Annotated in this window: 50 protein-coding genes (1 of these 50 cut by a window edge); 10 read left to right on the top strand and 40 right to left on the bottom strand. The window is 50.2% G+C overall.

Annotation, left to right across the window (positions count from 1 at the left end; translation table 11 throughout):
* The 9 genes from FYJ53_RS07420 to FYJ53_RS07380 all read right to left on the bottom strand — a co-directional run.
* On the bottom strand, positions 1-825 hold the 5' portion of the coding sequence (locus tag FYJ53_RS07420) for a DUF561 domain-containing protein (protein WP_013379918.1). It extends 132 nt beyond the left edge of the window; the window shows 825 of its 957 coding nt (coding positions 1-825); the start codon lies at positions 823-825; its stop codon lies off the left edge, out of view.
* A 130-nt stretch (positions 826-955) separates the two neighbouring features.
* A complete protein-coding gene (locus FYJ53_RS07415; RefSeq protein WP_013379916.1) occupies positions 956-1,894 on the bottom strand; it encodes a beta-ketoacyl-ACP synthase III in 939 nt (312 codons plus the stop codon).
* A gap of 2 nt (positions 1,895-1,896) precedes the next feature.
* A complete protein-coding gene (locus FYJ53_RS07410) occupies positions 1,897-2,703 on the bottom strand; it encodes an acetyl-CoA carboxylase carboxyltransferase subunit alpha (RefSeq protein ID WP_013379915.1) in 807 nt (268 codons plus the stop codon).
* Positions 2,703-3,572: an acetyl-CoA carboxylase, carboxyltransferase subunit beta gene (gene accD / locus FYJ53_RS07405; RefSeq protein ID WP_013379914.1), complete on the bottom strand. Its 870-nt coding sequence runs from the start codon at positions 3,570-3,572 to the stop codon at positions 2,703-2,705. Before accD ends, FYJ53_RS07410 begins: the two co-directional genes overlap by 1 nt.
* Positions 3,556-4,920, bottom strand: coding sequence for an acetyl-CoA carboxylase biotin carboxylase subunit (gene accC, locus FYJ53_RS07400; RefSeq protein ID WP_013379913.1), 1,365 nt, complete (start codon positions 4,918-4,920; stop codon positions 3,556-3,558). Before accC ends, accD begins: the two co-directional genes overlap by 17 nt.
* Entirely contained in the window at positions 4,917-5,366 is a 450-nt protein-coding gene (gene accB / locus FYJ53_RS07395; protein WP_013379912.1) for an acetyl-CoA carboxylase biotin carboxyl carrier protein, read from the bottom strand. Before accB ends, accC begins: the two co-directional genes overlap by 4 nt.
* 45 nt (positions 5,367-5,411) lie before the next feature.
* The gene (locus FYJ53_RS07390) at positions 5,412-5,633 is read right to left on the bottom strand and encodes an acyl carrier protein (RefSeq protein WP_013379911.1); all 222 of its coding nucleotides are present in this window, start codon (positions 5,631-5,633) and stop codon (positions 5,412-5,414) included.
* Between the two features lie 152 nt (positions 5,634-5,785).
* Positions 5,786-7,276 carry a ribosomal protection-like ABC-F family protein gene (gene abc-f / locus FYJ53_RS07385; RefSeq protein ID WP_013379910.1) on the bottom strand — a complete coding sequence of 497 codons (1,491 nt, stop codon included), beginning with the start codon at positions 7,274-7,276 and terminating at the stop codon, positions 5,786-5,788.
* Positions 7,277-7,699: 423 nt separating this feature from the next.
* On the bottom strand, positions 7,700-8,506 hold the full coding sequence (locus FYJ53_RS07380) for an amidohydrolase family protein (protein WP_013379909.1): 807 nt from the start codon (positions 8,504-8,506) through the stop codon (positions 7,700-7,702).
* Between the two features lie 151 nt (positions 8,507-8,657).
* Between FYJ53_RS07380 and FYJ53_RS07375 the strand changes: the two genes are divergently transcribed.
* Entirely contained in the window at positions 8,658-9,875 is a 1,218-nt protein-coding gene (locus FYJ53_RS07375; protein ID WP_013379908.1) for an iron-containing alcohol dehydrogenase, read from the top strand.
* 128 nt (positions 9,876-10,003) lie between these two features.
* Positions 10,004-11,158 (top strand): FtsW/RodA/SpoVE family cell cycle protein, encoded by a 1,155-nt coding sequence (locus FYJ53_RS07370; RefSeq protein WP_073382429.1) that lies wholly within the window; start codon positions 10,004-10,006, stop codon positions 11,156-11,158.
* A gap of 15 nt (positions 11,159-11,173) precedes the next feature.
* Here FYJ53_RS07370 and FYJ53_RS07365 read toward each other — a convergent pair whose 3' ends face one another.
* From FYJ53_RS07365 to FYJ53_RS07310, 12 genes are all read right to left on the bottom strand, one after another.
* Entirely contained in the window at positions 11,174-12,301 is a 1,128-nt protein-coding gene (locus FYJ53_RS07365; protein WP_013379906.1) for a hypothetical protein, read from the bottom strand.
* Positions 12,298-13,707 carry an FAD-binding oxidoreductase gene (locus tag FYJ53_RS07360; RefSeq protein WP_013379905.1) on the bottom strand — a complete coding sequence of 470 codons (1,410 nt, stop codon included), beginning with the start codon at positions 13,705-13,707 and terminating at the stop codon, positions 12,298-12,300. The genes FYJ53_RS07365 and FYJ53_RS07360 overlap by 4 nt, the downstream gene beginning before the upstream one ends.
* A 10-nt stretch (positions 13,708-13,717) precedes the next feature.
* Complete coding sequence (locus tag FYJ53_RS07355) at positions 13,718-14,083, bottom strand: DUF1667 domain-containing protein (protein ID WP_013379904.1); 366 nt, start codon at positions 14,081-14,083, stop codon at positions 13,718-13,720.
* Positions 14,084-14,089: 6 nt separating this feature from the next.
* Positions 14,090-15,334: an NAD(P)/FAD-dependent oxidoreductase gene (locus FYJ53_RS07350; RefSeq protein ID WP_013379903.1), complete on the bottom strand. Its 1,245-nt coding sequence runs from the start codon at positions 15,332-15,334 to the stop codon at positions 14,090-14,092.
* Complete coding sequence (locus tag FYJ53_RS07345; RefSeq protein ID WP_013379902.1) at positions 15,331-17,052, bottom strand: FAD-dependent oxidoreductase; 1,722 nt, start codon at positions 17,050-17,052, stop codon at positions 15,331-15,333. The genes FYJ53_RS07350 and FYJ53_RS07345 overlap by 4 nt, the downstream gene beginning before the upstream one ends.
* Positions 17,053-17,153: 101 nt before the next feature.
* Complete coding sequence (locus FYJ53_RS07340; protein WP_013379901.1) at positions 17,154-18,647, bottom strand: glycerol kinase GlpK; 1,494 nt, start codon at positions 18,645-18,647, stop codon at positions 17,154-17,156.
* Positions 18,648-18,890: 243 nt separating this feature from the next.
* A complete protein-coding gene (locus FYJ53_RS07335) occupies positions 18,891-19,523 on the bottom strand; it encodes a B12-binding domain-containing protein (protein WP_013379900.1) in 633 nt (210 codons plus the stop codon).
* Positions 19,524-19,542: 19 nt separating this feature from the next.
* Positions 19,543-21,087 carry an FGGY-family carbohydrate kinase gene (locus FYJ53_RS07330; protein ID WP_013379899.1) on the bottom strand — a complete coding sequence of 515 codons (1,545 nt, stop codon included), beginning with the start codon at positions 21,085-21,087 and terminating at the stop codon, positions 19,543-19,545.
* A 33-nt stretch (positions 21,088-21,120) separates the two neighbouring features.
* Positions 21,121-22,269, bottom strand: coding sequence for a uroporphyrinogen decarboxylase family protein (locus FYJ53_RS07325; RefSeq protein ID WP_013379898.1), 1,149 nt, complete (start codon positions 22,267-22,269; stop codon positions 21,121-21,123).
* Positions 22,270-22,285: 16 nt separating this feature from the next.
* Positions 22,286-22,855, bottom strand: a complete 570-nt coding sequence (locus FYJ53_RS07320; protein WP_013379897.1) for a glycerol-3-phosphate responsive antiterminator — start codon at positions 22,853-22,855, stop codon at positions 22,286-22,288.
* Positions 22,856-23,040: 185 nt separating this feature from the next.
* A complete protein-coding gene (locus FYJ53_RS07315) occupies positions 23,041-23,808 on the bottom strand; it encodes a DeoR/GlpR family DNA-binding transcription regulator (protein ID WP_013379896.1) in 768 nt (255 codons plus the stop codon).
* Between the two features lie 60 nt (positions 23,809-23,868).
* A complete protein-coding gene (locus tag FYJ53_RS07310; protein WP_013379895.1) occupies positions 23,869-24,432 on the bottom strand; it encodes a GNAT family N-acetyltransferase in 564 nt (187 codons plus the stop codon).
* 144 nt (positions 24,433-24,576) lie between these two features.
* Here FYJ53_RS07310 and FYJ53_RS07305 point away from each other — a divergent pair, with 144 nt between their 5' ends.
* From FYJ53_RS07305 to FYJ53_RS07270, 8 genes are all read left to right on the top strand, one after another.
* The gene (locus tag FYJ53_RS07305; RefSeq protein WP_013379894.1) at positions 24,577-25,692 is read left to right on the top strand and encodes a glycerol dehydrogenase; all 1,116 of its coding nucleotides are present in this window, start codon (positions 24,577-24,579) and stop codon (positions 25,690-25,692) included.
* Between the two features lie 616 nt (positions 25,693-26,308).
* Entirely contained in the window at positions 26,309-27,025 is a 717-nt protein-coding gene (locus tag FYJ53_RS07300) for a hypothetical protein (RefSeq protein ID WP_013379893.1), read from the top strand.
* Positions 27,022-27,867, top strand: coding sequence for an ATP-binding protein (locus FYJ53_RS07295; RefSeq protein ID WP_013379892.1), 846 nt, complete (start codon positions 27,022-27,024; stop codon positions 27,865-27,867). The genes FYJ53_RS07300 and FYJ53_RS07295 overlap by 4 nt, the downstream gene beginning before the upstream one ends.
* Positions 27,868-27,936: 69 nt before the next feature.
* Positions 27,937-28,314 carry a GntR family transcriptional regulator gene (locus FYJ53_RS07290; protein ID WP_013379891.1) on the top strand — a complete coding sequence of 126 codons (378 nt, stop codon included), beginning with the start codon at positions 27,937-27,939 and terminating at the stop codon, positions 28,312-28,314.
* Positions 28,314-29,180, top strand: a complete 867-nt coding sequence (locus FYJ53_RS07285) for an ABC transporter ATP-binding protein (protein ID WP_013379890.1) — start codon at positions 28,314-28,316, stop codon at positions 29,178-29,180. Before FYJ53_RS07290 ends, FYJ53_RS07285 begins: the two co-directional genes overlap by 1 nt.
* Entirely contained in the window at positions 29,177-29,812 is a 636-nt protein-coding gene (locus FYJ53_RS07280) for an ABC-2 transporter permease (RefSeq protein ID WP_013379889.1), read from the top strand. Before FYJ53_RS07285 ends, FYJ53_RS07280 begins: the two co-directional genes overlap by 4 nt.
* A gap of 11 nt (positions 29,813-29,823) precedes the next feature.
* Positions 29,824-30,450 carry an ABC-2 transporter permease gene (locus FYJ53_RS07275; protein ID WP_013379888.1) on the top strand — a complete coding sequence of 209 codons (627 nt, stop codon included), beginning with the start codon at positions 29,824-29,826 and terminating at the stop codon, positions 30,448-30,450.
* Positions 30,451-30,600: 150 nt separating this feature from the next.
* The gene (locus tag FYJ53_RS07270; RefSeq protein WP_013379887.1) at positions 30,601-31,317 is read left to right on the top strand and encodes a FadR/GntR family transcriptional regulator; all 717 of its coding nucleotides are present in this window, start codon (positions 30,601-30,603) and stop codon (positions 31,315-31,317) included.
* Between the two features lie 206 nt (positions 31,318-31,523).
* Here FYJ53_RS07270 and FYJ53_RS07265 read toward each other — a convergent pair whose 3' ends face one another.
* The 19 genes from FYJ53_RS07265 to kdpF form a co-directional block, all read right to left on the bottom strand.
* On the bottom strand, positions 31,524-32,189 hold the full coding sequence (locus FYJ53_RS07265) for a cyclase family protein (protein ID WP_041689845.1): 666 nt from the start codon (positions 32,187-32,189) through the stop codon (positions 31,524-31,526).
* Positions 32,190-32,323: 134 nt separating this feature from the next.
* A complete protein-coding gene (locus FYJ53_RS07260; RefSeq protein ID WP_041689844.1) occupies positions 32,324-33,757 on the bottom strand; it encodes a four-carbon acid sugar kinase family protein in 1,434 nt (477 codons plus the stop codon).
* 9 nt (positions 33,758-33,766) lie between these two features.
* Positions 33,767-34,663, bottom strand: coding sequence for a 2-hydroxy-3-oxopropionate reductase (gene garR, locus FYJ53_RS07255; RefSeq protein ID WP_013379884.1), 897 nt, complete (start codon positions 34,661-34,663; stop codon positions 33,767-33,769).
* Between the two features lie 222 nt (positions 34,664-34,885).
* Entirely contained in the window at positions 34,886-35,893 is a 1,008-nt protein-coding gene (locus FYJ53_RS07250; protein WP_013379882.1) for a substrate-binding domain-containing protein, read from the bottom strand.
* Positions 35,894-35,902: 9 nt separating this feature from the next.
* Positions 35,903-38,110 (bottom strand): EAL domain-containing protein, encoded by a 2,208-nt coding sequence (locus FYJ53_RS07245; RefSeq protein WP_013379881.1) that lies wholly within the window; start codon positions 38,108-38,110, stop codon positions 35,903-35,905.
* 226 nt (positions 38,111-38,336) lie between these two features.
* A complete protein-coding gene (locus FYJ53_RS07240) occupies positions 38,337-42,446 on the bottom strand; it encodes a PolC-type DNA polymerase III (protein WP_013379880.1) in 4,110 nt (1,369 codons plus the stop codon).
* Positions 42,447-43,511 (bottom strand): flavodoxin-dependent (E)-4-hydroxy-3-methylbut-2-enyl-diphosphate synthase, encoded by a 1,065-nt coding sequence (gene ispG / locus FYJ53_RS07235; RefSeq protein ID WP_041689843.1) that lies wholly within the window; start codon positions 43,509-43,511, stop codon positions 42,447-42,449. It lies immediately after the preceding gene.
* 143 nt (positions 43,512-43,654) lie between these two features.
* The gene (locus tag FYJ53_RS07230) at positions 43,655-44,473 is read right to left on the bottom strand and encodes an RIP metalloprotease (RefSeq protein ID WP_013379878.1); all 819 of its coding nucleotides are present in this window, start codon (positions 44,471-44,473) and stop codon (positions 43,655-43,657) included.
* A gap of 11 nt (positions 44,474-44,484) precedes the next feature.
* Positions 44,485-45,288 carry a phosphatidate cytidylyltransferase gene (locus FYJ53_RS07225; protein WP_013379877.1) on the bottom strand — a complete coding sequence of 268 codons (804 nt, stop codon included), beginning with the start codon at positions 45,286-45,288 and terminating at the stop codon, positions 44,485-44,487.
* Between the two features lie 13 nt (positions 45,289-45,301).
* Positions 45,302-46,018, bottom strand: a complete 717-nt coding sequence (locus tag FYJ53_RS07220; protein WP_013379876.1) for an isoprenyl transferase — start codon at positions 46,016-46,018, stop codon at positions 45,302-45,304.
* Positions 46,019-46,364: 346 nt separating this feature from the next.
* Positions 46,365-46,577: a hypothetical protein gene (locus tag FYJ53_RS07215; protein ID WP_013379874.1), complete on the bottom strand. Its 213-nt coding sequence runs from the start codon at positions 46,575-46,577 to the stop codon at positions 46,365-46,367.
* A gap of 113 nt (positions 46,578-46,690) precedes the next feature.
* Positions 46,691-48,253 (bottom strand): NAD(P)/FAD-dependent oxidoreductase, encoded by a 1,563-nt coding sequence (locus FYJ53_RS07210; protein WP_013379873.1) that lies wholly within the window; start codon positions 48,251-48,253, stop codon positions 46,691-46,693.
* Positions 48,246-49,451, bottom strand: coding sequence for an aminoacetone oxidase family FAD-binding enzyme (locus tag FYJ53_RS07205; protein WP_013379872.1), 1,206 nt, complete (start codon positions 49,449-49,451; stop codon positions 48,246-48,248). Before FYJ53_RS07205 ends, FYJ53_RS07210 begins: the two co-directional genes overlap by 8 nt.
* Before the next feature lie 140 nt (positions 49,452-49,591).
* Positions 49,592-50,287 carry a response regulator gene (locus tag FYJ53_RS07200; protein WP_013379870.1) on the bottom strand — a complete coding sequence of 232 codons (696 nt, stop codon included), beginning with the start codon at positions 50,285-50,287 and terminating at the stop codon, positions 49,592-49,594.
* Positions 50,277-53,000 carry a sensor histidine kinase KdpD gene (locus FYJ53_RS07195; RefSeq protein WP_013379869.1) on the bottom strand — a complete coding sequence of 908 codons (2,724 nt, stop codon included), beginning with the start codon at positions 52,998-53,000 and terminating at the stop codon, positions 50,277-50,279. Before FYJ53_RS07195 ends, FYJ53_RS07200 begins: the two co-directional genes overlap by 11 nt.
* Before the next feature lie 103 nt (positions 53,001-53,103).
* Positions 53,104-53,676, bottom strand: a complete 573-nt coding sequence (locus FYJ53_RS07190; protein WP_073382432.1) for a potassium-transporting ATPase subunit C — start codon at positions 53,674-53,676, stop codon at positions 53,104-53,106.
* A 10-nt stretch (positions 53,677-53,686) separates the two neighbouring features.
* Positions 53,687-55,747, bottom strand: coding sequence for a potassium-transporting ATPase subunit KdpB (kdpB, locus tag FYJ53_RS07185; RefSeq protein WP_073382434.1), 2,061 nt, complete (start codon positions 55,745-55,747; stop codon positions 53,687-53,689).
* Positions 55,748-55,764: 17 nt separating this feature from the next.
* Positions 55,765-57,450 carry a potassium-transporting ATPase subunit KdpA gene (gene kdpA / locus FYJ53_RS07180; RefSeq protein ID WP_013379866.1) on the bottom strand — a complete coding sequence of 562 codons (1,686 nt, stop codon included), beginning with the start codon at positions 57,448-57,450 and terminating at the stop codon, positions 55,765-55,767.
* Positions 57,447-57,536, bottom strand: a complete 90-nt coding sequence (gene kdpF, locus FYJ53_RS21790; protein WP_073382438.1) for a K(+)-transporting ATPase subunit F — start codon at positions 57,534-57,536, stop codon at positions 57,447-57,449. The genes kdpA and kdpF overlap by 4 nt, the downstream gene beginning before the upstream one ends.
* Positions 57,537-57,671 lie beyond the last annotated feature (135 nt).

Raw genomic sequence — 57,671 nt, 5'->3', positions numbered from 1 at the left:
GCCCATCATCAAAGAGCCGTTTTTTACATCGCCCTCCACAACCGCTTTTCTCAGGGAGCCCAGCGTCAGGCGCTCCATTTCTTCCCGCTCAATCCCCTCGCGCTCGATTTTCAGGTACTCTGTTGTCATGGCGTTTTTCAGAACGCGCACCGGCGCATTCAGGCTTCTGCCTGTCACGACAGTGTCACGGTCCTTTGCCTTGATCACTGCTTTTTTGTAGTTTTCATGGATCGGGCACTCCTCTGCAAGAAGCAGGCAGGTCCCAATCTGAATCCCCTCTGCTCCCAGGCAAAGCGCAGCGTTCAGCTGTCTGCCGGAAGCGATGCCGCCGGCTGCAATCACAGGTACGTCCACTGCTGCGGCTACCTGCGGGACGAGGGACATGGTGGTAATATCGCCTATATGTCCGCCGGATTCGGTTCCTTCAGCAATGATGGCGTCTGCTCCATTCTGTGCCAGGCGCTTGGCCAGCGCAACGCTTGCCACCACTGGAAAAACCTTAACACCAGCCTCCTTCAGCGCGTCCAGATATTTGCCCGGATTTCCTGCGCCAGTGGTTACCGCCGCAACCTTTTCTTCAATTAAAACCGTCATGATATCATCAGAATGGGGGTTCATCAGCATGACATTGACGCCAAAGGGCTTGTCGGTCAGCTCACGGCAGCGGCGGACTGCCGCACGCGTTTCCTCACCCGTCATGGACCCGCTCGCGATGATACCAAGACAGCCGGCATTTGAGGCCACCGCCGCAAACTCCGGTGTGGCAATATTCGCCATTGCTCCCTGGATAATGGGATACTTTATGTTCAGTAGTTGATTGATCAATTTTATACTCCTTGCTACTTTTTATGCATAAGATTTATGAATGGAAAATGAAGGAACAAATCGGCAGAGCCGATTTGATTATAATCAAATTTGCGGCGCAAATTCGTCCCATAATTTTTCATTTTCAATTTTAAATTTCGATCAGCGCTCCAGCCCAGGTAAAGCCTGCGCCAAAGCCAGCCATGATCACCTTCATGCCAGGCTTCAGCAGTCCCTTTTCCGCCATCTCCGCGTAGGCGATGGGAATGCTGGCAGAGGAGGTGTTGCCGTAACGGTCAATGTTGACATAAACCTTGCTCCGGTCAATCCTTGCCTTTTTAGCCACATAGTCGATGATGCGGATGTTGGCCTGGTGCGGGATGATCCAGTCAATGTCGGCGATGGTGAGGCCGGATTTTTCCAAGGCCCTGTCCACTGCCTCCGACATGGCTTTTGTTGCAAAGCGAAAAACCGCATTGCCATCCATGGTTACCGGCCGGTGCACTGGAAGTGATTTTGTCTCCAGCGCCCCTGAAGAATCCCCTCTGGCCGCCGCGTAAAAACAGGACTGTCTGGCCGGGTCTGCCTTTAACACCATGGCGCCTGCGCCATCTCCGAAAAGCACGCAGGTGCTCCGGTCCTCCCAGTCCAGCACATTTGAAATCACCTCAGCCCCCACCACACAGGCATGGTTTGCCTGTCCTGTTTCCAGTAAAGCTGAAGCCACATTCATAGCGTAGAGATAGCCCGAACAGGCTGCGTTGACATCAAACGCCATAACCGGCAGCTCCCTTATTCCAAGCTTTTCCTGGATCAGGCAGGCGCAGGAGGGCGTGAAATTTTCTGGCGTAAAGGTCGCAGTGACAATACAGTCAATATCCTCCGGTTTCAGCCCGGCACGCTCAATGGCTTTGGCTGCCGCTGCATATCCCAGATCCGAGGTAGTCTCATGCTCTGCGATAAAACGCGCGCCGATTCCAGTACGGCTCCTGATCCACTCGTCGCTGGTATCAACCTTCTTGGCCAGATCATCATTGGTCACGCAGTTTTCCGGTACGGAAAAAGCGCTTGATAATATTTGTATTCCCATTGCTACGCTCCTATTTTTCGGAACTTCTCATAGCGTTCTGCTGTCAGCTCCATTGTCTTTTTCCGGCCCAACGCCCTGAGGTCACGCTCAATCAGAGCGTCCATCTGTGAGACGACGAAATCCACGCACTGCTCCACACCATCTTCCGGTTCACTGATGATTTCATCCACAATGCCCTTGCGGTGCAGATCCTGGGCGGTAAGCTCCATGACCTCAGCCGCCTCCTGCACGCGTGAATCGTCCTTCCACAGGATACTCGCAAAGCCTTCGGGCGACAGTACCGAGTATACAGCATGTTCCATCATATAAATACGGTCTGCCACACTCAGGGCTAAAGCGCCGCCGCTGCCTCCCTCACCGATAACCAGGCACAGCACCGGCACTTTGAGGTCTGAAAAAACCTTGAGACATTCGGCAATGGCCGAGGCCTGTCCCCGCTCCTCTGCTCCCCTGCCCGGGTAAGCGCCGGAGGTGTCTACAAAGGTGATGACCGGCCGTTTGAATTTTTCGGCTTGTTTCGCGAGACGCAGCGCCTTGCGGTAACCCTCGGGGTTCATCATTCCAAAGTTGCGGTCAAGGTTCTCCTGGAGGTTGGTTCCTTTATTCTGTGCCAGAATGGTAACCGGCTGGCCGTGAAAAAAACCAACGCCCGCCAGAAGCGCCTGATCGTCACCATACAGGCGGTCGCCGTGCAGTTCCATAAAGCCGTCAAACAAGGCGTCTATATAGGCCTGAGCGCGGGTGCGTTCCGGACGTCTGGCCATCATCACCTTGTCCCAGGCCGTCCGTTTTTTGTTTTCTTCTGTCATCAACCTCTCCTCTCATGAAGGACCAGCAGCTTTTCGATGGTTGATTTCATCTGGCTGCGGTGCACAATGGCGTCAATGGCGCCCTTTTCCAGCAAAAACTCTGCCTTCTGGAAATTCTCCGGAAGTTTCTCCTTGATGGTATTCTCAATCACACGCTTGCCTGCAAAGCCGATAAGGCTGTCCGGCTCAGCGATGAGAATATCCCCGAGCGTCGCAAAGCTGGCGCTGACGCCTCCGGTGGTCGGATTGGTCAGAACACTCAGGTAAAAACCGCCGGCTTCTGAAAAGCGTTCAAGGGCTGCGCTGGTTTTAACCATCTGCATAAGGGAGATGATTCCTTCCTGCATCCGCGCGCCTCCGGAGGCACAGAAGATTACAAGGGGGAGTCTTTTTTTAGCGGCAAGCTCGATCAGACGCGTGATCCGTTCGCCAACGGCACTGCCCATGCTGGCCATCATAAAACGGCTGTCCATGACAGCCACAGCTGTCTTTTTGCCGCCAATTTTCCCAATGCCAGTCAGTACCGCCTCAGACATGCCCGTCTGGCGCTGGCAGGAATCAATTTTCTCTGTATAGCCTGGAAAGGCGTCGGTATCCACGTTGACCAGATTTTTATCAATGGCTGAAAAGCTCCCTCTGTCACAGATCTGGCGTACTCTCTCTCTGGCGCTGAGCTTGTAGTGATAGCCGCATTCGGGGCAGACATACAGGTCGTGCATCAGCGATTCGGAGGGGGTGCTTGCCTTGCATTTCGGACAGGTAATAAACACGTTGTCCGGTATGTCACGGCCCTGCTTTTCCTTGATGGCGTGGCGCAGTGTCTTGAACAGCGTCAGCTTGTTTTTTCTTTCCTTAAACGATTGTTCCATTATCCTTCAGCTCCTGTACAAAGGTATCGACATAGCCGGTGTCAAAGCGGCCCTTGATAAATTCCGGCTCATGCATCAGCACATATAAAAATTCCACATTGTTGGGAACACCCTCAACGATCAGTTCTTCCAAAGCGATCCGCATTTTCTTAATGGCCTCCAGACGGGATTCACCGTTTGTGATGCATTTTAGGATCATGGAATCGTAATAGGGCGGAATATCATAGCCGTTGTAGATGGCTGTATCGACACGCACACCTCTGCCTCCCGGAAGGTTCAGAAAGCTGATATGTCCTGGTCTTGGGGCAAAATCCGCGCTCACATCCTCGGCGTTAATCCGGCATTCGATGGCGTGGCCAAGACAGTGGATATCCTCCTGTTTCAGGCTGCACTTTTTCTTATCCGCAATGCGGATCTGCTGCTTGATCAGGTCGATGCCTGTGATCATTTCGCTGATGGTATGCTCAACCTGTATGCGGGTGTTCATTTCCATAAAGTAATAACGCTCTGCGCCGTCCCACAGAAATTCAATGGTTCCAACGCTGTTGTAGCCCACGTAGCGGCTGGCCTTAACCGCATCGGCGGTCATAGCCTCCCGTATCTTTTCTGGAAGACAGCAGCATGGGGCTTCCTCAACAATTTTCTGGTTGCGGCGCTGAAGCGAGCAGTCCCGCTCAAAAAGATGCAGGACATTGCCGTAATGGTCTGCCAGAAGCTGTACCTCGATATGCTTGGCGCTCTGCACGACCTTTTCGACGTAGACGCCGTCGTCGCCAAAGGCTGTCCTCGCCTCTGCCCGGGCTGTGGTATAGGCGTCAATAAAATCCTCCTCGGATTCTGCGATGCGCATGCCACGACCCCCGCCGCCGCTTCTGGCTTTAATGAGCACTGGAAACCCAATGTCCCTGGCCACCTGAAAGGCCTCGTCCAGCTCTACCACACCTCTGGAACCGGGAATAACAGGCACTCCAGCCTCGATCATGGTTTCCTTGGCTCTTGCCTTGTTGCCCATCATCTCGATGACATCGGCGTCCGGACCAATAAAAATAAGCCCGCATTGTTCAACCAGACGCGCAAAGGCTGGATTTTCAGATAGAAACCCAAAGCCCGGATGGATCGCATCGCAGCCGGTGAGACAGGCGGCGCTTAAAATACGCTGCATATTCAGATAGCTTTCATCAGATTTCGGACCGCCGATGCACACCGCCTTGGTGGCGTACTGTACATGCAGCGCGTCCTTGTCTGCTGTCGAATAAATCGCCACCGTTTCGATGCCCATTTCCTTGCAGGTCCGAATAATCCGGACGGCGATTTCTCCGCGGTTGGCGATTAAAATACGTTCAATCATTGGACCTCTCCAATACAAATGATTTTTTCATCATATTCCACCATGGTTTCATTATCAACATTGATGGCTGTAATGACGCCGTCGCGGTCGCTGCGGATTTCATTCATCATCTTCATGGCCTCAATAATGCACAGAAGGTCTCCCTTCCTGACGGTATCCCCTACCTTTACCAGCGGTTCTCCGTCTTTGATGTTGGAACGGTAAAAGGTACCTACCAAAGGCGATTTCACCCAATGGCCTTTGGCTTCCCCGCAGACTTCAGCCGCACTGGCATCCGGCACTGCCGCCGGAACCATTGTCTGTTTAACAGCCGGCACTGCGGCCACGACGGCACTCTCTGTTCCTTTTTCTAATTTTATGGTAACGTCCCCGCTCTGCAGCTCCATTTTTGAAAGGGCGGAGCTGTCAAAGATCTGGACTATTTTTTCAAGTTCGTTAATGTTCATCCGTTTACCTGCCTGTGGGTACCGGGGAGCTTGCTCCCCAGCCCCTTATTTATTTTCAACGATATTCAGAATATCCTGAACTGTTTTTAAATTTGCCAATGCGTCGTCTTCGATACGGATATCAAATGCGTTTTCAAGTTCCATGGCCAGTTCAACGGCAGATAAAGAGTCAATGCCGAGGTCTTCCTGCAATTTTGCTTCAGGTACAATTAAATCCTCATCTACATTGATCGCTTCTACAATAATTTCTTTAACCTGTTCTAACACAATTACGTCCTCCTTAAAATTACTTACAGGTTAAAAGTATATCCGAAATGTTTTCAATTGTAAATAGTTTTATATTAAAATATTTTTAGGCTACGATTTCATTCGCATTTCTTAAATACTTTTAAGATAAAACAATCTCGCACCGCCCTTTTTCATCTCAGCGCCACCACTTTTGTCGCCACATTTTCCATAAACATTCGATCATGCTCCACAAAAAGCATGGTCGGCTGATACTGACAGATCAAATGCTCGATCTGTATGCGGGACAGCACATCAATAAAGTTCAGCGGCTCGTCCCAGATATAGAGGTGGGCCGGTTTACACAGGCTTGCTGCCAGCAGCACCTTCTTTTTCTGACCACTGCTGTAGTCCTCAAGGCGTTTGTCAAACTGCTCTCTGGAAAAGCCCAGTTTTCTGAGAATCGTCTTAAGCAGGCTCTCGTCAAGGCTGTTTTCACGGATATAATTTCTCAGGCTCCCGGCCAGAAAGGAGGTGTTCTGGGAGACGTAAGAGTATTCAAGGTGTGTTCCAATGATGAGATCCCCTGTGTGGCAGATTTTCTCACCCAGAATTGCTTTCAGGATACTGGATTTTCCACATCCGTTTTTACCGCTGAGGGCCACCCGGTCGCCCCGGTTCACCTCAAAGCTGACATCCTCAAAAACCGTTGTGCCCTCATAGGTGATGGAAAGCCCTCTGGCTTCAATCAGCCTGTTTTTAGAGTAGCTCAGGGTTTTGATGGCAAGCTCATCGGCCCAGTCAATGTTTTTCAGCAGCTTTGACTTTTCCTCAATGGCTTTTTCCTTTCTCGCCTCTGTAACCTTCGAGCGCTTCATCATTTTTGCGGCCTTATGCCCCACATAGCCGCGGTCTGGCTTCAGACCTGCCACAAGCTTTCGGCTCGCGCCTTTCTTTGTTTTCTCCACAGCGTCTGACCATCCGGCGGTCCGTCTGGCTGCCGCGGTCATTTTCGCGATTTCTTTTTTCAGCTTTTCATTTTCCCCCAGCTCATACTGGTCCTGCCGCTCTTTATTCTCCGCCCATGATGTGTAATTTCCCCGCTGCACCTCAATATCCGTATTGCTAATGGACAGAATATGGTCCACGCACTGGTCCAGAAAATAGCGGTCATGGGAGACCAGGATAAACCCGCGCTTGGTGTTCAGGTACTGTCCCACCAGCTCTCTGGATGCCATGTCCAGATGATTAGTGGGCTCATCAATGAGCAAAAACTGGTTTTCTCTCAGAAAGAGAACCGCCAGCAGCACCTTGGTCTGTTCTCCCTCACTTAATGTACTGAAAGGCCGGTACAGGACATCGTAGTCAACCTCCAGCATGGAGAGCTCTCTCTGGAGCTCCCAAAACGCGTAATTTCCGCTTAGTGAATCCACCACGTCGATGGTATTCCGCTCTCTCTGCTCAACCTTAAAGGGAAAATAAGAAAAATCAACCGACGCGGCAATGGTACCGCTGTATTCATACTGGCCCATCAAAAGCTTTAAAAAAGTAGTCTTCCCTTTACCGTTGCGCCCGGTAAAGCCCAGCTTCCAGTTGGTATCAAGCTGAAAGGACACTTTTTCAAAAATCGTATCATAGCTTCCGTCGTAGCCAAAAGTCAGATTTGATACATTTATTAACGACATACTTAACCTCCTGATAAAAAGGATCACATGATGCCGCGAAAACCATTCTCTGCATCATGCGTTCGTTTCGATACCGATCATCCGCCAATGCTTCTTATTCGCTGGCAAATTTGGACGAAACGTCAAAAAACCGCAAGAAAGCATAACCTTCTTGCGGTTCAAAAAATGCACAGATGTCATCAGGAAAGTATCCTGACATACCGAGACGGACAGAATTTGTCTGTCTCCTCTGTCTATATTTTATGAGCGATCAGATCGTTATCTTTCTTGCTGAAGCACACCAAAAAGACCCGGCAAAGCGGATTGGTACACTTCCATATTAAAATACTTAGCAAGAAAAATTACGCATCTTCACATCTCCTGTTCTCTTTTAGATTTCGAAGTTATTATAACAGCATTCTGTGCTGCTGTCAACACGGTCTGTCAAATGCCAATGAGCCTTTCGGCGTTTTCGTGGCAGATCATCTCCCTTTCATCCCGGGTCAGGCCCACTGCCTCAAAAAATGCCAGATCCTTGGCCGCGTCTCCCCAGGGGTTATCAGTGGCAAAGATAAACCGTTCGGCGCCGTAGATGTCAATCAGACGCCTGTAGGCTTCAGGGGCAAAGGTATAGGAGGCAATGGCCGTATCAAAGGTTACGTTGGGGGTATCCAGATAAATATCCTGCGGCGGATTGCCAAAGTACAGACCGCCGGTGTGGGCGGCGATAATGGTCAGCTCTGGAAATTGCCGTGCCATTTCCACCACGGCCTCTGGCGTGGCATGGATGCAGCCGGGTGAGATGGGGTCATATCCGGTATGAAAGACCACCGGCAGCTTTCGGTCGCTGATGGCCTGGTACATCGGGTACAGCCGCTTTTCATTGATGAAAAACCCCTGGTAATCGGGGTGGAGCTTTATGCCGTGAAATCCCATTTCCACAATACGGCTAAGCTCGAAGAGATAGTCCGGCGCATCGGGGTGGACAGTGCCAAAGCTGATAAACGCATCGCTGTGATTCTGGACATAGGCTGCAAAATCGTTGACGCTTTTCTGCTGGTGCGGATTGGTAGCGATGGGCAGCATGACGCCCAGATCAACGCCCCATTCTTTCATATTTTTTTCCGCACAGCCCAGGCTCCCGTCGCCATAATAGGTCAGATGGTGGTTGGGGTCGGTCTTTGCCAGCTTTTCAATGGTTTTCGGGCAAAGCTTGTCCGGAAACAGATGGACATGTGTATCTATTAACATAACTTTCACCTCAGTTAATCTTTTCTACTTATTATAACCTTGATTTTTCCTTGCCGCAATCCCAATATTTTTAACAGTTTTTTAATTCTCCTTGACCAGCACACTTTTAGCGTTTAAAATGAGACTATAACAAAGTGAAGGAGTGAATCTTATGAACCTGATGACGATTCCGTACCGGACATCGCATATTATGATGAAAGGTGTATTAAATGTACTCAAGCTCCCCATTCCACCAAGCCTGGTAGGCCCTGGAATGGTCAAACGTTTCCCGGAAATTATTTCGCTCTGTGATGTGCACAAAGCGCTCGTTATTACTGATAAACCTTTAATGGAGATGGGACTGCTCGACGGATTTCTTGAAGCCCTTAAAAAAGCAGGCATCGACTACTCTGTCTTTGACGGCGTTCAGCCCAACCCGACCTTCGAAAATATTTATGACGGGCTGGAAGCCTACTATACCGAAGGGTGTGACGGTGTCATTGCCTTTGGCGGCGGTTCCTCCATGGACTGCGCTAAAATCGTGGCCGCCAAGGTCACCAATGACAAGCCGATCCCAAAAATGAAGGGCCTGTTCAAGCTGACACACCGCCTCCCGCCGTTCTTTGCCGTTCCTACCACGGCAGGCACCGGCTCTGAGGCCACTGTTTGTGCGGTTATTACCGATACCTCAAATCACGAAAAATTTGCCATCAACGACCCCAAGCTCGTGCCGCTGGCAACCGTGCTGGACCCTGAGCTCATGGTCGGCCTGCCGCCGGCTCTCACCGCCAGCACCGGCATGGATGCGCTTACACATGCCGTCGAAGCCTATATCGGCCACTATGACGCGCCCTTTGTCAAGGAAAAAGCGCTCGCGGCTACCGAGGTCATTATGCGTGATCTGGAAGCAGTTTACAAAGACGGCTCTAACCTGAAGCTTCGCCAGAATATGTCTGTCGCCTCCTTTGACGCAGGTCTTGCCTTTACCCGGGCTTATGTGGGCTATGTCCACGCCATCGCCCACAATTTAGGCGGCTTTTACGGTGTGGCACACGGCTTTGCCAACGCAGTTATCCTGCCGCACATTCTGGAGTTTTCCAGAGACGCGGCCCAGAAAAAACTTTCTGAGCTCGCCCTGTGCGCCGGCCTTGGCGAACCCTGGGACAGCGAGGAAATTCTGTCCTATCGCTTTATCGACCGGATTAAGGAAATGAACGCCAATATGGGGATTCCGGAAACCATTGATGCGCTGCGCATCGAGGATATTCCTGAGCTGGCCAAGCGTGTGCTCAAGGAAGCCAACCCAACCTATCCAGTCCCCAAAATCATGGATTATGACGAATGTGTCGCCATGCTTGAAGAGCTGGTTACTCCTGAGCAGCCAGAGTAAGGAAACAAATATGAGCAGGCATATAAATTGCCTGCTTTTTTATTGATTTTTTCTGAAGCGTTAAATAAATTACAGTTTTTTACAAGTATTCAGGCGTAAACTAGACCATAAAAGGGAGGAGGCGCGGCATGGCTAAGCTCAAAGCATTTTTAAGAGACACCGATGGTTTTTATCTTCTGTTGATAGCAGCCTGTTCACTGCTGTCTGTCACGCTGCTCCTTTCGTGGTGCAACAGCGTCTCCCCTGCCCCTGCTCCCGGCTTCTGGGAATTTCTTGTAAAATATCGTGTAGCCCTGATCCAGCTGCTGGCTGTGGCGGCAGGTCTCTCCTGCGCCCTGATCATAAGCCGTATGGACTATCACCGGATGACACCGCTCTGGATAACCTACACGGCTGCGATCTGGCTGCTGGTGCTGCTGACCTTTCTGCGTGCCGGCCCTTTTGGCGTAAGCCCCGGCGATACCGGCGCCTATTGCTGGATACGCCTGCCCTTCGGCCTGGCCCTTCAGCCCACCGAGCTGGCAAAATCAAGCTTTATCCTGACTTTTTCTCTCCATCTGTACGCAGTGCGCCATACCGATGCCCCCCTGGCAGTCGCCGCTCTGATCGCCCATCTGCTGACTCCGGTTGTCCTGATTCACCTTCAGGGTGACGATGGCACCGCGTTGATCTTTTTTGTCACGGGGCTGGTCATGTTTTTGTCGGTTAAGCACAAGCTGCGTTATTTTATCGGCACTGCGGCTGCGGCACTGGCAGCTGTGCCGATCGTCTGGCAGCTGATGGCCGGTTACCAGAGGGCACGTATACTGGCAGTTTTTGCCCCCGGAAGGCTGGACAGCCTGACGCTGGAGTCCATTCTATACCAGCAAAACCAGGGGCTGGCCGCCATTAATGCAGGCGGGCTCTTTGGTCTGGGCCTTTTCAAACCCGATACGACCTACATTCCCGCCGCTAATAATGATTTTATCTTTTCGCATCTGGCTGAGGTCATGGGTCTTGCGGGCTGTGCCATCCTGATTTTGTTGCTGGCAGGCATTCTGTACAAAACCCTGTCCATCGGCATAAGAAGCCATGACTTCAGAGGACGCACCATCGCTGTTGGCGTCTTTACCCTTTTTCTTGCTGAAGCGGTGATCAATATCGGAATGAACCTTGAACTGATGCCGGTTATCGGGCTGCCCCTCCCATTCTTCAGCAGCGGAGGCTCCTCACTTATGGGCGCTTTTCTCTGTGCGGGCTTTATTCTGAGCGTAAAAAGAAACAGCTTCTCTGAAAAACTCTGAGAAGCTGTTTCTTTTTTATTGTAAACATTCAAGGTAGTAAAGGACTGTCTTGTCGGGCATCGCTGTCTTTAACGCCGCATAGGCATAGGGCTCAAAGACGACAATCTGCTCTGCTCCGGCTTTTTCAATATCTGCGAGGGCATCTTTCTGAATAAGCGCTGCCATCTCCGCGTCAAAACCGATCAGGTGGTATTCTGCGCCAAGGGGTTTCTGCCAGATATTTAAAACATTGACGCGCTTATCTGCCTTCAGCAATGGTAAAAATTCCATACTGGTGGCGATTGGTGTCTCGTCGCTGTTGATGGCAAGCGCATTGAGGGCCTGGCCGTTTCTCAGGAAACGACAGTTAAAGCTGCCGCCGTAAAAGTAAGAGGGCGCTTCGATTTTAAGCAGCTTCAGCTCGTCAGGAAGGTAAACCACCTCAAAGGGAACGCTGATCCCCAGCTTTTCTGCAAACTGTGTCAGCAGATAGGTGGTCTGGCCCGAAAGGGTATACACGACTTCTATCCCCTTTTCCTGAAGCCCGCTGATCAGGCCTTCCAGATATTTAATCCCCTCTTCCACCATACCGTAGGCAAAGTATTCCCAGCCTGCAAAAACCGGCGCGGTCTCCGGCTCAAAGGCAATGCCTCTCGCCTTAAACCACTGGCCCAGCCCAGACGCGCTGTCAGCGGCGATGGTGGCTGTGGCGTCGTCCAGGAAGAGAAAATTACCGCTGCCCTCAAGCACCGGGACAGCCTCCTGCCACTGTCTGAGTGCCTCTGCGTCGGTTTTCAGGATATGTCCACCGCCTGCCTTCAGGGTATCTTTAAGCGATTCGGCGATTTGGGTGCCAAAACCCTTTTTTAACATCAGCTCACGGCTGAGGATCATGACGTCTGTCAAATCCTCGGGGTTTTCGCCAAAGTTCTGCCAGCGCTCTCCCTGGCGTGACAGGATACTCTGGAATACCAGCCCCGCGATGTAGTCGTTAGGAGCCATTTCATCTTTGAAAACCGCCCGTGCCAGCTGAAGCCTGCGGGAGGGATAGTCGTGGAGCATATGGCTCGCCCGGAATTCCGGACAATAGCACACAGCCTGGTCCATATGGATCACCTGGTGGTTCAGCTTGTCTTCGTAATGTTCTAATGTAAATTCTCTCATAATCCCAGCACTCCTTTGTTTACTAATCCCTTGGGGTCAAGGGCGTCCTTGATTTTCTGCATGACCTCGATACCTGCTTCACCGTGCTCCAGGGGTAAATATTCAGCCTTGGCTTTGCCGCTGCCGTGGTGGTGTGAGACGTTGCCGCCGTATTTAAGGCTGGTACGGATGGCAGTGTCCAGACATTCCATATAGCGCTTTTCACCGTCGTAATCGTCACCGCCGGTCTGGGCGTGGAAGATCACATAAACACTGGCGCCAGTATGGTATACATGTGAAAAGTGGCAGTCAACGCTTTCGCACATGGGCTCAAGGGCTTTGCGCATTTCACGCCACACATCGGCGATGCAGTCCCAGGGTGCCGCCACCTCGATGGCATCGGCTGTGCCGCCCTTCATAGCGTCGTGATCCAGCATTTTTTTCGTGGAAAAACGTGAGTGGAACCAGTCATAGCCCGGCTTCGGCCCCTTAGGCACACCGCCATTTAAGGCACAGTAATGATGAACGTATTCCCGTTCCAGATCCACCTGCTTTTCCAGACCTTCGTAGCCGATGACCAGAAAAACGTGGCCTTTTTCAAAGCCGTATTTTTCCATTTTAGGAACACTTTCCTCTTCATCATAAAGACGGACCACTGCCGGGTGGACATTGTTTTGGACAAACTGGCGGATGGCTTCCAGACCGTCCTCGGTACGGTTAAAGGTAAAGGCTTCAAAATAGCGTTTTTCGGCTACTGGATAAATTTTCATTTCCACTTTGGTGACAATCCCGTATACACCCTCGCTGCCCAAAAACAGCTGGTCCAGCTCTGGCCCGGTTGATGCCTTCGGCGTTTTGTGTGTGTTCAGCACATGTCCGTTTGGCAGCACCACCTCAAGGGAGTTAACCATATCGTCCATCTTACCGTATTTGGTAGAGAAGGTTCCTATGGCGCGCGTGGCGACCATGCCGCCCAGCACGGCGCTCTGGAAAGACTGTGGGTACTGGCCGCAGGTATAACCTGCTTCGTTCAGCATGTTTTCAAAATCTGCCCCGGTCAGGCCCGCGCCGCCCACAGCAGTGCAGTTGACAAGGTTAATTTCAAATTCCTTTAAATTTTTAATATCGAGCATGACCTCATGGTTTTCAGCAATACTGCCGCCCACAATGCCAGAGCCGCCGCCAAAAGGAATGATACCGACGCTGTACTCCTGAGAGAGTGCCATGATCCGGCTGACCTCATCAGTGCTTCCAGGCATGAGAATGGCTTCTGGCAGAACCTTGTAAGGCCCCTGAAGCAGCCATTTATACTCTCTGGGATAACAGCCATGGGCATAGATAAGGCGTTCCTCCTCGCGCCGGAGCACGGTAACCTCTGGCAGCTCTTCCTGAACCGCTTTCAAAAAATCGTGGGTATTTTCTTTCATTGTATTCTCCTTACTTTGCTTTAATGTCACGTGCCGCTATAATGTCAACACCTGTGTCCAAAATATTCGAGACCACTACATCGCCCGCCCGGACCGGCGCTTTCACTGCAATGCCGTAAAGGGCATGGATGCAGTCTCTGAGCTTCGTTTTACTGACTTCTTCACTGCTGACCACAGGCAGCAGGTTAAAGATACCGCCCTCTATTGCAACCGTTGTGGTCAGCATCCGTTTGGGATCGGTATACTCATTGACCGCGTATTTTTTCCCGTTATTGCAGTCAAAGCCAGCGGTTTCAAAGGTACCATCATCCTTGATGGTCAGCTCACCCTTGCAGCTTTTGGGGCAGACAATGCAGGTATAATTTCTTTTTTCCATTTTCCATCACTCCTTTGCCACGCTGATACAGATGGGGCCGTCTGTTGTTTTGCCGAGGTCAATGACCTCACAGACCATTTCCGGCGGCTTGACCACCGCGTGTTTTTTCAGCTTTTGGGACTGCCCATTCTGGCTAAATACCAGCCTTACCTTTTCGTCAGGCTTTCTGACCCGCATAAAGACCGGAACTTCTCCAACTGTCCCGCTTATTTTCTGGGGAACCACAAAGCTGATGTTATCGCCGGCTTCCACAGCACGGTACTCATTACCTCCGGTCTCACCCTTTATGTAGCGGACTGCGCCGCGGGCCGCCATCTCTCCGGTTTGGGAGACATAGTCCACCAGGTCAAACACTGTGACCACATTACCTGCCGCAAAGACACCGGGAACGGAGGTCATCATCTGCTCGTCCACCACCGGACCGCGTGTTCTCGGGTCCATTTCAATATTCAGCTGTTCACTGAGCTCATTTTCAGGGATAAGGCCGACCGAAAGCACCAGAAGATCACAGTCAATATATTCTTCGGTTCCTGCGATGGGCTTGAGGTGTTCGTCTACCTTTGCGACAGTAACGCCCTCGATCCGGTCTTTGCCGTGGATCTTGGTCACGGTTGTGCCCAGATGCAGCGGTATGTTGTAATCCTCAAGGCACTGGACAATATTTCGGGTCAGTCCGCCCTCGGTATGCATAATCTCATAGACGCCCTTCACCTCGATATCCTCAAGCGTCATACGCCTTGCCATGATAAGGCCAATGTCTCCTGAGCCTAAAATCACAGCCTTCTTACCCGGCAGATAGCCCTCCATATTAATGTAGCGCTGAACCGCTCCGGCAGTCAGTACCCCAGCGGGACGCGTTCCGTAAATCATGACCTGTGAGCGCGTGCGTTCACGGCAGCCCATGGCCAGAATAACAGATTTGGCCTTGATCTCAAGAAGGCCATCCTTTTCATTGACCGCATAAATAGTCTTATCCGGCCGGATTTCCAGCACCATGGTGTCCAGCTTGACTTCAATTCCCTCGGCCTCTACCTCGTCGATAAAAGCCTGGGCATACTGGCCTCCCGTCATACGGCGTTTAAACCGCAGCAGGCCAAAGCCATCGTGGATACACTGCTGCAGAATACCGCCGAGGGAAAGGTCCCGTTCAATAATCAGAGTGTCAAGTCCTGCCCTGTGCGCTTCTACGGCTGCTGCCAGCCCTGCCGGGCCGCCGCCGATAATGGCGCAGTCTGTCTGTATCCGGTTCATTCTTTTTCCCCCTTTCTGGATGCTGTAGTCAGCATTTCTGAGCCCGCGCCGCGCTTAGTGACTTCCTCAGGCGCGATCCCCAGCTCTCTGGCAATGATTTCTACAACCCTCGGGCCGCAGAAGCCTCCCTGACAGCGCCCCATGCCTGCCCGGGTACGTCTCTTCACCGCGTCCACGGTTGTGGCTGGTATTTTACCGTGTATGGCGTCCACAATCTCACCCTCGGTGATGGTTTCACAGCGGCAGATCACATGGCCATACAGCGGATTTTTTGCAATCAGCGCTTCCTTTTCTTCCAGTGTGCAATCTCTGAACACCTTGTGCGCCGGACGGATGGGGTCATAATTCTCACGCACAGCGGCCTCAGGGTGAAGCGTTGTGTAAATACCCTCGACCCGTTCCGCGATGGCCGGTGAGGATGCCAGCCCGGGAGACTGGATGCCTGCCACATGGATAAAGTTATCCAGCACTTCAGACGCTTCAATGATAAAATCCTCAATATAATTGGAAGCCCGGCAGCCGCTGAAATAGGTGATAATATCTTTTTCGGAGGCCCCCTCGGTCAGATGCTTGCCTTTTTCCATGACAAAGCGTAAATCTTCTTCATCTACGGCCAAATCATCTTTTTCCGGCACCTCGATGGCTGAGGGTCCCCACACTGGGTTGCCCTCGGGTGTCTGGGTCGGGCCGCCGCCCTTGGTAAAGTTTTTAGGCGGTGTGCCAATAAAACATTTGTTGGTGGTTTTGCCGATCTTTTTATCCAGAATCACCAGCGTGCCACGGCGCGGATGAATGGTGTAAAAACGGTCGCCTGCCAGCTCTGCGATTTCGTCGGCATACAGGCCCGCGGCGTTGATCACACAGGCGGCTTCAATGATCCCTTTGTCGGTGACCACGCCGCTTATCCGGGCGCCATCTCTGATAAAGCCCAGCACCTCTGTATTCAGCATAAGCTCTGCCCCGTTGTCAATGGCGTTTTCCATGAGAGCTTCAACCACCTCGTAGGGCTCAACATAGGCTGCCGATGGGGTCCACAGTGCCTTTACCACATCATGGTTGACTGCTGGGTCAATGGCTCTGGCCTCATCGCCGCTTAAAATGGCAATGCCAGGCACACCGTTCTTTTTTCCCAGCTCATAGTACTGCTCCAGATAGGCGTCGTCTGATGCGTCAAAGCCTGCTACAAAGGAGCCGCAGCGGTTCATTTTAAAATGAAGTTCTTCCTGCCACTGTGTGTACATGGCATTGCCCTTTACATTGAGCAGGGCCTTCAGGGAGCCTGCTTTTGAGTCGTAGCCTGAGTGGATCATCCCATTGTTTGACTTGGAGGTTCCCTCAGACACATCTGAGGCTTTTTCGACCACGATAATGCGTTTATTGTATTTTGCCAGGGTTCTCGCAATACCGCTGCCGGTTACCCCCGCACCGATAACTACAATATCCGCCTGGTCGATCACGCCGGCTGCCTCCGCCTTTTTCAGGTCCTCTGTCCGGTCTCTCCGGGCCATCTCTGCCCCCTTGACGGTCAGCTTGTTAATGACCCCTTTCACGCCGCTTTTTCCAGCCGCGTGGCCGATGTCAACCACATGCTGCCAGACATCCACCTCGCCAGTCAGGGTGATCACCCCGCGCGCGTCGGCGCTGGCTTCAATTTTGTAATGTTTTAAGGACGGATCATCCTCTAGTTTCTGATAAAATTGTGCAACACAATCGGACACGATTGTCTCTCCTTTCTGCTTTCAGGCAGAGGAACGGGGTCAGGTGGACAGTCCGCCTTACCCCGTTACCTCTTTCTGCATTTATTCTTCTTTAAACAAAACTATGCCTGCTTACGCCAGCCTACGGAGCGCTCGATGGCTTCACGCCAGCCTGCGTAAAGCGCTTCGCGCTTTTCATCTGTGATGGCCGGCTCAAAGTACTTATCGATTTCAAGAGACTTGTCAAAATCGGCTTCGGTCCAGAGGCCTGCTGCCAGACCGGCCATTTGGGCTGCGCCCAGACTGGTAGCTTCGACGGATAGAGGTCTGTCGACACGGGCGTCGAGCATATCAGCCATGAGCTGCGCCAGCAAATCGTTCATCGATGCTCCGCCGTCAATACGGATATCGGTCATTTTTACGCCAGATTCCTTTTCGACAACGTCCAGAATATCCTTTAAGCGATAGGCGACCCCCTCCAGCGTTGCCCGCACAATGTGGGCCTTGGTGGTGCCGCGGCTGATGCCAAAAATAGTTCCTCTGGCATAGGGATCGTGATAGGGTGCGCTGAGGCCAGCCAGCGCAGGTACAAAGTATACCCCGTTAGAGTCCTCAACTGACCGTGCCAGCGGTTCCGATTCACTGGATTTGTCAATGACCTGAAGCCCGTCGCGCAGCCACTGAACAGCTGAGCCCGTAACAGCTTCAAAGCCTTCCAGAGCGTAATTGATTTCATCCCCGATCTTCCAGGCAATAACCGTGTTTAAGCCCTGGTCGGATACGACACATTCATCGCCGATGTTGATATCTAAGAATGAGCCCGTACCGTTGGTGATTTTACAGGTTCCCTTGGAACGGCAGCCCTGGGCATAAAGCGCGGCGTGCTGGTCGGCAATGGCGCCGCAGATGGGAACCTCTGCCCCGAAAATATCCGGCTCTGTGGTGCCGTAGTTGCCGGAGTCACTCACGATTTCGGGATAAATATCGGTTGAAATTCCCAGATAGTCTAAGAACTCGGTATACCACTCTCCTGTGCTTAAGTCCAGGCTGCCCATAACAGAGGCGTTAGAATAGCTGACCACATGGCTCTTTCCGCCGGTCAGCTTCCAGATCAGCCAGGTGTCAATGGTGCCAAAAAGCGCTTCGCCGGATTCGATCTTTTCTTTGATTTCCGGCACATTTTCAAGATACCAGTGCAGCATCAGGGAGGAATAAACCGGCGCTACTGTCCAGCCTGTGGCCTTGCGCGCTTTTTCTCCCCATTCACTGTCATTAATTTTCTGACACAGGGCCGCGGTGCGGTTATCCTGCCAGACAATGGCGTTGTACAGCGGCACGCCGGTATTTTTATCCCAGACCAGGCAGGTAGCCCGTTGGTTGGTAATGCCGATGGCCGCGATCTCTTCTGGCGCCACGCCGCCTGACAGCATGGCTTCCTTACACATCCGAACACTCTTGTCATAAATTTCCATGGCATCGTGTTCAACCTTGTCCGCACTCGGTGTGTACTGTGTGAATTCTTCATAGCACTGGGATACAATATTAAAATCCTTGTCAAAAATCAGTGCTCTTGTACCAGTTGTTCCTTCGTCAATGACTAAAACATAGTTTTTCATTTTTTTACTCCTTTACTCCTCAAAAAATGATTATTCAGTTGTCTTCCTTATGCTCAGCCCTGCTGTCAGAAACCTCCTTTCCTCCTTCGCCTGTAAATGCTTTACATATTCACTTTTTATGTATTTTGTATTGACTTTATGTTAATATTATATGCTTTTTGATGGTTTGTCAACTAATTTTTAAATTTTGCAAAATTTACAATTAAAAAAGCACACTGGTCTCCACAGTGTGCTTAAATCCTGTTAATTCCGGCAGATCTGTACGGCTGTCTCGGCAGCGCTTCCCGCGTCCTTAGCAAAGGCGTCACAGCCTGTTTTATCGCAAAAATCCTGCGTGATGGGCGCTCCGCCAATCATAATTTTAAACTGTTCCCGGACGCCCGCATCCTCAAAAGCCTTAACAATTTTGGGTATCTCGGGCATGGTAGTGGTCAGCAGGGCAGAGCAGGCCACAATATCGGCCTTTTCCTGCACAGCGGCCTCCACAAAACGCTCCTCGGGCACATCAATGCCGATATCCACGACTTTAAAGCCCCGTCCCTCAAACATCATTTTTACCAGGTTTTTGCCAATATCGTGCATGTCTCCCTTTACGCTTCCCAGCACAATGGTTCCAGTAGCGGTCTGCTGGTTTTCTAAAAGCAGAGGCTTCAGCACCTCTGACCCGTTCTGCATGGCGTAGCATGAGCACAGCACCTCCGGTATATAGAGCTCCTCGTTTTTAAACTCCTCTCCCACCATCTCCATCGCTTCCATCATGGTATCCAGAATGGCCTGCGGACTGGTTCCCTTGTCCACTGCCGCCTGCACCATGGCGGACGTCTCATCCTCTAATCCTTCATAAACCGCATTTTTAATCTGATCTAATAGATTCATTCTTGTCTCCTCTGTTTTCTCATTTTAATGCCAGCTTCACCAGGCGCTCGTAGACGTCTGCCTTTCTCAGTGCCTGGTAGGCATCCTTGTATATTTCAAAATATTCATTATACAGCGCGTGCCGCTGCATATCCGGCTCACAGACCGCCACAATCTTCACCATGTGGGCAACAGCTTCACTCACGTTCGCGTAGAGCTCTGCGCCCAGAGCCGCCAGAACTGCCGCACCCAGTGCTGTGGCCTCCTCTACGGCCAGAATACTGCAGGTCTTGCCATAGATATCTGCCTGAATATGATTCCAGACGTCGGATTTTGCGGCACCGCCGCTCAGTACAATCGCGTTGACCTCGACGCCATTTGTGATCATCTGGTCAATGATTTCGCGGGTTTCGTAGGTAACGCCCTCCATAATGGCCCGTGCCATGGCCTGCCGGCTGTGGCCCAGGGTCAGGCCGATAAAGGTTCCCCGCGCAAAGGGGTCCCAGTTCGGCGCGGCTGAACTGGCAAAATACGGGATACAGATGAGCCCGTCGCTGCCCGGGGCGATGGCCTCGACCTGTTCGTTGATGAGGTCGTAGGGATCGACGCCCAGGGCCTTTGCCTTTTCAATCTCTGGTACGGCAAATTCGTTCCGGTACCATTTCAGGGAGCTTCCAGCTGCGTTTTGCAGGCCTTCTGTTTCCCACTTGCCCGCTACGGTATGGGCCGAGCAGGGCAGGCGCATGCTGCCGTCGTAGATGGGCTCGTCCATATAGGCCAGAGTGACGCCTGCGGTGCCGATGGTCACCTCAATGGTGCCTTTTTTCACAGCACCTGCGCCAATGCCGGCGCACTGCTGGTCGCCGCCGCCCGAAACCAAAAGGGTTCCCTCGGCAAAGCCTGTGAGGGCGCTGCTCTCTCTGGATATTTTTCCAACCACCTTGCCCGAAGGCACCAGGTCGGGCAGCTTGGATTTGTCAAGCTCCAGAGCGTCTACGAGCTCATCGCTCCACTCAAAAGCTTTGATGTCCATCAGTCCCTGGAGGGAGCCGTTGGACCAGTCCTCAAAGTAGCCCTCTGCGCCGAGCTTGTTTAAAATACGCTCCTGATCCATGGCAAACTTATAGGTTTTTTCGTAAATTTCCGGCTGGTGTTTCTTGATCCACATGATCTTGCTGACCGACCAGGTCGTGCCCACAGGCAGGCCGGTGATCTCATAATAGCGCTCCGCGCCCACCAGGCGGCCGATCTCCTCACATTCCTCAAAGGAACGGCTGTCCTGCCAGGAGATGGCGGACCGCAGCGGCATGCCGGCTTCATCCACCGGGGTAAAGGTACAGCGCTGGGTGGAAAGGCCGATGGCGCGGATTTCCGCAGGATCGACGCCTGCTTTCGCGATGGCTTCCCGGGTGGCCTCACAGGTCTGCTGCCAGGTCATCTCTCCGTCCTGTTCGACCCATCCTGACTGCGGAAAGGTACAGGGATACTCACGGTAAGCGCTGCCGACTGTGGCGCCCTCCATGTCAAAAATAATCACTTTTACGCCGGTCGTTCCAATATCGATTCCACTAATATAATTTTTCATCTCTACTCTCTCCAAAAATTATTTTTTATTCGCTTACAATTGAATGGGATAGACGCCGAATTCGTGGGCACATTCGATCATGTGCACCAGGTTTTCCGCACTCACATCGCTCTGAACATTGTGGGCCGGTGACAGCAGAAAGCCGCCGCCAGGGGCCAGCGCCTTAATGGCATCGCGCACTTCCCCGGTGATCTCGTCCTTTGTGCCAAAGGGCAGTATTTTCTGAATATCAATGTTGCCGTGGAATACGATTTGATCGCCGAACTCCTGTTTCAGCTCGTAACGGTTCATATGGTTGGCGCCTGGCTGTACCGGGTCCAGAATGTCGATGCCGCAGTCGATGAGGTCCGGGATAAAGGGGCGGATGGAGCCGCAGCTGTGCAGCATGACCTTACCCTGCGGATTTTTCTTAAGCAGCTCTGTCTTCGCGCTTACCCAAAGCTCCTCGAGATGTGGTTTTACCACCTTCCGGAAGGTTCTCGGTGAAATGAGCGGGCTATCCTGTGTGCCCAGATCCTCACCGCTCAGGCGCAGAATATCCACGTATTCACCGACAGCGTCGATACAGACACGGTCGATTTCTTTCTGTATTTTACAGACCTTGTCCAGCAGCGCGTGGGCAAATTCCTGATTGTTGACCAGGTCGCGGTACCAGCGCTCATGGCCGCGCATATAGGTCGCCACCTCAAAGACCGCGCCGGCAAATTTTGCCAGAATGGCCAGATCGCTTTTGTCCCGGACCATCTGCATTTCCTCGCGCAGGCCCTCGTAACGTTTGGGGTCGCTGGGGTCCGGCCATTCATAATCTTCCAGATCCTCGATGGTGGCGTCTGCCAGGGGCGGGTTCTGCAGTTCAAAGTAAAAATGTCCGCCGTCGATCATGGTCTTTTTCCAGTAGCAGCCCCATTCGTCGGTAAAGCTGCCGTCCTCAAACTGTCTGGAATGGGCTGATTTTGCCGATCTCGGCGAAATGTAGTACATGTCCAGATCCAGTGCCTGGATCATCTCCAGCGGCATCTGTACATCGGTCCAGTGGCCCATCCGGGGGGTGTCTGGAAGATGGTCCATCTTCAGCAGCCTTTTCATATCTCTGTATACATCAATGGTCAGGACCATATCCACAGGCACCCGGTCGGGCTCCTGGTGGCTGGCCGCTGCCATCACACGTTCTCTCGAATTCATTCTTGTCTCTCCTTTTTTACAAATTCCATAGCGCCTCGCAGCTGCACACAATATTCATGGCGCCTGCCTGTATCATTGTTTTTACATCGCTCGGCTTTGAAACCAGCCCGCTTGTGATCACAGGCTGTTCAAATTCACTGCTTACCTTGCGCACGATCCGCGGGATCAGCCCTGGCGTCAGCTCGATAATATCTGGCTTCGACGCCTTAAACAGGTTGATACCGCTTTCCAGCGCCTGATTGTCCATGAGGAATATCCGGTGCGCGGTGATCAGATTTTCCTTAGCCGCCAGCTTCAGAATATGGCTTTTGGTCGAGATGACGCCATCGATCCCAGTGCGCTCCACCGCGTGCCGGATGCCGCCAATGTCCCGTCCAATGCCCTCAATCAGATCCATGTGCAGGAATACCAGTCCATTTCGTTCTTTAAATTCCTTAATCAAATTTTCTGCCTTAAAGTAATCGCCTCCTACCATAAACAGCACCCGAACCTTAGAGTCGAGAGCCTTCCTGAAATTCTCCGGCGTCCGCACAGCGGCGATAACCGGGTATGCCTTAAAAGTCTTCATTTGTTCCTTTGTGATCATTGGAGTGGCCTCTTTCCAATGATTTAAGATAGAAAAAAACCGCCATAAACAAACGGGACAGCTCTCCCATTTATTTATTGCGGTTTCTACAATCTCAAACCAATACGTATTAATTTATTTCATAATAGCATGTCTGTAAATCGATGTCAACGATTTTTTCTGTTATTAAGAAATCTTTTACGATTTTACAGAATGTCAATCCCGTTATTCCGGGCATATTCCCTGTAAATTTCGGGTTCTTTACCATCGACAACAAAGGCCTCAAAAATATTCAGGTCAAACATCTTGGCCAGGGATATTTTATCGAACTTGGTATAGTCGGCCATGAGATAGCACTTCTGGCTGATCTCGGCCAGCGTCTGGTTGACCTCGATCTCCTCCAGCGAGCTGTGGGTCACGCCTTTGGGAATGGAAACAGCCAAAACCCCCATAAAGGCTTTGTCAATGTTAAACTTTCTGAGGAAATCATCTGCGTCCTTTCCGTAAAAAGCGCCGGAAATGCTGCGCAGCCGCCCGCCGGGCATAAAGACATTCACACCCTTTACGGTAGATGCCTTGAGGGCCACATTCAGCGACAGCGTTATGACGTTCAGGCTTTTCATATCCTCCAGATAATCGAGAACCAGCTCGACGGTGCTTCCGGAGTTCAGCGCGATGGTGTCCCCATCCTTAATCAGCCTTGCCGCCTTTTGCGCGATGATCCGTTTTTCATCCAGGTTTTGCAGCTTCTTCTGGGCAATGTTCATCTCCACAGTGGTCTGGCTTGCCAGGCTTTCCTTGGCATAGGCGCCTCCGTAGGTCAGTTCAATGCCGTACTCCTCTGCCAGGTATTTTAAATCCCTCCGGATGGTTGGCACGCCCACCTCGTATTTTTTTGCCAGCGCGTCGGCCTTTACGGAACCCTCCTTCAGGATTTTATTGAGTATTTCTTTTCTGCGTTCTACATGCAGCATTCACTTCACCGCCCTTTTCTACCAACACTATACCATTTCTTTCATGCCTGCGCAAGGGGTTCAGCGGGCTGTTCCCTGCCATTCACGGCGCAGAATGCTGTAAACGGCCGCGTCGCAGCGCCCATAATTGCTCACATTGTATTCCCGGAGCACCCCTTCTTTTGTCATACCGCACTTCTGCATGACTTTTCCGGACGCCGGGTTTTCCACCGCGTGCAGAGACTCGATGCGGTTAACCCCCACCCGCTCAAAGAAAAAACGGATCACTGCTGACAGCGCCTCAGATGTGAGCCCCTGGTTCCAGTATTTCCGGCCGATGCAGTAGCCCACATGCACATACTCAGCCGCCTCATCGACGCGGACAGCGCCAATGCTTCCGATGGGCTCGCCGGTTTCCTTCAGCGTGATGCACCAGTTGTAATCACTCAGTAAAATGGCGTCGTTCTGCCACTTTTCGATGATGGCCTGGGAGTCCTCAGGACTCTCGTGGGTGGGCCAGCTCATAAATCGGGTAACCTCTGGGTCTCCTGCCCAGCCCAGGTACATGGCCTCTGCGTCGTCAATGGAAAACTGACGCAGCACCAGGCGCTCGGTTTCGATTCTACGCGTTCCCTGATGGTTCATATGAATCCCTCACTTTCTTTTAGCCTATTATACCACGATTACAAGCCTGTGTATCGGTTTTCTTTTAGGTTTTAAAGGTCCAATTTCCAAAGGCTTTATGGTATAATAGCCCTGAACTTTATACGAATCAGGAGGTTTTTACACATGCTTACATCAACCACGCGCGCATTTGGCTCTCCCAGCCGCTACATTCAGGGCTACGGCGAGCTTGAGCGCCTTCAGGACTATACAGCCGACTACGGGAAAAAGGTGCTTGCCATCATTGACCCGTTTTTTTACGACACCCTTTCCCCATCCCTAAAGGAAGCCTTTGAGGCTGCCGGCTCTGCCATCGAATCCGTTAAATTCGGCGGCGAAACCACCATCACCGAGCTTGAACGCCTGGCAGCCATCGCCTCTCAAAACGGCAGTGATGTCATTGTGGGGATCGGAGGCGGCAAAACCATCGACGCGGCCAAATACACCGGCATCGCGGTATCGGCAGCCATTGTCATTGCCCCGACCTCTGCCGCCACCGACGCACCGACCTCTGCGCTCTCGGTCACCTACACCGAGGAAGGCGTCCACGCTGAAACCATCTATTTCAAGCGCAACCCCGACCTCATTCTGGTCGACAGCAAAATCGTCTCCAAAGCGCCCATCCGTTTGCTGGTATCTGGGATGGGCGACGCGCTGTCCACCTATTTTGAAGCCCGGGCGCATCTGGAGTCCAACACTGCCAACCGCATTGGAAAGGGCTACCGCACGACCCTGGCAGGGATGGCGGTGTCTGAGCTGTGCTACCAGGTGCTGCTTGAGGACGGCCTGAAGGCCAAACAGGCTGCCGAAGCCGGGGCCTGTACCGAGGCCCTTGAAAACATTATCGAGGCCAACACCCTGCTCAGCGGGCTGGGCGTGGAATGTGTGGGCTGCGCAGGAGCGCACGCGCTGAACAGCGGCTTTTCCGCTGTGGAGGCCTGCCGGAATTACACACACGGTGAGATCGTCGCCTTTGGCACCCTGTGCCAGCTGGTGCTCGAAAACCGCCCAAAAGCCGAAATCGAGGAGGTTCTGGACTTTTCCACCAGCGTGGGCCTGCCTGTCACCCTTGCCGAAATCGGCCTGGATGCCCGTATGGAGGCTGACCTTCGCCTGGTAGCCGAGCGCGCCGCAAAGGCGAAGCACATCGCCGCCGAGCCTGTCACCGTTAACCCTGAAATCATCTACCATGCCATCCTGGCCGCTGACGCGATGGGCCGGGAGTGGAAGGCGGAAGGTTGATTCAAGGTTAAATCCAGAGGCTGTTTTAATGGAAAATTGAGAACGGAGAATGACGGTGAGTCCAAAGTTAGAATAACTTTGGGGAACGAACCTAATGCACAGCTAAAGGAACAAAACGCCGCGCATTTTGAATGAAATAGCGGCCATAAGCCGCTGTCTTAATCGCTTTTGCAGCAGTAAAAGAGGTTTTTCATTTTCAATTTTCAATTAACAGTCCTCTCATTCACGTTCTGCCTGTTTATGATAGCATTTGTCTACACACTGCGACCGTTTTTATACGGTCTTTTTTTAATATCACAAATTTTTACCCTTTCTGGACAAAAAAAGCGGGAACTATTTCTCTTTTATTTCGATTGTATAGATAGAGGCCTTTACACGTGAATAAGGGCAAAGACAAATGAAAGTTGCTCATTTAGCACTGAATCGCAAAAACATTTTTAAAAGTATTTTATACTTCATTTTATAATAAATTCACTTAAACCAAATGTTTGTTATTTCTGCCAAAAAAAGTATGTATGTAGTAGAAGCATTTTTTACAATGATCAATGAAACACCCTGCCATTTTCAAAAAACTCGGTATGTATATAGTAGAAGCATCTCAAGAGGAGGAAAAAATATGGATTATCTCAAACAGCTCAACGCTTATCGAAGAAAGCGTCTGGCCAGCCCGCTCTCGTCCAATGCCATTGCCCTTTACGCCATTCTTCTGGAGTACGCTAACGACCTGTATTTCCCAGACCGCTTTACCGCGGCCAATTCAGTGATCTGCGGCCTCAGCAGCCTCAGCCTGACACGGATGCAGGCCGCGCGTAAGGAGCTCTGTGAAGGTGGTTTCCTGGCTTATACGAATGGGCACAGGGACCAATGCGGTACCTATCAGCTTACCGATCTGGTTCAAGTCTCCAGCATGCTCCAACAAGACGAAAAACCGGACAACAAACCAGTTAGTAAACCGGATACTAAACTGGTTAGCAAACCGGACAGCAAATCGGTTAGTAAACCGGATAACAAACTGGTTAGCAAACCGGACACATTAAATAAACCAAACCAAAGCAAACCAGACCAGCTAAAAGAGTGCTACGGCGACTTTGTCACCCTCACCTCCGATGAACGGATAAAGCTGAGGGAACGCCTGGGCGAGGCGGACACCGTGCGCTACATCGAAAGACTGAACGAGTACATTGGCCAAATCGGCCAGAAAGCCGCCAATAAGCGCTACAGAAGCCATTACCATACCATTCTCAGCTTTTACCGCAGAGACTCGGAAAAGCGGCATGAACAGCCAAACAGCCCCATTCCAGATTACACCGCAAGCAAAGGAGAAAGCCTGTGAATTTTGAAGTCAGAATCCCCGATCCCAACGCCGGCAGCCCGGAATTCTATATGGAGAACGGACTCAAACACTGTCCGCTTTGCCACACCCCCATGGAGACATGGGTGGCCTTTGGCGCCACCCCAAAAAAAGTATCCTGCCTGTGCCAGTGCAGAACCGAAGCCCGCGACCAGCGTGACCGCGCGTTTAAGGCCCACCAGGAGGCAGAGCGGCAGAAAATCCGAAAAGCATCCCATATTCACGACCCCGCCCTGCGCAGAATGACCTTTGAGGCCGACAATGGCGCCTGCCCCGGGGCCATCGAAAAGGCAAAGCGATACGTGGCGCAGTTTGAGGAAAACCTCAGAGAGAACATCGGCCTGTTGTTTTACGGCGATGTGGGCACTGGAAAAACCTTTACCGCCGGCTGTATCGTAAACGCCCTGGACGACAAGGGCTATAACGTCCTGGGCACCAGTCTCACCCGGCTGAGAGACGACATGCCCGGCGAGTTCGATAAAGACCGGAGCCGTAATGCCTACTATGACCGCCTGGCCGGCTATGACCTGGTGCTCATCGACGATTTCGGCATTGAGAGACAGAGCGAATACACCCTGGAGCAGATCTACAGCCTCATCGACGCCCGGTATAAAAGCGGCAAGCCCACCATCATCACCACCAACCTGACGCCCGAGCAGCTCAGTCATCCCCAGAGCATGGCCACACGCCGCATCTATGACCGCATCACAGGAATGTGCTGCCCCATGCTTTTCGAGGGCCAAAGCCAGAGACAGGCACAGCACGAGGAAAAGATGGCAAGGGCCCGGGAGATGCTGTCCACTGCCTTTAAAACTTTTTCTTGACAAACCTTTCAAGCGAGTATATACTGTATATATCGTATATATACAGTATAACTTTCGAAAGGATCATCCATGGATATTATCATCAGCAACAGCAGTGGGAAGCCCATCTATGAGCAGATCACCACGCAGATAAAAAATAAGATCATTACAGGCGAGCTAAGACCCGGCGACGCGCTGCCCTCCATGCGCGTTCTGGCAAAGGAGCTGCGCATCAGCGTCATCACCACCAAGCGGGCCTACGCTGATCTGGAACAGGACGGCTTTATCGAGACCGCTCCGGGCAAAGGCAGCTTTGTCGCCCAGAAGAATACCGAGTTCATCCGTGAAGAAAACTACCGGCAGATACAGGATCTGCTGGAACAGGCCATTGACCTCTCAAAGAGTTGCGGCCTCACCCTTTCTGAGCTCACCGAACTCATCACATTACTCTATAAAGGAGACAGCTAATGGACACTCAAAACGCCATTGAAATTAAAAACCTCAGCAAACATTACCCTGGCTTTTCCCTGAAGGACGTCAGCTTCAGCCTGCCCTCCGGCAGTATCATGGGCTTTATCGGAGAAAACGGCGCGGGTAAAACCACCACCATCAAGGCACTGCTGGGCCTGATCCGCCCCGACAGCGGCACCATGCAGATTCTGGGGCTAGACACCGCACAGAATGAAAAAGACATCAAAAAAGAACTGGGTGTTGTTTTTGCCGACCAGAACTTTCCCGATGACCTCCGCCCCCCTGAAATCACAAGGATTATGGGAAACATCTATAAAACCTGGGATAAGGCCCTGTTCGAGGATTACCTCTCACGCTTCAGGCTTCCCGCAGACAAACGGCTCAAGGACCTCTCCAAAGGGATGAAGGTGAAGCTTTCCATCGCTGCCGCCCTGTCCCACAGGCCCAGACTCCTGATTCTGGACGAGGCCACCAGCGGGCTAGACCCGGTCGTGCGCAACGAAATACTGGACATCTTCCAGGAATTCATCGAGGATGAGGATCACTCCATCCTGATGTCCTCTCACATTACCAGCGATCTGGAGCGCGTGGCCGACTACATCACCTTTATCCACAACGGCCAGATTCTGTTCAGCGAGCCCAAGGACGCGCTCATCGAAAGCCACGGTATTGTCAAGTGCAGCCCGAATCAGTTTGAGACCCTCACCCTCACAGACGTGGTGGGTATCCAGCGCTCCAGCTTTGACGTCCAGGCCCTGGTCAAAAATCCAGCGGCCGTGAGAAACCGCTACCGGGACATGATCATTGATCCCCCCAGCCTGGAGGAGATCATGCTGTTCTACACCAAAGGAGACCAAAAATGAAAGGCTTAGTCATCAAGGAATTTCTGGCCATGCGCCGGTATTTAAAAATTATTGGTGTTTTACTTGCACTGTACATTGTCATGGCTTTACTGACACACTCTGTAGCATTCTTCTCAGCAGTCAACGCGCTTCTCGTTGTATTCTGTGCTTTCAACAGCTTCAGCTATGACCGCTATAACCATTGGGATGAATTCGCTGTTACCCTGCCTGTATCCCGTCTGGAGATGGTGAAAAGCAAGTATGCCTTTTTGCTTTTATTATCTCTGGCATTCACACTCATCATTGTGCTGGTCAACCTGATCATCAACGCTTCTGCCAATGCCGGGTTGAGCGCGGTCATTAAAAACGCCCTTGCTTCGGTCAGCTTTGCGCTCGCATATCTTTCGATCACGACCCCGCTTATCTATCAATTTGGTTTGGAAAAAGCGCGCTATATAATGATTGTCTGCGCGTTTGTTCCTTTTCTGCTCAGCTATATTTTTTCACTGCTGGCTGAAAAAGGCTGCATCGTTTTACCCGCCAAAGAAACCATTGCCGCGGTTTCCGTGTATACCTTACCGATCCTGACCGCTCTGTTTTTTATCGGCTCTTATATGATATCCAAGCTGATCTTTCTGAAAAAAGATTTATAAGGAGACCAAAAATGAAAGGCTTAATCATCAAAGAATTTCTCGGCCTGCGCCGGTATTTCAGAATACTGGCTGTGCTCATGGTGCTGTACATTTTTATGGCCTTTGGCATGACCTCGGTCAGTATTTTTGCTTCGGTCAATGCGATTCTGATCATGATCTGCTCTCTCAGCAGCTTCAGCTATGACAGCTACAACCACTGGAACGAATTCGCCCTGTCCCTGCCCCTGAGCCGGGCCGACCTCGTGAAAAGCAAGTACCTTTTCATTCTTCTGCTGTGCGCCTTCGGCACGGTTATCACACTGGCCCTCAGCCTTATTGTGGGCCTGATCATCCACCTGCCCATGCAGGAGATTCTCATCAGCACGCTTGTCTCTTTGCTGGTCGCCTTATTTCTGGGCGGGCTGATCACACCCTTTATCTATAAATTCGGAACCGAAAAGGCCCGTTTTATCATGATGATTACTGTTCTCATCCCCACTGTAGGTCTGACGTTTTTAAGCAGCTATCTGCCTGCGCTAAAACTGCCCTCAGCCCAGACCCTCACCCTGCTGGCCTGGTGCTCCCCGTTATTTGTGCTGGCGTTTGTGTTTCTGTCCTATTTGATTTCAAGGCATATCTTTTTGAACAAAGATCTGTAATTAAAACAGCGGTCTGTGGCCTTTTACAGCTTGTTGTTTGATGCGCTGATTCTTAAATAAACATTTGCTCATTATTTGCCGGTAGGTTATAATAAGGTACAAACAGGATGTCCAAACATCCTACTAAATGACCTTAGGAGATTTGAAATTATGCCAAGCGACAGAAAAAAACCGGCAAATGCCCTTTCACCCATTGATAACTCCTCCATTGTTGACAAGATTATCGACCGGATTGTCAAAGCCATTTCTACCGGACAATTTAAGGTAGGGGAAAAACTCCCCAGCGAATTTGAGCTCATGGAAGAGCTGAACGTAGGACGAAACTCCCTGCGTGAGGCCATGAAAATTTTATCCGCACTGGGCGTGGTCGACATCCGGCGCGGTGACGGCACCTATGTGTGCGATCACATTGCCCCCACCGTCTTCAACCCCATTATCTACAGTATCATCTTTCAGGCCGAAAGTGACCCGGACATGGTGGAATTCAGGGAGTGTATGGAGGAGATGGTCCTGCGTACAGCCATGAAAAAGGCCACCGACGGCGACATCGTCCACCTGAGCCAGATCATCAAGGATATCCGCAGGTCCTATGAGAGCGGCGACAAGGAAAAAGCCGCCTATCTGGATTACTCTTTTCACGTTGCCATTGCCGATATCTGCGGCAACCCCTATATTTCCAAGCTGGTCAACGGCATCTATGAGATCTTTTCCCTGTCCATTGAGGATACCATCAATACCCAGGAGCTTTTTGACAAGGCTGAGGGCTACCATAAGGAAATCCTCCGCTGCATTCAGGAAAAGGACGTGAAAAGCATCGACGCCGCAGTGGAAAAGAGCATGACTTTCTGGCACGACAAAGACAATTGAGAATGTAAAATGGAGAATGGAGAATTATAGGAACAAATTTGCGGCGCAAATTTGGTTAAACGCAGCCAGGGGCCGCAGTCTCAATCGCTACAGCGCCAGCTAAAGCGTTCCTGAATTCTCCATTCTCCATTTTCAATTTAAAGTGTCACTAACTCAAAACGGTTTAACAACAATGTCCCCTCTGCTCCACCGTCTTAAAGAGGTCTCTAATCTAAGTCTGCAATCACACTGACCTGGCTGCTGTCTACGCCTACGATGCGCAGCGGAGCGGCAACAACAAAATTAATTTTTCCCTTTAATTCGGACAGGTTCATGTCTTCGATTGCAGTGATGAATTTTTCAGTGTTCAGGCCTAAGAGATTCTGGTGAGCCGGTGCTGCCAGATCATTGCAGGGCGAGCCGATTGCCAGGAAGTCAAAGCCTACGCATTTCAGGTTCTTGTAAGTATTGACCATATACAGGCAGGTTTCCGGTGTCAGGAATGGGCCTTCCATCTGATATTTCTTAGGATCCGTTTTTCTTACTTCGCCAAAGCCGGTGCGGATCAGCAGCAGATCTGCCTGCTGAATTTCGTCTTCATGCTTCTTTAAATCCTCGATGGTTACGCCTTCGCAGGCATTTTTCGGAATATCCAAAAGCAGTACTTTTTTGAACACGAAGTAGTCAATGGGCAGCTCATTGATTCTCAGTCCGTCTGGATTGAAATGCTTCGGTGCATCATAGTGGGTGCCGCAGTGGTTTGGCAGCTCGGACATAAAGCTGTTGAACGGGGTTTCATCACCGATTTCAGTACACTGTCTTACTTTGATGACCGGTTCGCCTGGCCATGCTAAATCGTTCGGGTCCAATGGATAGGATAAGAAAATGTTCATAAAGTTCACCTCATATAAATTTTTTATTTTATTAAGCGGAACCACTTTCCGCCAATAATCTTATGACTGCGATTTCAGTAAAACGCTTATTTGTGGGCGCCTGCCCGGTATTTTTACCAGACAGGCCGCCCGAATCATTCACCCATCAGGGTCTCAACAGCTTCTCTCAGTGTGGTATTGGTGCCTACATTGCCCGGGAAGATCACGTAGGGCAGTCCTGGGAATTTGCTTTCCTCCCCGGTCATCCATACAGGGATCCCCGGTTTAATCTGGCCCATGACATTGGCCTTCTGCACCCGCAGTGCCTTCGTGCCAATGTCACTGGAGGTAATCCCGCCCTTGGCCACAATAAAGTTTGGGCGCACAGACAGGTTGGTGATGATGCTGGTGACCGCGTCAGATATTTTGACAGACACCTTAAGCTGTTCATCCTTATCGTCAGTATCCAGGTCAAAGCGATCCCGGCGGGTATAGACAGCGACGGTTTTACCAGCCTTAATATCTGCGTCCACAATGGACACGACCCGTTCTACTTCCTGTTCCAGTCCGTTTTCTTCCAGTACACGGTGCTGGTTGAACTCGATAAACTCAATAGGTTTGTCCGAGTTTTTCAGCTCCTCAAGCTGTGCGGTCGTCTTGTTGACGTGGGAACCGACAACAATGATGCCACCATTCCTGTTTTCTGTTAAAATCAGCTCGTCATGGCTGAGAATCGGCTTATCCGTCACGCCGCCGAGTACCTTTGTGATGGCTGCGGCTGAGCGGAATATAAAGTTTTTACCCTGATTCATGGCTTTTACCAATGCGATGGCAAAAACCTTGACATCTGCATAGTCGATGGAATTGACCACAATTTTATTGAAATCCTTCACCTGCATGAGCTGATCTGCAATCTTGTCGATTTCCAGATTTCTCAGATCCTCCAGTGAAATGAAGGTTACATCCCCGGCCTTGTACTTACCGCCGGACTTTTCTTCGCACCACTCACCCAGATCGGACGCCTTGTACCCAAAGGATTTGTCCTTTGCAAACTCGGTTTCGCCCGCCGGTACCAGCACATCGCCCTCCTGTACATAATGAACGTTGCCGATGGTGAAGCGGCCGCCCTCTTTAAAGAAGGGATAGATAATTTCGCCGTCAATTTTCTGGTCTGAGCCGGACTCAATGACGTCCTTTAAAATCTCTGGCTCCAGCGGATAGTGACCACGGAGGGTCGAATCGCTCCGGCTGATCACGACAAATTTCTTGCCGGTTTCCTTTGCCACCTGTAAAATGTTCTCAGCCATTTCCCGGTGAGCCTTTGTGGTCTCGGGAGCCGTCAGCCCTCTGGAGTTGGTCAGGATAAAGAACATACTGTTTTCCTCGTCAAAGCCCTTGCGCATGCTGTCGACCGACCAGTCGGTATAGACGGAAATATCGTGGACGGTCTGTACCCCGGTAGGGTCGTCGTCCAGAACCACAATTTTGCGGTCAAAGCCCTTCAAGGCTTCATTGAGCTGTGCGTTAACGGCTTTCTCGTCAATGGGCTTAAAGGTTGTTAAAATGGATGCCTCTAATCTTTCTGCCATATCACTCACCTACTGTTCCTTCCGTTTTACTTCGACACCGGCCAGCTTTTCAAAATACTGTACAATGCCGCCGTGGTCATCTTCCAGATGGCCGTCTACCTTCAGGGCCTGCATGATTTCCAGCAGCTGGCTGCTCATGGGCAGCGGAACGTCAATGTCGTGAGCGGTTGCCATGACGTTTTTAATATCTTTCAGGTTAATGGAAATTTTACCGCCGGGTACAAAATTGCGGTCGATCATCAGCGGCGCCTTGGCGTCGAGGACGGTGCTTCCCGCAAGGCCGCCCCGGATCGCCTTGTAAACCAGCTCCGGATCAGCCCCGGCCTTTGTGGCCAGTACCAGTGCCTCCGATACAGCTGCGATGTTCAGGTTAACGATGACCTGATTGGCCAGCTTTGTAACAGAACCGCTGCCGGTTCCGCCGACCAGCAGTGCCGATGCGCCCATGATGTCAAAATAAGGGACCATCCTGTCAAAGGCTTCCTGTTTGCCGCCGACCATAAAAGCCAGCGTCCCGTCGATCGCCTTGGGTTCTCCGCCGCTTACCGGAGCATCCAGGAAATCAACCCCCAGAGACGCCAGTTTTTCGGCGCAAACCTTGGATTCTGTAGGTGTCACAGAGCTCATATCCACAACAACACTGCCTTCTTTGACGCCTTCTGCCACGCCGTCAGCCCCAAATAATACCGACTGGACAATGGCGCCATTGGGAAGAATGGTGAAGATAACCGGGCATTTTTCGCCAATCTCTTTCAGTGTTGCCGCCTGAGCGCCCATATCTGTCAGTTCCTTTACTGCGTCCCCGTTCAAATCGTTTACCAGCAGGCTGCACCCTCCTTTAACCAGGTTCTTAGCCATTGGTTTTCCCATAATACCTAGTCCGATAAAACCAACCATACGATCCATTTCAGTACCTCTTTTCTGTTTTCTTAGTAGGTCATCCTACCTTTATAACTAAAATTTTTAATAGAACGCCATTTGTTAAATGTGTAACGAAGAACGTCCTATGTATTGCTTTTCATAACTAAATAATAAAGCCCTCTTCCCATTTTGTCAAGTCTTTTTTATAAATCTTAATAAAAAAAGAAAGATGCACTTAATCACCTTTCTTTCATTACTGGAAACCGGTCAGTTCCCATAAACCTCTTCTTTTGTATAATAACCCTTGTCAATGAGGATTTTATCAATATTCTGTTTCGTGACCACCTGGCCGTTTATCAGGTAGGAGGCAACTGTGCTCTCACCCTGGTTGTCGAAGTCTGCGTTGACGTCAACTTTCTGGTTTCTGCCCATTTTATCCGCTTCCTCCACAGCTTTTCGGGCCAGATCCTTCAGGTCCATATAAATTGTCATATCCTGCTTACCATCGACAATACGTTTGACTGCGTCTAACTCCGCGTCCATACCGGTAATCACAACGGGTGTGGTGATTCCCAACTCTGTGAGGGCATCAGCGCAGGCTCCTGCCAGCTTGTCATTGGGCGCAAGGATAGCATTGACGCGGTTCCCATTTTGGGCCACAGCGTTCTTGACCATTTCCTTTGCCGTATCGGCAGACCAGCCGGGAACAGCCTCATCCATAATAATATTGATGCTTCCTCTGATCGAGTCGATATAGCGCATGGCACCCTCGTAAAGAAGCGTGGCATTATAATCGCCGGAATCACCCCTCAGGATAATATAATCCCCTTCATAGACTTTTTCGCTGAGGTACTGCCCCATGCTCTGCCCAATGCGTCCGCTGTCATAGCCGACAAACAGATCCACATTGTCTCCAAGCACCACTCGGGCATAGTTGACGACCTTAACGTTTTTCTTTTTAGCATAGGCTAAAATCTCCTCGGTATTATTGACATCCCGCGGGGTCAGAATCAATACGTCAATCCCGCTGTCAATCATCTCAAAACAGTCCTCCTGCTGGGTTTTAGGCGTATCGGTGGTGTTCAGCCGCACCTCTATCTCATCACCCAGCTCCTTTGCGCGCTCCTCCATATACCCCTGCTCCAGAGGCCAGCGTGAGGCGCTTCCAACACCAAAGGACACGCCTATTTTCACCGCATCCTCCTTTGTACTGCAGCCGCTTAATAATGTTGCCACAAGCAACAGGCTGCCCAGACAGCACAGAAATTTTTTCATCCTGTTTTCCTATAATATCCCTTCTTTATATATTTTCCCAAAAGATTCTTCATCCATTGGTTTGGCAAAATAATACCCCTGCGCAATGTAGCAGCCAAATTCCTTCATCAGGTTAACATTTTCAATGGTTTCCACGCCCTCGACCACCACCCGGATGTCCAGGCGTTTTGCCATATGGGCAATGGCGGAGAGAATGACACGCTGCTTTTTACTGTCTGAGGTTTCCTCCAGGAAAGCGCGGTCAATTTTCAGAACATCAATGGGGATATCCTTCAACATATTTAACGAAGAATAGCCAGAGCCAAAATCATCCATGGATATCTGAAGGCCGTATTGGTGAAGCTGGTTTGTAAATTCGGATATAATCTCATGATTATCAAAAATCGCACTTTCTGTCAGCTCGATTTCAATCAGCTCTGGCGGAATATTGTATTGGTGAATCCGTCTTGTAATCTTGTCAAAGAAGCCATCATCCAGCAGATGCAGCCTCGAAAAGTTAATGGAGATGGGCACGCACGGCACCTTCTCATCCAGATTCATCCTCAAAAACGCCAGTGTTTTCTCGAAAATAATCATGTCCAGCTCGGTGATGAGGCCAGTCTTCTCACACAGCGGGATGAACTCAGCCGGTGAGCGGAGCCTACCCTCCCTGGTGATCCAACGCGCCAGCACCTCTGCTCCGACGATTTCTCTAGTGTTGATATTGACCTTTGGCTGGAAGAAAGGCACAATCTCATCGTTGGTCAGGGCCTGTTCCACCGAGCGTTTAAGCTGCTCGCTCTCAATCATCTGCTCGTCGAACTGGACGGAGTAAAAAGCGATTTCCTTGCGCATCATCCCTTTATTGACCTGTGCGGCTGCGCTGGCCTTGTCGACCATCAGACTGATGCTCTCATCCGGGTCTGCGATCTCGTAAACTCCAGCCGTATAGTACAGCATAACCCCCTGATCATTTTCCATAGACGCCTTCAGCATCCCATTCAGGCGTTCAGGCGCGGCCTCTTGCAGCAGTACGATAAAATGGTCACCGGATATTCGGGCGAGACTCTCTCCGGGCTTCATCTGCTCAGCCATCTTATCGTAGATATGGCGGAGAATTTTATCGCCCACATCAAATCCATAGTAATTGTTGACATACTTAAAATTATCGACGTCAAAGGTCATCAAATAGCCCGGATGCTCCGGATTGGCTGCAAGCGCAGCCTGAAGATCGACCGTAAATTTATTAAAGGTGTTCCCACCGGTCACTGTATCCACAAAGGCGATTCTCCGCAGATTGGCCTGCTGTCTGTTCTTATAGGCCAGAAAAACAAACATGATGACCCCCAGTACACCAACGACCACACAGAGGATCACATAAAACATTTTGACCACCATGTTGGCGTTTGGTGATACTGCGCTGGTCGGTATGCTCGAAATCAGGTACCAGTCATGGATCTCCTCCACTGGCGTATAGGCTGAGAAAATCCTTTCGCCATCCTCAGTCGTCTCCATAAAGCCTGCCTGTTCATTCTTGATCCCCTGCTCCAGCTTCCGGGAGGCCTCCTGGTTACCCTTCTGATAAAGGCTTCGGAAGTAGTTGTCAGATTCCTTGTTGTATTCTTCCTGCTCTGAACCAATTAAAATATATCCCTGACTGTTGATAATATACATTGAGCCCTGATCTGAAAACAGAGAAAGTGAGCACAGATTATACATTTCCTCTGGAGTATACTGCTTCTGAATCGTTCCGATAATCTGATTTTTAAAGTACATGGGAACACTAATCGCAAACATCTCTTCACCTGTGATACGGGAGATTGTTTTATCGGATATATTCTGAACCCCCTCCAGAGCCAGCCGGAAGTATTTCCGTCCCGCTACGCTGACACTACTGCCATCCGTAAAATAAGCGTTTCCCGCGCCATCCGCGATAAAAAGATCCGGGTCTGGGTTCTCCCTAATATAGCTTAAAAAAGCTGATTTGAGCGCATTTCCATCCGCAGAGCCTTCCTGACTCAGCCGGTCGGTTAGCTGTTTAGATACATTGTCCAGATTGTTGACCTCAACCTTCAGCTTGCTGGTAACCACATCCTTATTTTGAGTCACCACCTCAGTCAGGTTGATCCGCACATCTGAGTACAGCAGATTCTGCACATAGCGCATCAAAAAAAACACCGCGATAAACAGCAAAAGAATCAGCGCAATCAAGGCGACCCGCGATAACCTCTTACTCATATTGCTAATACCTCAACAGGCTTTTAAGGCCTCTTTCTTTTACACTCACGTTATAATCTTCCGATACAATTGCCGATTATACCTTAAAATGATGTCTTATTATAACACATCTTGTGAAAAGAATCACCTTTATTTAGAAACGTTTTCGGTAATTTCCGTATCTTTTTATTATACGTCCGAATATAAAAACAGCAGCCGGCCATTGGCGTGCTGCTGTTTTTGTTATTTACATCATGGTTAAAAAGCTCATCTGATTGGAGTCTGGCAGGCTGCTCAGACAGCCAAACTGCTCAAGCTTTTCGATATTGGATTTATTGACCTTGGCTCTGGTCTGCAGATCCTCCTTGGAGATGAAGGGCCGCTTCTGGGCTTCCTCATAAATCTGCATGGCCGCCTTATCACCCAGGCCGTCAATGGCGTTGAGCGGTGGCAGCAAATCATTGCCAATAATTTTAAACTCGCTGTAGTGGGACTCGTAGACATCCACATTTTTAAAGCCAAAGCCACGGCAGTACATTTCCAGCGCCAGCTCCAGCGAAGTCAGAAGCTGCTGATCCTTGTTGCTGGCCTTGTTCCCCTGAGAGCGGATTTCCGCCAGTGTTTTCTTGACAGTCTCCTTGCCGTTGGTCATCTTTTCCAAATTAAATTCCTTGGCGCGGATACTGTAATAGGTGGCGTAGTAAGCCAACGGGTAATAAACCTTGTAGTAGGCGATGCGGAAGGCCATCATAACATAGGCTGCCGCATGGGCCTTAGGGAACATGTACTTGATTTTTTTACAGGAATCAATGTACCAGGCCGGTACATTATTTTCCTTCATATACGCTTCCTCATCCTCTGTCAGGCCCTTCCCTTTACGGACATGCTCCATAATGCTGAAGGATTCCTTAGGCGCCAGTCCCATTGAGATCAGTCCGAGCATAATATCGTCACGGGTACAGATAACGTCCTTGATGGTCGCAGTTCCAGAACGCACAAGGTCCTGCGCATTGTTGGTCCAGACGTCTGTGCCGTGGGATAAGCCGGAAATACGGATCAGGTCTGAAAAGGCTGTGGGCTTGGTGTCCAGCACCATCTGACGGACAAAGTTGGTCCCAAACTCAGGGATACCGCAGGTACCGAGGGGGATGTCAAAATCATCATCCTTCAGGTCCAGGGCACTGGTGCCTGTGAACAGGCTGATGACCTTTTCGTCGTCCAGCGGAATCTCCTGGGGGTCAAGTCCTGTAATGTCCTTGAGCATACGGAGCATGGTCGGGTCATCATGACCCAGAATATCGAGCTTCAGGAGACGCCCGGAAATGGAATGGTAATCGAAATGGGTGGTCATGGTGCCGCAGTCCCGGTCATCGGCCGGGTACTGGATCGGCGTAAAATCATAGATATCCTTATCCTTTGGCACAACCATTACCCCGCCGGGGTGCTGGCCTGTGGTACGCTTAACGCCCGCACAGCCCTCAATCACACGTTCCATCTCTGCTCTGGGCGCGGTAACGCCATTTTCATCAAAGAAATTTTTCACATAGCCAAAGGCTGTCTTATCTGCCAGCGTCGCAATGGTTCCCGCGCGGTAGACCTTGCCCTCGCCAAAGAGCACCTCGGTGTAATGGTGGGCCTCCGGCTGGTTTTCGCCCGAAAAGTTAAGGTCAATATCCGGCTCCTTATCCCCCTCAAAGCCAAGGAAGGTCTCAAATGGAATATCAAAACCGTCCTTATTCATGGGATGGCCGCATTCCGGACAGTCAGCGTTGGGAAGGTCAGGCCCCACCCCCACCTTTGTGCTGTCAAAGAACTCATAATGCTTGCAGTTCGGGCAGACATAGTGGGGCGCCAGAGAGTTAACCTCTGTGATCCCGCAGAGCATGGCAACCAGTGACGAACCGACTGATCCTCTGGAGCCTACCAGGTAACCATCCTCCAGGGAATGGTGTACCAGCTTCTGGGCGATCAGGTACAGAACCGAATAGCCGTTGCCGATAATGGAGTCCAGCTCTCGCTTCACGCGCTGCTCAACAATGTCCGGCAGCGGGTCACCGTACATCTCATGGGCCTTTTTATAAACCATATCCCGAATCTCGTCATCCGATCCCTCAATGATGGGAGGAAAGGTGCCATCGGGTATGGGCTTCACATCGTCAAACAGTTCCGCCACCCTGCGCGGGTTGGTAACGACCAGCTCATAAGCGGTCTGCGGGTCCACATAGGTAAATTCGTCCAGCATTTCCTGGGTCGAGCGGTAGTAAAGCGGCGGCTGCTCATGAGAATCCTTGTAGCCCTGGCCAGCCTGCAGAATCTCTCTGAAATAGGCGTCACTGGGGTCCACAAAATGGACGTCCCCGGTGGCAACCACAAGCTTGCCCTTTTCCCGCCCAAGCTCGACAATCCGCCGGTTAACATCTGCCAGCTCTTCCATGGAGTGGACGGTCTCATTCCGAAGCAGGTATTCATTGTTTCCCAGAGGCTGTACCTCAAAGTAGTCATAAAAATCAGCGATTTCATCCAGTCGGTTTTTGGGCACATTTTTCAGCACTGCCTTGTACAGCTCTCCAGCCTCGCAGGCGCTGCCAATAATCAGATTTTCCCGGTGAGCCGCCAACAGGGATTTTGGTATCCTCGGGCGTCTGTAGAAATAATTGATATGTGCCTCAGAAACCAGCTTGTACAGATCCTTCAGCCCCGCCTGGTTTTTGGCGTAGATGATAATATGATAGGTATCGCCAGATTTTATGATCTGTTCCACATCCATCAGGCCATTAAGCCCAGCGACCTCTTCCACATCCCGTTTCTGAGCCAGCTCCATCAGCTTGACAAAAATTTTCGCCGAGCATACTGAGTCGTCCAGCGCCCGGTGATGGTGCCCCATGTCCACTTTAAAATAGCTCGCCAGCTTTTTGAGATTATGTTTGTTGATGGTTGGAATCAGTGTTCTGGACATTGCCAGCGTGTCAATATAGGTGATGTTGTTTTCCAGGTGGTGCGCATTCAGCGCAATCTCCATAAAACCCATATCAAATTTTGCGTTGTGTGCCACCAGGATCAGATCGCCGCAAAATTCGCAGAAGGCTTTAACCGCAGCTTCTTCCTCTTCGCCGTCCTCAACCATCTGATTGGTAATCCCGGTGAGATTGGTGATAAACGGTGGAATAGGCCGGTGTGGATTGACGATTTTGGAGAAGGTGTCCACAATATGCTTGTTTTTAATTTTGACAGCAGCAATCTCAATAATATTGTCCTTACCGGGAATCAGGCCAGTGGTCTCAAGGTCAAAGAATACAAATTCACCCTCAAAGCTTTCATTCTGTTCCCCTGTTACAATGTACTGGTCATCGTCCACCAGGTAGCCCTCCACGCCATACAGCACCTTGATACCATATTTTTTGCTCAGGGACATCATTTCAGGGTAAGCCTGGAGCACTCCGTGGTCGGTGATGCCGATGGCGTCGTGGCCAAAGTCATTGGCCTGCTTCATGATTTTAGCTACCTTGCTCACTGCATCCATGGAGCTGTACTGGCTGTGAAGGTGAAGCTCGACGCGCTTTTCTTCTGCGTTGTCACGGCGCACCGGCGCTGCGGCTACCTCCATATTTTTGGGCGTCAGCACCTTTTCGTGGGAGTACTCGTCATAATTGATATTCCCCTCAACCTTAAACCAGCGGTCCTTTTTCAGATTTTCCTTGATCATGCCCACATTCTTCTTCCGGGCGAAAATCTTACAGGAGACACTGCCATGTTCATCGGTAATGTTAAAGGTAAAGAGAGTTGTTTTATCCGTAATTTCTCTTGAGTCAATGCCAAAGACACGGCCGCTGACCACAATGTTGGTGCTTTCAAGCACCGCGCCGGTACTGAAGTCAATTTCTCCCATGGACTGGGCTGGACGCTTGATCTTGTCCCCCATGACAACTTCGCCAACGCCCAGCACACGGGCTTCCTCCTCTTTGCCATCCTTTCTCCCCGGCGAGCCGGTGCCAGCCTTAGCCGGCGGCGTATCCTTTATGACCTTTAACCGCTTGTTCAGCGCGTCCTCTTTCTTTTTAGCCAGAGCGTCGTAATCCACGTTTTCCATGAGCTTGTGGACTGATTTCTTAGCCCCAGCCTCATTATTCCCCTCAGCCTCTGGCGAAATAATGACACTCAGGCTCTTAGTGTAATCAAAAATATCCACGAGCTCCCGCTGGACCGAAATGCTGTCACACTCCGGGATTCGGGTTTTAAAAGTAAAAACCAGCTCCTGGCTCGCAGAATTCACCTCGACACGCTGGGGCTTTAGCTCATATTTCTTTATGAGTTCTTCTAAATCATTCTGTTTATGTATAATCGGATTCAAGGCGTCCACCTACATTCTTTCGATTTCTTCCATCAGGGCATCAATAATCTCATCCTCTGCCACTGTTTTAAAGATTTCCCCTTTTTTAAAAAGAACCCCTTTTCCTTTTCCACCGGCAATGCCGATGTCTGCTTCCTTCCCCTCACCCGGGCCATTGACCACGCAACCCATCACCGCGACCTTCAAGTCTTTTTTGACATGCACGAGCCGGCGGTTCATTTCCTCTGCGATGCCGATCAGGTCAATCTCTGTGCGTCCACAGGTCGGACACGACACGACCTCGACCATACCCTCTCCGCTCTGGTACAAACCGATAGATTTTAAAATATCTCTGGCCACGTAAATTTCATCCACTGGATTGCCTGTGATGGAGACCCGAATGGTATCCCCGATACCGCTCAACAGCATATAGCCGATACCGATGCCTGACTTAACGGCCGAAGTCCGCAGCACCCCAGCTTCTGTGATGCCCAAATGCACTGGATAATCATATTTCTGGGAAAACAGCGTGCAGGCGTCAATGGTAAAGCGCACATCCGATGCCTTCATGGATACCACAATGTTGTTAAAATTAAGCTCTTCGAGATAGGCAATATGTTTTTCAGCGCTCTCCACCATTGCTTCCGGTGTAGGGCGCCCGTATTTTTCAAGCAGTTCTTTTTCCAGAGAGCCTGCGTTTACCCCAATACGGATGGAAATATCCGCTTCTCTGGCCGCCTCCACCACCAGGCGTACCTTCTCCTTATCCCCAATATTTCCAGGGTTGATCCGGAGCTTGTCCACCCCGCCTTTAACAGCCTCCAGCGCCAGCTCGTAATTAAAATGGATATCCGCCACCAGTGGAATAGAGATCTGTTTTTTTATGTTCGCGATGGCTCTTGCTGCCTCCATATCGGGCACCGCCACCCGCACAATGTCGCAGCCGGCTGCCTCCAGATCCTTTATCTGTCGCACAGTTGCCTGGACGTCCCTTGTGTCTGTATTGGTCATGGACTGGATCAGAATTGGATTATCTCCCCCGATCTTCCGGTTTCCGATGGGTACCTCTCTGGTTTTATGACGTCGTATTTCCATATTTTTCACCTTACTCATTAATATTTTCAAAATTAAAAGCCCCAATTCACTGCTGCTTCATTGGGGCAAAACGTAATTATACTTCACTTCTAAACAGGCCTGAAATAGAAACTGAATCACGGCAAGGCCGCGGCTCTTCTTGCTCAACCCATTATCCGCATCACATCATTTACCGCTATGACCACCGCCAAAAGCATCAGGGCCATAAAGCCGATGTAATTGATCATGTTGGCCTTTTTAGGATCAAGGTCCCGTCCAACCAGCTTTTCAATAATGATGATCATGATCTGTCCACCATCAAGCGCCGGAAGCGGCAGTAAATTGATCACCCCTAAATTGACTGAAATTAAGGCCGTAAAGGACATCAGCGCAATGATTCCATACTGGAAAAAATCGTGAACCATGCTGACCATGCCGATTGGGCCAGCCACATCATTCATTCCTACCTGCCCGGTCACCAGCATGTAAAGGCTCTGGTAAATGGTAATCCCAAACTTTCCGGTTGTCGTAAGGCCAAGGCCCAGCGCCTGCAGAATGTTGGCTCCTTTAAACAGGTAGATCAATACCAGCAGCACAAAGGCGAACACAATGTTCATTGCCGCCCCGGCCACCAGAATGATAAAGCGCTGTCCCTTTGTTTTATTGGAAAAGCTTCTCGGATCATCCGGGTCCACCGGCTCACGCACTGCCGCTTCCTCGGCGGCCGTCTCTTCATCCTCTTCGCCGGTGTCTCCTTCTCCGCGCATTTTGCAAAAGCCGCCCAGGGGCAGCGCGCGAATCGAGAACTGGGTTTCTTTACCCTGTTTAGCGTAAATCAGAGGCCCCATCCCAATGGAAAACTCCTCAACGAAGACGCCAGTTTTTCTGGCTGCAATAAAATGGCCCCATTCATGAACAACTACCAGAACCGATAAAATAAGCAGTGTCAAGAGAACCATCAATACATTTGTTAATATACTCATCTTTTAATACCTCACGCAAGTCCAGCGGTGTAGGTCGCGAAAATATAAACAAGGGGAATGATAAAAAGAATGCTGTCAAAGCGGTCTAAAATGCCGCCATGTCCAGGCAGTATCTTTCCAAAATCCTTAATTCCCATCTTACGTTTAATCATGGAGGCTGTCAAATCGCCGCACTGGCCCGCAATAGACCCTACAAAGCCGACTGCCGCGTATAAATAAACCGGCAGATCCATCTGAAAACCAAATTTCATAATGATGCCGTAAAGCACCATAAACACAGCCGAGGCGATTAAACCGCCAACTGCTCCGGCGATGGTCTTTTTAGGGCTTATCTCTGGCGCCAGCTTGGTTTTACCGATGGCGCGCCCGACAAAATAGGCCGCCGTATCGGTTGAAAACGCAATGACAAAAACCATCCACATATAGTAGATGCCCAGTTTAATGTTTTCAAACATCATCAGATAACCAAACAGCACTGGAATGTAAATCAATCCAAAAAATGTTATAATCCCGCGGTAAATATCTGTTTTTCCATTTAATATTTCAAAACAGAATACAATGATCAGAACGACCATCAGAGTTGGCATCAGCGAATAATAATCCAGCTTCATCGATACCAGAATGATCACACTCAAAATCTCAACAAAGGGCAGGCTGATTTTGTTCTCAAGCTGCCGGTTAAAGGCGTTTGAGAATTCAATCAAAGCAACTCCAGAAAGCACGAGACAGGCCACAAAGAGAAAGTAACCACCCAGATAGAGCAAACCGAAAAGAACCGGCAATCCAACAACCGCCGTCAATACTCTCTTTTGCATCTCAACCTCCTGCCTAAGCCGTGCCGAAGCGTCTGTTTCTCTGCTGATAAGCCTCTATCAGCTTATAAAAGGCATCGTCGTCAAAATCAGGCCACCAGATATCATCAAAGAAAAACTCCGTGTAAGCGTTCTGCCAAAGCAAAAAATTGCTGAGCCGGCTTTCACCACCTGTCCGGATCATAATATCCGGATCCGGCAGATCTCTTGTATACAGATGGGCTGAGATCATCTCCTCAGTCACATCCCCCGGCGCTGTCCCTTCTTCCATGATTTCCCTGACTGCATGCACAATTTCATCCCGTCCGCCATAATTTAATGCGACGTTTAAAATCAAACCGTCATTGTCCTTTGTCAGAGACTCCGCGTTATCCGCTGATTTCTGGACATCCTTTGGCAGACGGCTTTTTTCACCGATGATCCGAACCTGTACATGGTTGCGGTGCAACTCTGCGATTTCCTTCATAAAATATTCGACAGCGATCCGCATTAATCCGTCGACCTCTTCCTGACTGCGCTTCCAGTTTTCTGTAGAAAAAGCGTATACTGTCAGTATCTTAATTCCCATATCAGAGGCCAGGTGTACCGTGTTGTGTAATGCCTTCATCCCGGCATTATGGCCAAACAGCCTTGGTTTTCTGCGCTGCTTTGCCCAACGGCCATTGCCATCCATAATAATGGCAATATGCACTGGCATATTTTCTTCTGATATATTATAGTCTTCTATTCCCATGTCACACCTCATTCATTGTATCTTGTAACATTATAATCTATTTGATCCCTTTTGTAAATTAACAGTTCGGACAGATTGATAATTTATCTTTTGTTTAAGCTTCAAAATAAAGTTAACATTCAAAAACCATTGCCTATATAGAACAAACCTTATTATATTAATGTTATACTTAATAAAAAATATGTTATTTTTTATCCAAGAGCTCTTTACATTTTTCGTAAAACGTGCTATATTATACAATATAATTCTCATTTTCACACATTTCCCAAAGGCCTCTGGTATTATACCAGGGGTTTTTACTTTATCGGGCATTAAAAAAATGCCCCGAGAGGCATTCTTTTACCCGCTAAAAAATTGGACCGTTTAAATGCAGACCACATTCTTCGTTTTCACAGATCCAGTCTTTCCCATTGCCATTTACTTTAGCGCCACATACCGGACAAATGCCGACACCGCCTTTTGGCCAGGTGAATTCCGTAAGCTCCATTTCCAGAAATTCAGTTGGCGCGTCCTCACCCTGTACCTTGACAAATTTCAAAATCGGCTTCTTTCCTAACATATTAAGCATCTCCTCACTAAACAAATTTATAAGCTAAGTGTAGCATAAACCCCATAGTCATTAAAGATAAAATGTAAGCGTGTTATGTGTTTTTTTTACCAAGGTGCCTGATATTATTCTTCCTTACGCACCGCGAATCTTTTGATGATGGCTTCGGCCACCCGCAGTCCGTCACAGGCGGCACTGGTGATTCCACCGGCGTATCCTGCCCCTTCTCCGGCAGGATAGAGCCCTCTAAGCGCACTCTCGTAATCCTCGTTTCTGAGAACACGCACCGGTGATGAGCTTCGGGTCTCCACGGCTGTAACGCACGCGCTGTCTGAGTCAAACCCCTTTATCCGTTTTCCAAATACGGGTATGGCTTCTCTCAGAGCTTCCACGGCGAAATCCGGCAGGCATGCTGCCACCTCCGGCCCCCTTCCAGTATTATCGCGAAACTCTCCAAAGCTGCACCTCGGCGGCGCAAACCGGCCGCCTCCATATTCAAAGGCACGCCGCTCCCAATACTCCTGAAACTCAACGCCTGCCAAGACATCCTCTGACGGAAAATCCTCTGTCCGGACGTCTACCAGAATCCCGGCATTGGCAATGCCGCTGTCACGCTTTCGGTTACTCATGCCATTGACACAGACCATACCCGGCTGTGTGGAGGCGGTCACCACCTCACCGCCAGGACACATACAGAAAGAGTAAACCCCCCGGCCATTCTGCGCGCGGCAGGAAAGCTTATAGCTTGCCGGAGGCAGACCGGCTTGATCACCGTACTGGGCCTGATCAATGATACGCTGGGGGTGCTCCAGCCGTACCCCAATAGACAGCGGCTTCTGCGCCATCGGAATCCCCATATCCTTTAAAGTGCGGAACGTATCCCTCGCAGAATGTCCTAAAGCCAGCACAACAGCATTTGTGCGGTGCTGCCATTTCTTTTCTCCTGTCTTCAGCGCAACGGACATCAACTCGCCATTCTCATTTTCTTCAAGGCCTGTCATTTGCGTGTTAAAATGAATTTCTCCGCCTGCGGCCTCAATGCGTTTTCTCAATGCCACTACCACCTTACGTAGAATATCTGTCCCGATATGCGGCTTTTGAGAATAGGCGATGTCTTCCGGCGCACCGGCTGCCACAAAGGAAGTGAGCACCTGATGGATATGAGGGTCTTTGATTCCAGTGGTCAGCTTGCCATCGGAGAAGGTTCCGGCTCCGCCCTCTCCAAACAGCACGTTGGATTCAGGATCAAGCCTTCCTTCTTTCCAGAAAGCATCCACATCGGCCACACGCTGTTCCATGGGGCAGCCCCGCTCCACAACAATGGGTGCATAGCCTGCTTCAGCCAACGAGAGTGCGGCAAAAATACCACATGGACCAAAACCAACCACCAAAGGCCGTCCCATCAGCTTTTTTTCTCCCGATATAATGGCTTTTGGCCTTAAATCCGGCGCCGGTGATACTCTTTTTTTCCCACGCGCAGGGAGCTTTCCAGCATATTTAAAATCAAGGGTGATCACACGGTGAATATCTTTTTTCTTCCGGGCGTCCAAGGATTCCTTGCGGACAGCAATGTCCGATTCAGCCAGTGTTCCATGACGAAGGCCGCAGGCTTTTTCCACCTTTTCAGGCAATACACTCCAGTCCTGATCCAGTTCCAGACGGATATTGGTGATTCGATAATTATACATGATGATCTCCTTGCAGGATAGCAGCTACTGCTGCCTCAGCGGCACAGCGCCCCGTATTAAAAGCATGATCCAGATTATAACCGCCGCAGGGGCCGTCGTAATCCAAAATTTCTCCGGCAAAATAAAGACCCGGCACTATTTTTGACGCCAGTGTCTTTCCATCCACCTCAGCGGCTGCGATACCACCCGCTGTGCACTGGGCCATCTTAAAGCCCATTGTGGAAACCGGCTTAAAACGCAGACGATGCAAGTGCCCATCAAGGGCAGATATCTCGGACACTGAAAGCTCTGACAGCTTTCTTTTTTCCTTTATGTTCGCCTGCTTAAGCAGCAGGTCTGCCAACGGCGGCTTGATAATTCCTGATACAGCGTCTACACAGGCTTTCTCCCCAAGCACCGTGTCCCGGCGCCATGAAGAAAGCATTGCGGCAAAGCTTCTTTCCGGTGCAAGGTCAAGAACGATTGTATAAGGTTCAAGCTTTTCCTCACCCAGATATTTTAAATAGCGGCTCAGATTAAAAACACAGATCCCTGAAATGCCATAATCCGTAAACTGCACCTCGCCATGCTCTGAAAAGACCACCTTATCACGGCAGATCAGGCTCAGCTTTCCCTTTACCCGGATGCCTTTTAAGGCTTCGGGCAGGTCCTCACAGCAGATCCCCGTCAAAACCGGCAGTGTTTTTGTCACATGATGCCCCAAAGCCTTTGCCAATGTATACCCGTCGCCACTACAGCCATAGGCAGGCCCCGCCTTTCCCCCAGTCGCCAAAATCACTGTTTTTCCCAAAAACAGTTTTTTCTCTGTTTCTACGGCAAAACATCCTTTCTCAACCGAAATCGCTCTGACTGGAGCGTTGGTCTGGAGCTTCACGCCGAGGACCTTCAGCTGGTCTGTGAAAATCTCTGCCACACCCGGCGCGCTTTCTGAAAAGGGGTAGACTCTTCCTTCGCTGTCCTCCCGCGCAGGAATTCCCAGTGACTCAAAAAAAGCAATGGTGGACGGCGCTGTCGCAAGCGCGGTATTGGTGATATTACAACGGCCGTTTCCTGTGGCTCTGAGCTTCTTGCCTGGTTTATCTTTTTTTTCAAGCACTGTGACCTGCATAGACGGGGCTGAGCGTTTGGCTGCGACCGCCGCCGCCAGGCCGGCCGCCCCGCCGCCGATAATAATGAGGTCGTTCATATATTTTTCCATGATCATTCACCTGTCTTTAATAATGTAATATTATACCTATTTTTATAAAACGGCGCAAGGAAACCTGCCGCCTTCCTTTTAAAATAAAAAGCTTCAACGCACTCTGGAGCACACTGAAGCTTTTTAATCTTTTTTTAAACTCAAATTTCATCTACAAATCGGTAGCCCACGCCCACCTCAGTCAAAATATACTTTGGCTCTGCGGGGTTTTTTTCAATTTTCCGGCGGATGTTTGCCATGTTTACCCGAAGTGTCTGGTTTTCGTTGGTATAAGGTCCCCATATATCTTTAATAATCTGGTCATAGGTAACCACCTTTCCGGGATACTGGGTCAAAATCTCCAATATTTTATACTCGATAGGGGTAAAATGGACTGGATTATTATTCAGGGTGACCAGTCTTTTATCAAAGTCAATGGTCAGGTCTCCTACAGAAAAAATTGTGCGCTCCGGTACATCCACCGTTACCTGCTGATGGCGCATAGCTGTACGGATACGGGCCAGCAGCTCCGAAGTCCCAAAGGGTTTGGTGATGTAGTCATCTGCTCCCAGATCAAGCGCCTCAACCTTTTCACGCTCATGGCCCCTTGCTGAAACGACAATAATCGGTATGCCCGACCATCCCCGGATCGTTTTTAAAACCTCTATGCCGTCCATATCTGGGAGACCAAGATCCAGCAGGATTAAATCTGGGCACCGAGAGGTAAAAAGCTCAAGGGCTTCCTTCCCGTCTCTGGCCTCCACAACACGGTAATTATTAACATCGAGAACAGTGGATATAAAATTCCTTATTCCCTTTTCATCCTCAACCAAAAGTACTAGTGCTTTATGACTCATTATTGTCATCCTCCTCCACGGGCAGTTCAAAACTGAATTCCGCCCCGCCTTCCTGTTTATTTCTAGCTTTTAATGTTCCGCCGTGGGCGTCAACAATGGATTTGCATATGGTCAGACCAATCCCCATGCCACGGCGCGAATCACTGCTTTTTTCTTCATCGCCCATGTAGCCCTCAAAAATGTGTGGCAGCATGGTTTCGGATATTCCCTCTCCATTATCACCCACGATAAAACGGGCTTTTTTTCCTAAATTCTGCACCTTTACATCCAAAACAGGATGAGAGCCTGCGTATTTTATGGCATTTTCCATCAGGTTAATCATGACCTGCTCAATCAATGTGCCGTCCATCGATACCATCAGAAGCGTATCAGGCACCTCAACCTTAATATCCGTATGGTCAAACCGCTTGCGGATAATGGCGACGGCCTCGCCGACAATCTCCTCCACCGCCTCGGGATGCTTCTTCAAATCAACCTTTCCCTCGCCGATTCGCGTCACCGAGAGCAGGTTCTCAACCATACGGATAATCCACTCAGAATCGTCCTTGATATCCCGCAACAGCTTTTTCTGTGTAGAGATATCCAATTCTCCGATATTTTCAAGCAGCGCTGAGCTGGAGCCTAAAATGCCGGTCAGCGGTGTCCGCAGATCATGGGAGATGGCTCTGAGAAAATTGCTCCGCATCTTTTCCTTTTCTGTTTCCAGCCGGGCTTTTCCCTGTTCATCAGAAAGCCGCTGCCGCTCAAGGGCCATGGCAACCTGTGATACGATCATTTTTAAAAACGCCCGCCGTTTTGGCGGAAGCATTTCCTCGACACAGGAAATGCCAATGACGCCTAAAACCCTGCCCTGCGAAACAACCGGCATATAAAAGCCCTTTGCGCCTACCAGCGTATCTGTCCCATTTCCGGCGGCCTTTTTATTTTGGAAAACCCAGTGCGCCACTGCCTCTTCCTCCTTGGACTGCATGAAAGCGCCGCTTGTCTCCTCTGGTCCCTGCATAAAGGTTCCGCGGTTCTTTTCATCTGGATTCTGCGTATAGAAAATAACGGACCGCTCAAAAATAGAGGTCAGGGATTCGTTGGTGAGCGTCACAATATTCTCCAGCCCGCGGGTAATCAGCAGCTTTTTGCTCAGCTCATAGAGAATCTCAGTACGCCTTTCATTCATCACTGCCATTTTGGCCTGAACCTTAATCCCATTGGTTAACGCACTGGTCATCAACGCTACCAGAAGCATGACAATAAAAGTCACCGGGTAGGTGGGATTGGTGGCGTTAAAGGTAAAGTAGGGCTCTGTAAAGAAAAAATTAAAAAGCAGTACACCAAAAACTGACGCACATATGCCATATAAATATCCAACGGTTAACCTGGAAATCACCAAAATCGAGAGAAGATAAACCATGATAATATTCTGATCACCCAGATTAAGCTCCCTGAGTCCAAATGAGATCGCGGTTGCCAGTACCAGCGTCAAAACCGTTTTTCCAAAATCCTTCAATGAAAAGTGCAGGCTCAAAATTCGCTTACTCAGCCAGCTAAGCCGCTTTTTGGGGATACCGCCACTGGTTTTCTCGGCCTGGCTGTCCGGCACAATGTGTATCTCGATGCCAGGATTCATGCTTAAAAGCTGATCTTCCAGATCCTCTTTAAAGGGATTGGGCTTGTTTCTTCCCTTGCCGATCACAACATTGGTGATTCCGGACTGCTTGATATACTCTGATATAACCATGGCCATATCATCGCCCTGCATGGTGACAATCTCTGCCCCCAACTGCTCGGCCAGGTTCATATTATCCTGCAGGTTCTTGCGCTCGCTGATATCCGCATAGGTCCGGTCTGAGGTTTTGACATACAGCGCTACCCACGGAATATGGAAAGCGTCGGCTATTCGGGCTGTGGTCCGTATACAATGCGCTGAGGACGGCGACGGCCCTACGCATACCAGCATCTTGGAAAACGGCACCTTTTTCTTTTTATTCCCAGCGCCGCTGACAATGCGGTCCGCTGCCTTACGCATAGCGATTTCACGCAGGGCGTTCAGATTCTCAACGGTAAAAAACCGCCTTTTCGCCAGATCGGCCTTTTCCGGCGCGTAGACCTTGCCCTCCTCAAAACGCTTCAGAAGCTCCTCGGGATCAATGTCCACCAGCTTGATTTTATCTGCTTTGTCAAAAACATAATCCGGCACGCGTTCATGTACGATGATCCCGGTAATACTTCCGACCACATCGTTCAGGCTTTCAATATGCTGGACATTGACTGTGGTATATACGTCAATTCCCGCATTCAGCAGCTCCTCAATATCCTGATAGCGCTTTTTATTGCGGAAGCCCTCAGGATTGGTATGGGCAAACTCATCAACGATAATGACTTTTGGTTTTTTTTCCAGCGCCTTATCCAGATCGAAATCTCTGAGGGTAATACCCTTGTAATCCACTACCTGAGGCGGAATTGCTGGCAGGCCCTCAAGCATCGCCATGGTTTCTGGCCGGGTATGTGGCTCCACATAGCCTACCAGTACGTCCACACCCTTCTTATAAAGCTGCTGGGCCTCCTCCAGCATCGCATAGGTTTTACCCACACCCGCGCAATAGCCAAAAAAGATTTTCAGATGTCCAATACCCTCTTCATCTTCTCGGCTGCGCCGTTCTTCCTCATTTATTTCTTTTAGTAAACGTTCCGGATTTGGACGTTCATCCTGAAAATCCATATTTTACCTCCACTATGACATTGTCTCTCTTTTATCTCTCAATATATCCTCCAACGTCTCAAAGGATAGAGCTTCCTCTATCCCTAAATACTATCATAGACGATTATTCTGTTTCAATACCATCAAGTGCTAAATTTACTTTTAACACATTGACTGTCGGCTCACCCAGCACGCCAAAAGCACGGTCTTTCGTGTTGGCAGTAATGATTTCTCTCACCTTTTCCTCACTGATGCCCCGTTCTCTCGCGATGCGTGCCACCTGGTACTCCGCCCCTGCCGGGGTGATTTCCGGATCATAGCCGCTGCCGCCCACGGTGACAAGCTCCATTGGAATGTCTGCGCTATTCTCTGGGTCCAGCCCATGCCACCAGTCGATTCTTTCTTGAACCAGCGCTTCCTGCTCATCGCCAACCGGGTTTAGGTTTGTGGGTGTTCCGTCATTCCAGGGTCTGCCAATCAAATATTTGGGGTCTGTAAAAGGCTGGGCCAAAAACTCAGAACCGTATTGTACCTCCTGCCCATTGCTCGTTCCAGTAATCATACTTCCATTTGCTTTATGGTTAAACAAAAGCTGTCCGATACCTGTACACACGAAGGTATAAATAACCCCTGTAATAAGCGTCAGTATCAAAAATCCGACAACAGCTGGCCTCACTACCGATTTATTTTCAGTCATTTTACTCACCTCACACTAAACCGCAAATGGTCAGAAGCATATCAATCAGCTTGATGGCTATAAAGGGCGCGATAAGCCCTCCCAGCCCATAGACCAGCATATTGCGCCGCAGCAGCTTTCCGGCAGGCTGCTCCTGATATTTAACCCCTCTTAAAGCCAGCGGGATCAATGCGACAATGATCAGCGCGTTATAAATGATGGCCGAGAGCATGGCGCTGGTACCGCTGGTCAGCCCCATAAAATTCAAGGCCGAGAGCTGAGGATAAATGGCAAAAAACAGAACCGGAATAATGGCAAAGTACTTGGCCACATCGTTGGCAATGCTGAAGGTCGTCAATGACCCCCGGGTCATCAGCAGCTGTTTTCCGATCTGCACGACTTCTATCAGCTTGGTGGGGCTGGAATCCAGGTCCACCATATTCCCAGCCTCCTTGGCAGCCTGTGTGCCAGTATTCATGGCAACAGCTACATCCGCCTGGGCAAGTGCCGGGGCGTCGTTGGTGCCGTCACCGGTCATGGCAACCAGATAGCCCCTGGACTGGTAATCCTTGATTAAATCAAGCTTGGTTTCCGGTGTGGCCTCAGCCAGAAAATCATCTACGCCCGCTTCAGCCGCAATGGCCGCGGCCGTCATGGGATTATCACCGGTGATCATAATGGTTTTAATACCCATTTTTCTCAAATCATCAAACCGTTCCTTAACGCCGTTTTTTATAATATCCTTCAGGTGGACAACGCCCAGCACCTGTCCGTTTTTAGCCACTACCAAGGGCGTACCGCCCTGGTTTGCAACATTTTCAACAATCTTTTCACATTCATCCGGATACGGATAGCCCTTTACCATCACATACTCTTTTATGGCGTCTGCCGCGCCTTTCCGGATAACATTATTATTATAATTGATCCCGCTCATGCGGGTTTTGGCTGTAAACCCCACAAAATCCGCGTTCAGCTTTTCCATATCCCGACCCCGGATATTGAATTTCTCCTTGGCCAAAATCACAATACTGCGGCCTTCTGGCGTTTCATCTGCCAGAGAAGCCAGCTGTGCCGCATCGGCCAATTCTTCTTCACTCACGCCTTTTACTGGTAAAAATTCACTGGCCTGGCGGTTTCCGAGGGTGATGGTACCCGTTTTGTCTAAAAGTAAAACATCCACATCGCCTGCTGCTTCAATGGCGCGGCCGCTCATTGCCAGCACGTTAGCCTGGTTCAAACGGCTCATACCCGCAATCCCAATACAGGAAAGCAGCGCGCCGATGGTGGTTGGCGCCAGGCAGACCAGTAAGGCGACAAGGTTAGTGATTGAAACCGCTTCGCCCTGTCCGCTCTGCGCCGCGGCAAATCCTGAAAATGGAAACAGCGTAATCGTAATGGCCAAAAATATAATGGTCAAGGTTACCAGCAAAATCTGAAGAGCAACCTCATTGGGCGTTTTCTTTCTGGAAGCACCTTCTACCATGGCGATCATTTTGTCCAGAAAAGTTTCACCTGCTTCGGCTGTTACACGAACCACCAGCCAGTCCGACGCCAACGAGGTGCCGCCTGTCACAGCGCTCCTGTCTCCGCCCGATTCGCGGATTACCGGAGCCGATTCTCCGGTAATGGCACTCTCGTCAACTGACGCCGCGCCAATGATAACCTCGCCATCCATTGGAATCTGTTCTCCTGCTTTTACCAGAAAAATGTCGTCTTTTTTTAGTTCAGAGGCCCTGACCTCTATATAATCAGCGTTAGCATCCGCTGTTTTCAGTTTTCTCGCCATTACATCTTTCCGGCTGCTCCTCAGGCTTTCTGCCTGAGCGCGACCTCTGCCCTCCGCCAGTGCTTCGGCAAAATTGGCAAAGAGGACTGTCAGCCACAGAACAACAGTTATGGCCAGCGTATAGCCACTCTGAGCATCACTGATACCAAAGAGTGACAGAATAAATAAAACGGATGTGAGTATGGCTCCGAGGTATACAACAAACATGACAGGGTTTTTGATCTGCACGCGCGGTGTTAATTTTTTTAAAGACTGGACAAGAGAGTCCTTCATAATGTCTTTGTTAAACATACTTTTTTTCTTCATTTTCTCACCTTTTCACATCATAGCATGGTAAAGTAATCCGCAATTGGGCCGAGGGCCAGTGCCGGCAAAAAGCTGAGCGCACCGAGGATCAGGAAAACACCGATCAGCAGCCCCACGAACATGGGGCCTGTGGTACTGAGTGTACCATCGCTTTTGGGCACTGCTTTCTTTGACGCCAGATTTGCGCCAAGGCAAATAACTGCTGCCATCGGAATAAAACGTACGATCAGCATTTCTGAGCCGATCATTACATTGTTAAACACGTTATTGGCCGCATAACCCGCGAAGGCACTCCCGTTGTTGGCCCCGCCGGAGGTATAGGCATAAAGGATTTCCGAAAATCCATGTGCTCCGCTGTTCGTCAGCCAGTCAGATGCCTGAGGCATCATGGTGGCAATGGCCGTCCCCCCCAGTATGAGCAGCGGCGGGACCAGAAGGATAACACAAGTCATTTTCATGTCATAGGGCTCTATTTTTTTACCAAGGTATTCCGGTGTGCGCCCAACCATCAGCCCCGCGATAAAAATCGCGAGGATCGCAAAGGCCAGCATTGCATAAAGTCCTGACCCAACGCCGCCGAAGATAATTTCCCCCAGCTGCATCATAAACATAAGAAACATTCCGCCAAGCGGCGTAAAGCTGTCGTGCATTGAGTTCACCGATCCATTGGAGGCTGCTGTGGTGGTTACCCCCCAGAGCGCTGAACCGCCCGCTCCAAACCGAACCTCTTTCCCTTCAATGCTGGCAGAAGATTCTACATTATTGAACTGCGGGCCAAGATTGTATTCGCTCATGGTGGTCAATGTTAAAGCCACAATAAATACCAGCGTCATGGCAATCAAAATACTCCGCCCCTGCTTACTGTCCTTTACGGCTTTTCCAAAAGTAAAGCATAGAGCCGCCGGAATGACAATGATCGCCCAGCATTCCACAAAATTAGAAATCGCCGTTGGGTTTTCCAGCGGAAAGGCGGAGTTAACGCCAAAGAAGCCGCCGCCGTTTGTACCCAGCTGTTTAATGGCAATTTGACTTGCTGCTGGTCCCAGAGGAACTATTTGAGAACCGCCTCCCTGCAAAAACGCTGCCTGAGCGTATGGCGCCAGTGTCTGCACAACGCCCTGGGACATCAGAATAATGGCAACGATCAGGGATAGCGGCAGTAGCAAATACAGAACTGTCCTTACCAGGTCACACCAGAAATTCCCGACCGTTTTTGATTTTTTGAGGATGAATCCTCTGATCAAGGCAAACAAAACCGCAATCCCAGTTGCCGCAGATACAAAATTCTGAACCGTTAATCCAAGAAACTGTGACAAATAGGAAAGTGTTGTCTCACCGCTGTAGGCCTGCCAGTTCGTATTGCTTACAAAGCTCGCCGCAGTATTATATGCCAGATCCCAGCTCAACCCCGGCAATCCTTCGGGGTTAAAGGGAAGAAAGCCCTGGCACATCAGCAACGCGGTTAAAAAGAGCAAACCGAAGAGACTGAACAGGAGGGTGGCAATAGCATACTGTCTGCCGCTCATTCCTCTGTTCTCGTCAACACCCATTGCTTTGTATACGCAAAGCTCCACCGGTCTTAAAAAACCTAGAAATTTTATCTTTCCGCCTTCCATAATTTTATAGGTCAGTTTTCCTATAGGAAACCCAAGCCCTATAACAGCGACGAGAAAGATGATATCCTGAATGAACGCGCTGCTCATAAATTTTCACCTCTGAATAAGACATAAAACAGATATCCCATTAATCCTAATCCGAGAACACCAGTGATGATCGTTATAATTTCCATAACACTTCTTCACCCCTTTCGATGTTAGCATTATACCCGCGCCGAAATAAAGATAGTGTAAAGAAAGTGTATATTGCCATTAATGTTTCGTTACGATTGTCCCACCACATAAAAAAGAGATGAAAAGCACTCTTT

The sequence above is a fragment of the Eubacterium sp. BL-380-WT-2B genome (assembly GCF_009696115.1).
GTDB lineage: Bacteria > Bacillota > Clostridia > Eubacteriales > Eubacteriaceae > Eubacterium > Eubacterium callanderi.
Note: the sequence above shows the minus strand (reverse complement) of the source record. Positions and strands in the feature narration are given on the sequence as shown.

Excerpts from the sequence above, each read along its gene's own strand:
- FYJ53_RS07320 (WP_013379897.1), bottom strand. The coding sequence starts at position 22,855 with ATGATCACAAAGGAACAAATGAAGACTTTTAAGGCATACCCGGTTATC.
- FYJ53_RS07365 (WP_013379906.1), bottom strand. The coding sequence starts at position 12,301 with ATGAGAGAATTTACATTAGAACATTACGAAGACAAGCTGAACCACCAG.
- FYJ53_RS07275 (WP_013379888.1), top strand. The coding sequence starts at position 29,824 with ATGAAAGGCTTAATCATCAAAGAATTTCTCGGCCTGCGCCGGTATTTC.
- FYJ53_RS07325 (WP_013379898.1), bottom strand. The coding sequence starts at position 22,269 with ATGAATTCGAGAGAACGTGTGATGGCAGCGGCCAGCCACCAGGAGCCC.
- FYJ53_RS07225 (WP_013379877.1), bottom strand. The coding sequence starts at position 45,288 with ATGCAAAAGAGAGTATTGACGGCGGTTGTTGGATTGCCGGTTCTTTTC.
- FYJ53_RS07300 (WP_013379893.1), top strand. The coding sequence starts at position 26,309 with ATGGATTATCTCAAACAGCTCAACGCTTATCGAAGAAAGCGTCTGGCC.
- accB (WP_013379912.1), bottom strand. The coding sequence starts at position 5,366 with ATGAACATTAACGAACTTGAAAAAATAGTCCAGATCTTTGACAGCTCC.
- FYJ53_RS07415 (WP_013379916.1), bottom strand. The coding sequence starts at position 1,894 with ATGGGAATACAAATATTATCAAGCGCTTTTTCCGTACCGGAAAACTGC.
- FYJ53_RS07330 (WP_013379899.1), bottom strand. The coding sequence starts at position 21,087 with ATGAAAAATTATATTAGTGGAATCGATATTGGAACGACCGGCGTAAAA.
- FYJ53_RS07380 (WP_013379909.1), bottom strand. The coding sequence starts at position 8,506 with ATGTTAATAGATACACATGTCCATCTGTTTCCGGACAAGCTTTGCCCG.
- FYJ53_RS07245 (WP_013379881.1), bottom strand. The coding sequence starts at position 38,110 with ATGAGTAAGAGGTTATCGCGGGTCGCCTTGATTGCGCTGATTCTTTTG.
- FYJ53_RS07220 (WP_013379876.1), bottom strand. The coding sequence starts at position 46,018 with ATGGGAATAGAAGACTATAATATATCAGAAGAAAATATGCCAGTGCAT.
- garR (WP_013379884.1), bottom strand. The coding sequence starts at position 34,663 with ATGGATCGTATGGTTGGTTTTATCGGACTAGGTATTATGGGAAAACCA.
- kdpA (WP_013379866.1), bottom strand. The coding sequence starts at position 57,450 with ATGAGCAGCGCGTTCATTCAGGATATCATCTTTCTCGTCGCTGTTATA.
- FYJ53_RS07280 (WP_013379889.1), top strand. The coding sequence starts at position 29,177 with ATGAAAGGCTTAGTCATCAAGGAATTTCTGGCCATGCGCCGGTATTTA.
- accC (WP_013379913.1), bottom strand. The coding sequence starts at position 4,920 with ATGATTGAACGTATTTTAATCGCCAACCGCGGAGAAATCGCCGTCCGG.
- FYJ53_RS07355 (WP_013379904.1), bottom strand. The coding sequence starts at position 14,083 with ATGGAAAAAAGAAATTATACCTGCATTGTCTGCCCCAAAAGCTGCAAG.
- abc-f (WP_013379910.1), bottom strand. The coding sequence starts at position 7,276 with ATGTCGTTAATAAATGTATCAAATCTGACTTTTGGCTACGACGGAAGC.
- FYJ53_RS07210 (WP_013379873.1), bottom strand. The coding sequence starts at position 48,253 with ATGTATAATTATCGAATCACCAATATCCGTCTGGAACTGGATCAGGAC.
- ispG (WP_041689843.1), bottom strand. The coding sequence starts at position 43,511 with ATGGAAATACGACGTCATAAAACCAGAGAGGTACCCATCGGAAACCGG.
- FYJ53_RS07230 (WP_013379878.1), bottom strand. The coding sequence starts at position 44,473 with ATGAGTATATTAACAAATGTATTGATGGTTCTCTTGACACTGCTTATT.
- FYJ53_RS07265 (WP_041689845.1), bottom strand. The coding sequence starts at position 32,189 with ATGAACATTTTCTTATCCTATCCATTGGACCCGAACGATTTAGCATGG.
- FYJ53_RS07260 (WP_041689844.1), bottom strand. The coding sequence starts at position 33,757 with ATGGCAGAAAGATTAGAGGCATCCATTTTAACAACCTTTAAGCCCATT.
- FYJ53_RS07200 (WP_013379870.1), bottom strand. The coding sequence starts at position 50,287 with ATGAGTCATAAAGCACTAGTACTTTTGGTTGAGGATGAAAAGGGAATA.
- FYJ53_RS07290 (WP_013379891.1), top strand. The coding sequence starts at position 27,937 with ATGGATATTATCATCAGCAACAGCAGTGGGAAGCCCATCTATGAGCAG.
- FYJ53_RS07205 (WP_013379872.1), bottom strand. The coding sequence starts at position 49,451 with ATGGAAAAATATATGAACGACCTCATTATTATCGGCGGCGGGGCGGCC.
- FYJ53_RS07215 (WP_013379874.1), bottom strand. The coding sequence starts at position 46,577 with ATGTTAGGAAAGAAGCCGATTTTGAAATTTGTCAAGGTACAGGGTGAG.
- FYJ53_RS07310 (WP_013379895.1), bottom strand. The coding sequence starts at position 24,432 with ATGAACCATCAGGGAACGCGTAGAATCGAAACCGAGCGCCTGGTGCTG.
- kdpB (WP_073382434.1), bottom strand. The coding sequence starts at position 55,747 with ATGAAGAAAAAAAGTATGTTTAACAAAGACATTATGAAGGACTCTCTT.
- FYJ53_RS07340 (WP_013379901.1), bottom strand. The coding sequence starts at position 18,647 with ATGAAAAACTATGTTTTAGTCATTGACGAAGGAACAACTGGTACAAGA.
- kdpF (WP_073382438.1), bottom strand. The coding sequence starts at position 57,536 with ATGGAAATTATAACGATCATCACTGGTGTTCTCGGATTAGGATTAATG.
- accD (WP_013379914.1), bottom strand. The coding sequence starts at position 3,572 with ATGGAACAATCGTTTAAGGAAAGAAAAAACAAGCTGACGCTGTTCAAG.
- FYJ53_RS07190 (WP_073382432.1), bottom strand. The coding sequence starts at position 53,676 with ATGACTGAAAATAAATCGGTAGTGAGGCCAGCTGTTGTCGGATTTTTG.
- FYJ53_RS07250 (WP_013379882.1), bottom strand. The coding sequence starts at position 35,893 with ATGAAAAAATTTCTGTGCTGTCTGGGCAGCCTGTTGCTTGTGGCAACA.
- FYJ53_RS07410 (WP_013379915.1), bottom strand. The coding sequence starts at position 2,703 with ATGACAGAAGAAAACAAAAAACGGACGGCCTGGGACAAGGTGATGATG.
- FYJ53_RS07285 (WP_013379890.1), top strand. The coding sequence starts at position 28,314 with ATGGACACTCAAAACGCCATTGAAATTAAAAACCTCAGCAAACATTAC.
- FYJ53_RS07305 (WP_013379894.1), top strand. The coding sequence starts at position 24,577 with ATGCTTACATCAACCACGCGCGCATTTGGCTCTCCCAGCCGCTACATT.
- FYJ53_RS07335 (WP_013379900.1), bottom strand. The coding sequence starts at position 19,523 with ATGAATCTATTAGATCAGATTAAAAATGCGGTTTATGAAGGATTAGAG.
- FYJ53_RS07360 (WP_013379905.1), bottom strand. The coding sequence starts at position 13,707 with ATGAAAGAAAATACCCACGATTTTTTGAAAGCGGTTCAGGAAGAGCTG.
- FYJ53_RS07270 (WP_013379887.1), top strand. The coding sequence starts at position 30,601 with ATGCCAAGCGACAGAAAAAAACCGGCAAATGCCCTTTCACCCATTGAT.
- FYJ53_RS07315 (WP_013379896.1), bottom strand. The coding sequence starts at position 23,808 with ATGCTGCATGTAGAACGCAGAAAAGAAATACTCAATAAAATCCTGAAG.
- FYJ53_RS07375 (WP_013379908.1), top strand. The coding sequence starts at position 8,658 with ATGAACCTGATGACGATTCCGTACCGGACATCGCATATTATGATGAAA.
- FYJ53_RS07350 (WP_013379903.1), bottom strand. The coding sequence starts at position 15,334 with ATGAACCGGATACAGACAGACTGCGCCATTATCGGCGGCGGCCCGGCA.
- FYJ53_RS07195 (WP_013379869.1), bottom strand. The coding sequence starts at position 53,000 with ATGGATTTTCAGGATGAACGTCCAAATCCGGAACGTTTACTAAAAGAA.
- FYJ53_RS07370 (WP_073382429.1), top strand. The coding sequence starts at position 10,004 with ATGGCTAAGCTCAAAGCATTTTTAAGAGACACCGATGGTTTTTATCTT.